This window comes from Butyricicoccus pullicaecorum (assembly GCF_002160355.1).
Lineage (GTDB): Bacteria > Bacillota > Clostridia > Oscillospirales > Butyricicoccaceae > Butyricicoccus > Butyricicoccus pullicaecorum.
On record NZ_NFKK01000020.1, the window covers coordinates 1 to 51,442 of the forward strand.

A 51,442-nucleotide genomic window follows, 5' to 3' on the forward strand; every position below is an offset into this window, starting at 1 on the left:
GCAGTATATCAACAAAATGTTGATTTTGTGATATAGGAGGGATTGGGTGAAAAAAACGCTGAGAGAGTTTTGCGACGAGAACGGGCAAAGTCAACTGCTTGAGCAATGGAACACACAGCGCAATCTTCCATTGACACCCGATCTTGTAACCTATGGCAGCAAGCGAAAAGTGTGGTGGCGCTGCAAGCAGGGTCATGTATGGCAGGCTTCGATCTGTACGCGTACTGGAAACGGAACAGGTTGTCCGGTTTGTGCAGGAAAAATACCAGCCGCAGGAGAAAACGATTTGCAGAGTCGATATCCTGAATTAGCTCGTGAGTGGCATCCGACACGCAACGAAATCACGCCACAGCAGGTGCTTCCGGGCAGTCATAAAGCGGTTTGGTGGGTGTGCCCGCGTGGACACGAGTGGAAAGCGTCGGTCAAATCGCGGGTTGTGGGCAGCGGTTGTCCGGTTTGTGCCAATCGTATGGTGATTCCGAAGGAAAATGATCTGGCAACAGAGTTTCCAGAGATTGCCGCGCAGTGGCATCCCACAAAAAATGGAACCTGTACAGCGTATGATGTTACTTCTGGGAGTAGACGCAAAATCTGGTGGATTTGCGAGAAAGGACACGAGTGGCAGGCATCGGTGTATTCTCGGGCGCTGGGTGGGAATGGTTGCCCGGTATGTGCAGGACGCAAAGTCGTATCCGGAGAAAATGATCTGGCCAGCCAATTCCCAGAGATCGCAGCGCAATGGCATACTGAGAAGAACGGAAATCTCACACCACAGCAGGTTACGCCATATGCAAATCGGAAAGTCTGGTGGAAGTGTGAACTAAAGCATTCATATCAGGCCATGATTAGTTCGAGAACTATGAGCGGAACCGGTTGTCCATACTGTGCGGGAAGAAAGGTTTTACCTGGTTTTAATGACCTAGCAACCCTGTACCCGGAGATCGCAAAACAGTGGCATTCGGCATTGAACGGGGCGCTTACACCAAACAGCGTAACAGCCGGATCGCACCGCAAGGTGTGGTGGCAATGTGCGGAAGGTCATGTCTGGCAAGCCATGATTTATGCGCGTACCGGAGCGAAAAAATGTGGCTGTCCGGTTTGTGCGGGGCGGGTCAAGCAAACAAAAAATGAAAAGTACAGGAAAATAATCGCGGCATTCGGGAGTTCTGCGCCGGATGCGCGTTTTGAATAAGAAATCTAAACAAGGAGGACATAGAAGTATGAAAAAAAGGTTTTGGGCTTGTTTTCTGTCTTTGAGTCTAGTATTGACGATGATGCCGACAATGGCGTTTGCAGCAGACGATGAAGTAAATGAACCCGAAGGTACTGTGGAAGTGTGTGTGGAAACCGAAGGCTGCACACTGGAGGCTGGCCATGAGGGTGAGTGCGTTGTAGTGGAGTCTAAGCCGGAAGAACCGGAAAACGTTCCGTGCAAGGTGACCGAGGGCTGCACGCTGGAAAACGGTCATGAGGGTGAATGTGTGACAGCAGAATCTATGACAGAACTGCCCACGGCAGCCATAAACAGCACAACAGAGAATGACGGAGCGGGGATCAAGCAGTCTTCCCTATCTGGATATTGTGGTGGCGATACAACTGCTAACTCAGACAGTTATCCCTATGGTGAGGATAAAACACAATACGTATATGATAATTTAACGTGGCAGTTAACAGAAAATGGAAGCAATACATATACGCTGAGCATCACCGGAAATGGTGTGATGGCTAACTGGGCCTATATAGAGGGCGGAATACGTAATGCTGTAATCAGTAGTCCATGGTCAGAGTATTCCAACAGAATCACAGAAATTGATTTGAACGGAAATATACAATTAGGTGACCGCGCATTTCAAGGATTATCGGCCTTGACTGCATTTGACTTCCCTGAGGGGATCACAAAGATTCCCACGTACGCATTTGCTGATTGTGTCAGTTTAGAAAATATTACGATACCTGATACAGTTACCGAAATTGGAACCGCTGCGTTTCGTGCGTGCGATGCATTCACCAGCATCTCGATTCCCGAAAGTGTCACTACCTATGGAGAACATCTTTTCTATAGTTGTCACAATCTTCAGGATGTACAACTCCCCAGCAACCTGGAAAATCTCCCCGGATATATGTTCAGAGATTGTGTAGCACTGGAAGAGATTACTTTCCCTGATGGTCTGACTTCAATTGGTATAGGTGCTTTTGAAGGGTGTACTTCTCTTAAATACTTGGAACTTTCCTCTGGGTTAAAGAGCATTGATGCATCTGCATTTAAAAACTGCACTAATTTGGAGGATGTTGATCTTTCCAATACTCAGCTGGAAGAGATTCCGGAGAATCTATTCCAAGGAATATCAAAGTTAAAATCAGTAAAACTGCCGGATACGGTAAAGAAGATAGGAAGTCATGCGTTTGCAAATACTGGTATTACAAAGCTGATGCTCCCTCCGTATGTGGACTGGATACATGGATACGCCCTTGACGGATGCAGTAATATTATTGCTGTCACCATGGCAACCGAGCCGTTTGAGGAATATGAAGACACTACAAGTGGCGCCGGAGAGGAATACTGGGAGAGAATCGGCAGCCAACTTTTCATGGATATTGCAGACGGCAGTATTGTGTATCTTGTCGGAGATAAAATTCCCTTAGCTTTTACTGGCACTTACTACAATAACCGAATTGATGGAGACAAAACTTCTCTTGCACTTACAAATGGCGGCAGTTTTAAAGAAGATACTGAATTTTCGGAGAGCGTATTGGCTACACCTATAAAATCCGGTAATATTTTTGCTGGCTGGCATGCAGATGAAGAGCTGGCGGATGAAGTCGTAACAAATGCAGACGCTGGAAATACCTATTATGCAAAATGGTTACCCAGCAATTATACTGTAACCGAAAATATAAACTTTGGTTCTGTGGTTTATGGCTCTACGGCTAGTCAGGTGATTGAAGTGAGTGGTTCGGATGTCGCAGGCGCTCTCAAGGTTGCAGGCAACGATATTTTTGAGACCGTAGTAAATGAGGACAACACAATCACAGTCACACCGTGCTCAAATCTTTCGGTTGGTGAGTATGAAGAAACATTGTATGTAACGACTCCGGATAATGCAACCTTCTTTGTCCCGGTTACGTTGGAAGTTGTTCCTGCAGGTTCGGAACTGGAGATCTGGGCAAACGGAGCAAAAAAACTGTCTTTGTCCGGTGGTGGTAACGTTACCCTGACTATTACGGGTGATCTGAACGCTGACGAAGTCACAGTCACCTGCAATAATGAAAACATTGAGGTAACGAAAAACGCAGATGATACCTACACCGTTACCCTTCCCAATGAAACGGCCGACTACACATTTACCGCAATTTATGAGGGCGACCGCAACCATGAAGCAGCACCGGATACCTGCACGGTCTCTGTGACTCGTCACACCGGTGGCGGTGGTGCATCGCATCCGGAAGCAAGTGACGATTCTTCCTCTGATCGAAACGACCGTGATGACGACGATACGGAAAATATCGATGAGGAAGATGTACCGCTGACCGAAGGTAAGGTAGCTGATTTTGATGACGTTCCGGCAGATGCGTGGTTTGCTGAGGCTGTTCAGTATGTATATGAGCATGATTTGATGACCGGTGTATCGGAAAATCTTTTTGCACCGAATGCGCAGATGAATCGTGCTATGGTTGCACAGATTCTATTTAATGTGGAAAAACCGGCCGATACCGAGGCGCCGGCAGCCTTCCGAGACGTAGCTCCTGATGCTTGGTATGCCGAAGCAGTTAACTGGGCTGTTTGGCAGGGCTATATGAGCGGCTATGGTGCGGGCAATTTTGGTCCGAACGATGCGCTGACGCGTGAGCAGCTGGTAACGGTCCTGTGGCGTTATAGCGGCAGCCCGGTGATGGGTGATTCGTCTATGCTGAATACCTTCTCGGACGCAGCGATGACTTCTGATTATGCACAGCAGGCGATGACTTGGGCATATGCGCAGGGTGTAATCAGCGGAAACGCGGATGGTACGCTCAATCCGCAGGGGACTGCAACCCGTGCAGAGGTGGCGACTATCCTTATGCGCTTCTATGAGAATATGGCAGAGTAAACAGTGCAAAGTCCAAGATTTTAATTGGATTAGTACGTGACAGTGTATTGTCAAACTACGTGTACTGGGAATTCAGTTGAAAGTCTTATAGCTCCCGAGCAGAGCGAAAACTAAGAATTTTACGAGACCTGGCGTTTATAAGCGCCAGGTTTCGTTTTAGAGGAGTGGAGGTCAAATAGCAAAGGTTTCTGTCTTTGTGATAACCCTCTCGAAGTGGCTCGTTCGAATTTTCATTGGTATTTTTCTGCTAAATACAATGGATATCGCGCAGCAGCTGCTCCAAGATATGTTACCACTTGGCAAACTCGGTTCCACGACTGCCAAGAAACTATCTTGACAAGATGCGGAAAAATGGCAGAAAGTGCAGAAACAATCGTAATTTCCAGAGTTGCTGTAGTTTAGCCAGGAATTTTAACTGTAATGTGAAATCGAGCTTTACGCTTTATCAATGCAGCAAAGCAATTCTGACTTTCTCAAGATACTCATAACTGTACCAGTTTCCCAATGTACAAACAATCGATTCTCAAGTTACATTGAGAAGAACTTGCCGCTCTGGGACTTCCACTCTCGCAAGCAGAGTACACCTATCATCAGCAATGAGGAAAAGCATATCAAAATCGCAATTGCAATTTAAGAGTACCGTAGGTTTCAAAGCAAAAAGGACAGCCACAATCAATGTGCAGCTGTCCTTTTCAAGTGTTTTCAATAATTGTGTCTTATCGGCGTGTCGGCAGTTTGCTCTGGCGTGTGCAGCCATTTTTTGTTTCGGTTTCGCCCCAAGCCCAGTACGAGTCAACCTCGCGGGTATCGCCTACACGCTTCCAAAGGCCTTCCTGCTGAGGCGTAGGCGGGTACTTTTGTAACATGGCCGGCATTTTGCCTCTGGGATCTGGGGTGAACTCCCATTCCTCGCCATCGATCTTCAGCCTGATGTACTGAGCAAACGGCGGGTGATCCGGATCGGGCGTTACCACGCTCTCAATATTCTGTGTTGCAGTTACAGTATTGCCATCGGTGAATACCGCAAAGCCCAGGCGATCATGTCCGAAAATAAAATGCCCAGCATCGATAGAGCCATCTTTATATTTGGTTGCCCAGGTGTACCACATGATATGGCCATAGTTTTGCATCATGACATCGCGGTTCTGATACAGGCAGCCGCCTTTGGCCATATACACCTGATCGAATGCCACAAAACCACGTGCCTTCACACCTTGGAACTCACCCGACAGTTCAAACATATGCGAAACATAGTAAGTGCCGTCATCTCGTGCAGGGAGATACCAGTGCAGACCGGGCTTGATCATCGGACCTTCCAGACAAAACAGGCCATCTTCGATCCACTTGATGTGGTCTTCGCTCACCCGGATTTCAAAAGCCTTGCCGGGAATACCAGGAGCGGAACGCCAAACCGCTTCGTTTCCTTCACGGACACCAACCGAGCCCTCGGAGGTGGCACAGTCCTTAGTCAGATCGGCATTAAACATCAAGTTTTTTCCGTCAAGCGTGGTATCCTGAATGACCAGTCCGCTGTAAATGGCATTGCCTCCGGGATTACGAAGCAATTCATACATTTGACCGTCTTCTGTACGGATATTATCATACAGGGGGATAATGCTAAGGTCCAGGCCGAAATAGCCTCGATCAGACAGCATATCATCTACGCTCGGCTTGTGTGCGCCTGCAAGCTGCTGAAAGAAGTCTCCGCGCGCGTATACACCACCTAATTTTGGCATTTGAATACCTCCTAAAAAATGATTTACCTTTTGGCAGCTTCATTATATACTATATATTATAAAAAATAAAACACATAAATAATTCAAATTAACATTAAAAAGATACATAATAAAGGAGGCCGAACAGATGGAATTGCGTCAGCTGAGGTACTTCGCCGCAGTCTGTGAAACCCTGCATTATGGAAAAGCCGCGCAAAAACTGCACATGGCGGAACAGCCACTCAGTTTTCAAATCAAAAAGCTAGAGGAGGAATTGGGATATAAGCTTTTTGAACGCACTACGAGGTCAGTAAGCATCACACCTGCCGGACAGGCCCTTTTAAGCAAGGTGACAGATGCTTTCCGCTCGTTAGAACAAGGCGTGGAACAGGGACGCAGAATTGCAGAAGGGAAAAATGCCAGAATCAAAATCGTATACAATAGTATGACGATCAATATGGTAATTCCGCATATTATACAACAGTTTAAGCTGAAATATCCGGATATTGATATCCTATTAACCGAGAAAAATTCGCCACAATTGGAAAATGCGGTTATGAATGAGCAAGCGGATATCGGGATTATCGCGTTATACTGGGATGATTTCGATGGCTTATGCCATAAAATTATTTTCGAGGAAGATTCAGTCGCTGCTATACCCAAAAGTTGGGATATATCCAAACGTCGTATCCATAGTTTGGCAGAATTGAAAGACTTACCGTTCATTGCGTATTCACAGGAAGCTCGAAAAAAGTCCTTTGATGCGTTTAATGCGGTATGCCATTTAACCGGCTTTTCTCCCAAAATTGTGCAAGAGGCAGAATCCGATATTGCTGCGCTTGGTTTGGTTGCAGCTGGTCTAGGCATAGCTCTTGTGCCGGATGGGTACAGGGATATTTTTTCCAGTGCCGTTTCCTACCATGTGCTCAAAAAGCCTCGTGTACCACTTAAAGTTGCCCTGATCTGGAAAGAAAATCATTTGTCAGAAACAGCACGCAACTTGATTGCAATCGCCAATGACTGTAAATTTGATGCCTGATATATGAAATGCGATGACGAGTGCGTTTCCTTGGAGCTGGCGGCGAGCCGTTCTCAGAAGTACGACAAACGTATCCGAATCGCAAAACTCATAAAATAAATCTGCAACTTTTCTGCGCTTCAAACCACAGGATAACAAAAAATCCCACCTGAAACCAGGCGGGATTTTTTGTGTAAATGGTGGAGACGAGGGGAATTGAACCCGTCTTGGAGCACTGCATCACCATTTCATTGTGCAGTTTTACCTGTGATTTGGCAGGTTTTGCTGCACTTTTCCTGATGGGTGACTGCGGGTGATTTTCATGATTTGGTAGATATTATCTACCAAATACCTACCAAAAGTATTGCGCATAAAAGAGAAAAATATTCTGGAATTTGCTTGATTTATATATTTATTATATAATATATTAAAAGAAAGTTCAAGTTTGCAATATGGTTTGAGCAATGGCAGAAAGCGAGATGCTTCATTATGACGATGGATGATTATATGAAACGGCCGTATCATCTTGATCTTGTTGAAGATCCGGATGAAGGTGGTTATGTGGCATTTTATCCGGAACTCCCGGGCTGCATTACTTGCGGCGAAACAATTGAGCGTGCAGTCGAGAATGCAAAGGAAGCGAAGAGAGTGTGGTTGGAAGTAGCAATGGAAGAAGGGGTTGTCATTGCATAGCCGCATTAGATGGGTTTATATTCTGGATCGTTTTATCTTATTAGCATGCATAATACGGCACATTTTGTATTCGTGCAATCCTGTTCATCAAATGTGTGGTTGCTATGGCGTATGAACAAGATTGACGCCTTTGTCCAATCCGGCTATACTTAACACGGTATAGTTTGGACATGGGCATTGAGAATTGAACGAAAGGGGATCGGGTATGCTCCCAACTGAATTAAAAACCGAAATTGCATCACTGGCACATCGAGCGGGTGCAAAGCGAGTCGTGCTCTTTGGTTCCCGTGCGCGCAATGAGGAGCGGCCGCGCAGTGACATTGACCTTGCGGTGTTTGGATTGCCGCAGCAAATGGAAGGCATGTTTCTGGACGGGATTGACGAGCTGTCGACCCTACTTAAGTTTGACGTTGTGTTGATTGATGATTGGACAAGCGCCGATTTGCTGGCTGAAATCAGACGAGATGAGGTGGTAATTTATGAGTCCGCATAAGACCAAACGAGAAAATTTTATCCGAGCAGTGGCACGTCTGGATGATGCCGTGCAGGATTATCAGCAGTATCATATGGAATCCATCCGCGATGGCATGATTCAGCGTTTTGCGTTTTCCTTTGAACTGGCATGGAAGGCGCTCAAGGAATATATGACCGAACAAGGCGTGCCCGATCTGCAATTCCCCAAACAGATTTTACAGGAAGCATATGCGGCCGGGCTGATCGACGATCAGGCAGTCTGGCTGGAAATGCTGCGTGCACGCAATAGTATGTCGCATATTTATGACGATGAGCTGGCAGCGAAGATTGCACAGCGGATTGATGGGGTGTTTCTGCCGGTGCTGCAATCGCTGGTGCAGTTTTTCAAAAGTTAACAATATACTTCGTGAATTTGAGAATCGGCTGTTCGGAATAGCAGCCGATTTTTTTATTGAGACGTAAAGATTTAAGGTTGGTTTTATAGATCAATGCCTGCAGTACAGAACAATATTCTGATCATTTTGTAGTGGGATATGTGGGAGTTTTCCACATATCCCACTGTATTTTGCAAGAGATCAGATATATTTGTGCAGTTGTATATAACGGGTCAGTAACTTTTATCCCAATATTATCTGCATAAATTTCCGAGCGCTGCGACTTCCTTGACACGCAGCAGATTTATGTCTAGGCGATTTCCTCAGCACAAATCATCCTCAGTCGGCATGCTGAATATAAGAAAAAGTGCACTATGTAATACGACTTTTTACCCCGTTTTACATCATACAATATCATAAATTTACCCCATTCCTTACAACACCATAGTTGAGAGCAAATCTTCGATTCCCTGACATCAATCCTTAAACAACAAAAAAGTTCACGATTCGGCATTTTAAAATTACATAGCCTCAACATAAAGATAATACTTTTCATGAGGTGAATACGCAATGAAACCGGATTATGAACTCAAACCAGCCATGAAAAAGATGCAGATTGAGTCTCTGAGAAAAGAACAGATTAAACCGATTCAATCCATCCTCAAAGGACAGGATACGATTGTCAGCGCACCAACCTCTATGGGTAAATCTCTCATTTATCAGTTACCGGCCTTGGTACACGGACATCAATTAACCTTAGTCATTGGACCTACACTAGCCTTGATTTACGATCAGGTGAAGAAGCTGCAAGATTTTGGAATCTCAGCGGATTATCTGGATCACACCCGCTCGAAATCAGAGGAAATGTCTGTGTTTAATGCACTATCCAAGGGGAGGCTTACGTTCTTATACGTCACACCTGAACGCTTGCAAAGTACACGATTTCAAACAGCTCTATCCATGTGCGATCTTTACATGGTCGTGATTGATGAGTGTCATTGTATCACAGAATGGGGATATACATTCCGCGATGCTTATCTACAAATCGGGCATTTTATCGAGACATTACCGCGAAAGCCGATTGTGTTTGCTTGTTCGGCAACTATTCAAGAATATACAGTCGAAGATCTGTCCGAAAAACTGTATCTGGATTCTCCTAAATGGTTTCGCTGTGACCTGACTCGTAAAAATCTGATTCTGATGAAGAAGGATCTGACAATGGAAGATCGATCTCTGGAAAATAGGCTGTACTCTCGCTTCAAGGCTGTAAAGAAGGTAGTTCGGAAGTATCAAGGTACGGGTTCGGTTGTTATTTACGCATCGACGATTGACTATGTGGACGCACTTTATGACTATTTGTCAGAGTACTTTCCGGAACAGGTCGTTCGCAATCACAGCAAAATGAGCCCACACAAAAAGGAAAAGATGCTGCTGGACTTTTTGACCGGTCAACGCAAAATCATGGTTGCTACCACTGCGTTTGGCATGGGCGTGGATGTCCCTGATATTGAATTGGTTCTTCATTTCAATGTACCGCTTAGTATGGTTGACTATGTTCAGCAAATCGGTCGAGGAGGACGTGATGGACGCAAATGCCATTGCGTTCTTTTTTATGAACAAAATGGGGATGACCAGAAGATTTTCACCTCTTTTTGTAAGAAATCTCAAAATTCTAAGATGCTAAAACAGCGCTATCAGGAAATGCAGAACTTTGTACACAGCAAAGGCTGTATGCAGCAGGACATCCTTGCATATTTCGGTCAGGCGGCGCAAAAGACCTGTCAGAAGTGTACAAACTGCGCAAAGGAGCGAAGAAAATGAAGATAGAACGAGGAATCCACACATTCTCCCTGACTGCACCGTGCAGTTATCATATCATTCAGGAATTGCGCGAAACGCAGAGTCATTATGTACGGAAAATGTCAGGAACGAGACTTACAAAAATCATTTCTTTAAACAAATACAAACCACAAGGTGTAGAAATATTGCTAACACAGTCAATCGATCATCGATCTTGGATTCGGCTGATTATAAACCCATCCTCTTTGTGCAGTGGACGGTATGAGCCGTTAGCATTATTTCAGGCAGAACATGCCGATTTGAAGTTAGTTCAGAAACGACTAAAGGAGATCATCAAAGAATTAGAGCTGCCGATGAAAATAAAGGATTTTAAACTAAATCGTGTGGATTTAACACGGAATCTGTATTGTAAATCGTCAAAAGAGGTCAGGGTACGATTGGACATCTTTCGGAAGTCTGAGCAGCTGCCACATTATAAAGAAAAAAATCCGAGGCGCAAATCCGGCGAGCGGGATGAAGCTGTCGATCAGTCGCTCTATGCAAATAAGAAAAATCAGCATTCTTGGACGACCTGTGCAAAAAATTGTGAATTTTCGGTTTATGACAAGGGATATGAACTGAAAAAGCAGCACGGGATTACAATATTATCATCGATTCTGCGCCTGGAATTGCGGATTTCCAGACAGCGTCTACAAAAGCTTGCGGGCAAAGGAAATTGGGAAGATCAGCTCAGGCAGCTTTCAAAAGATCAGGATGAAATCGTAAATAGATTTCTGCACCGATTACATCAGGACTTTCCACAGGTTGTGCATAAGGAGGAAGCATTCAAGCGGATTGAGGAGAGCAGTTTTCAGAAGCGAACCAAAGATAAAATGCGGGAACTTGTCAAAAAAATGAGCAGCTGTGGTTCGTTCACAGCTGCTCGTCGGAAAATGGGAATTAGTAAAAAGTCGTTTATTCAGTTGTTGGGGAAGTTTGAGAAAATAAAAATCAGTCCGATAACGTTACCACAAAAGGCTGAAATCAAGATTCTCCTGACCGGATATCAAAGCGGTGTATGATCAGTCCACAATTCGCACTGCGTCATGACCGTCTGCACGGCATCTTCCATGCCCTCGGGCGGGTACTTATGCCGTTTGAGCAGGCGTTTTACCAATCGACGCATACCGGCGCGTGCGCTTTCCTTTCTCTGCCAGTCGATCGTCCGGTTTTTGCGCAGCAGATCGGTCAGTTCCTTAGCAATTGCGATCAGCTCGTCGTGCTGATAGAAGTCCTGAATGGCCTGCGGTTTGGTCAGTGCATCGTAAAAGGCCAGCTCGTCTGCACTCAGTCCAAGGGCTTCTCCTTCCGCGTGTGCATCTGCGATATCCTTTGCCAGTTTGAGCAATTCTTCGATGACCTGCTCATTCGTCAGCATGCCATTGAGGTAACGGTTCATTGTGCGCTGGATGACTTCGGAGAACTTCTCAGATTTTACGACATTGGTCCGGCGATACACCGAAATCTGTTCAGCAATCAGCTTTTTGAGCAGCTCGACCGCCAGATTTTTCTCCTTCATGTTTGCGATTTCTTCCAAAAACTTGGCATCAAAGAGAGAGAATCCCGCCTGAACGTCGGAAAACAGGTTGATGATCCCTTCACTCTGGATACTGTGCTTGAGCAGTTCATTGATCCGGGCATTGACATCTTTGAGGGAATATTTTTTGCCCTGTCCGCTCATGGTCAGCCGCACGATCAAGGTACGGACTGCCTCAAAGAAGGCGGCTTCGATGCGCTGCTGTTCCTCTACCAGACTGCCGCACAAAGAAAGCGCCTGCCGGAGCAGCAAGGATTCTCGGATAAAGATATAATGCGACTGTTCCTTTTCGGGCAGGTTATGTTCTTGCACCCTCTTTCCGAGGATGAAGTTAACCGCGCCTGTGATAACTTTCGCGCGGACAAGGTCATCTCTTTGGAAAAACGCCGTATAATCGAATCCGTGCAGGAGATCGCGGCAGATCGACAATTCTTCCAGAAATTTTGGATAGGCCGCAGTACTGATATTGGGATCTCCATAGTTCTTTTTATCGCGGGCGGTGTAGTCGTTCATGGCCTGTTTGAGTGCCGAAGCGATACCGACATAGTCGACTACCAAACCGCCTTCCTTATCCTCAAAGACACGATTGACCCGCGCAATCGCCTGCATCAGGTTGTGCCCCGACATGGGCTTGTACACATACATGGTCGCAAGGGATGGTACGTCAAAGCCAGTCAGCCACATATCCACGACGATTGCGATTTTGAGGGGCGAGTCGTTATCCTTAAACTTCCGGGCTAAGGCTTCTTTGTGCGCCTTATTGCCGATAATCGCCCGCCATTCCTCGGGGTCTTGATTGCCCTGCGTCATGACGACCGCGACTTTCTCGGTCCAATTCGGACGCAGTTCAAGGATACGCCGATAGATTTTCATGGCAATGGGACGGGAGTAGGCGACGATCATTGCCTTACCGGTGAGCAAATTGGCGCGATAGTGTTCGTAGTGGTCGAGGATATCGTGCACCAGAGAATCAATGGTCTGATCTGCGCCCAGAATGGCCTCCATCTGTCCGAGTTCCTTTTTGCTCTTTTCGATGACTACCGGGTCGGTATTTTCCGCCATGATCTCGTATTCCATGTCGATCTGATCCAAGACCGCCTGATTAAGTTTCAGATGGATGACGCGGCTTTCGTAATACACCGGACGGGTTGCGCCGTCCTCTACCGCCTGGGTCATGTCGTAGATATCGATATAGTCGCCGAACACCTCACGGGTGCTGCGATCCTTGGAGGAAATCGGGGTACCGGTAAAGCCGATATATGTAGCACCAGGCAGGCTGTCACGGATAATTCGCGCGGTACCGATTACGGTTTTGACCTTCAGCGCACCGTCATTATTGCGCTTGGTGACGATCTTTTCGGTCAGGCCGTATTGACTGCGATGGGCTTCGTCTGCCATCACGACAATATTTCTGCGCTGAGACAGTGGCTCGTCGCTCTCCTCGAACTTCTGCATGGTGGTAAAAATAATACCGTTTGCCTGCCGGTTTTCCAGTAGCGCGGTCAGGTGCTTTCGACTCTCGGCCTGCTGAGGCGTCTGACGCAGGAAGTCCTTGCAGCGTGAGAACTGGCCGTACAGCTGACCATCCAGATCGTTGCGGTCGGTGATAACCACGATGGTCGGGCTTTCCAGGGCCTGCTGCAAATAGTGGGCGTAAAAGACCATGGACAGCGATTTGCCGCTGCCCTGCGTATGCCAGAACACGCCGCCTTTGCCGTTGGTTACCGTCGCGTGTTTGGTGGATGCGATGGCCTTTTTGACGGCGAAATACTGGTGATATCCCGCCAGAATCTTAAACGTGTGCGGTCCGTCCATATTAAAGCAGATAAAGTTCTGGAGGATATCCAAAAACCGTTCTTTTTCAAAGATACCCTCAAAGAAGGTATCAAACTGAGCGTGCTGCGTATTCTCGTAGCTGCCGTCCTTGGTTTTCCACTCCATAAAGCGGTCTTCGCCTGCGGTAATGGTACCGGCTTTGGATGTGCTCATATCGCTCATGACGCAGATTGCATTATAGACAAACAGCGAGGGAATTTCATACATATAGTTGCGCAGCTGGCGGTAGGCTTCGGACGCGTCGGTTTCCTCGCGGGAGGGCGATTTTAACTCGACGACGACGAGCGGGAGACCGTTGACAAACAGCACAATATCCGGGCGTTTTTCGCTGTTTTCTATGACTGTCCACTGGTTGGCAACGACAAAACGATTGTTTTTAGGGTGTTTGAAATCTGCCAGACGCACCAGACCCGAGCGCTCTTCACCGTCTGCAAAGTATTTGACCGGAACGCCGTTTTGCAGATAGTCGGTAAAGATGATGTTTTTCTGCAAGAGAGAGCCGGACTCAAAGTTTTTGAGTTTATAGATGGCTTCGTCGATGGCAGCGCGGGGCAGATCGGGGTTGATGTGCAGCAGGGCGGGCAGCAGATCGTCCTCGTAGAGCGGGGAGCGATAGTCGCGCTCGACATCGGGGCCGTAGAGGTGGGTATAGTCCAGATCTTGGGTAAAGAGCTGCACAATGGCGTTTTCATAGTTGGCTTCGGTGAAGGGCATTTGATATTCACCTTCTTACAAAGTATTAATGAGGCTTTCGGCAAGATCTAATAAAATCTGAACTACCGCAAATGTTTTAGAAGGATAGTCATTGGTGTTCTGTGATGCAATCTCTTGAATTTTTTGCTTTACAGCTATATAGGTATAACTTCCGATCGTATCAGATATGATATCCAAAGTGGAAAGGGCATATTTAATCCATATATCAAATTGCTCTTTGGTGATGCTGCCCCAATTATTATTACACAATTTAGTCGGTGAAGAATCTACAACTTTGAGTAATCCATCAACTGCTAGTTTTTTCAGCGCATAATTCATTATTCATCACTTCCTTCTGTCTGATAAGTGGATTCATTTTGAAACTGAGTTTGAAGTTCCTGTTGCCGTTGCTGAACTTGGTGCATCATCCCAACTCGATCTAGTTCTTCTCTTGCTTCCTCAATTTTTCGGGTGCGGAATTTGACACCCTTTGCATCTACATCATATGTAGTCACGATTATTAATGCAATCCATACAAGAAATAAGATATTGTTTCCATCAAATTCCGAGAAGAATTGCATTGATATGCAATCTTGCCAGTTCTTGATGATATATATTGAAAGTGCAATTATAATACTAATATTGATTATACTATAGCGATATCTTGCTAATTGATGAAATTTTTGTGCGATTTTATCGCGTAAGCGTGGTTCACTATTCATTGATAATGACATCTCCATTCATCAGCTTGGGGAGGAGCGTATCTCTAAGTAAAGAAAGCCGCTGATTCTCAATTGTATTGTTCAGTATGGCTTGATAAATAGGCACTGTAATGTCAAGAAATGATTGAGCATCAGCATCGGAAATCTTAAAAATTTTTTCCGTTTCAAAATCTTTGGTGGTAATTGCGTCAAACACAGCTCCGCTAGCCTTGTACTTTAGTTTTTCTATTGCTTTCAAAGTGTAAAAGTATACTAACAGTTGGTGTGTGTTTTTTCCTATAAGCGCATAGCATGATTGATTCATCGCCATGGGGACTCCACACAGTCCGACCTTTCCTACAGTTCCTCTGGCAGTTACAAAAACGGTATTCACAGGATATAGACGACTATTACAATGAGCAAGGCCACTTTCTGTGATATATTTTTCTGTCATGATTGTATATGGCGTACCAATATCTTTAGGCGTAAAGAACGGAAGCGTCCCATTCCAATACGAATCTTCGCGCGTTTTTGGTGTACCACCGCCAAGAATTTGGATAATTTCAGTAAAACTTACTTCGTTATCGGAATGCTTATAACAGTTATCAAATAATGCAAAAGCTTGCTGCTGCAAATTCTCGTTGATTCTCTTGTTTAGTTCGATTTTATCATTCAATGACTGAATAATTGATGCGATTTGATACTGTATCTTGATTGGTGGTAGCGGTATTTTCATCTTTTTTGCAGTTCCTACATTGAAATGCTGCTGTACCGCGCCTACTAGGTGGGCATTAATAACACCACTTGCTAAGTTAATATATGAAGCTAAAAAGTGTGGATTGATTTTCTCTTTATTTGGATGAATAATTACTAAATCAGAGCAATTCCAAGGTTCTATTTTTTGCGGAATGACCGTACAAGCCCCAGGCTTTCCTGTTCGTACGATTACAACATCATCAGTGTTTAATTGAGACTTTTTGATTGTCTCATTAAAATCAGGAGATATATATTTTATATCATCCATTTTGATGTTAAATGGTTCAATATTTGTCGATCGCAAAAATAAGATGCCCTTATCAGTATAATGGTTAGTCATAGTACCAACGAAACCTACTGTAAGGTCGGCAACTTCGGCCAATTCAACTTCTTCCCATTCAGACTTCATACCCAATCGCCCCCAGTCTCTCCCGAATCTCGGCTTCCAGCTTGTGAGACTGTGCAAACAGCTCGGACAGCTCCTTTGTCAGCCGTCCCATCTTTTCCTCAAACGGTTCCCCGTCGTCCTCCTGTTCCTCAATCCCAACATAGCGTCCCGGTGTGAGAATATAATCCTGCTGTTCGATCTTTTCCCGGTCTACAACCGCACAAAATCCCTTCTGATCTTCCAGCGTTCCCTCGGTATAGGCGTTGTAGGTATCGGCCAGCTTGCCGATATCCGCGTCTGTCAGCTCGCGCAGCTTGCGCGTTACCATCGTGCCCATCTTTCGCGCATCAATAAACAGCGTTTTGCCCGGGCGCTTCTTGTCCCTTGCCAAAAACCACAGACAGACCGGAATCTGGGTGGTATAGAACAGCTGCGGTGGCATCGCAATGATGCAGTCTACCAGATCATCATTGATAATATTCTTGCGGATTTCTCCCTCACCGCCCGTCTGGGACGACAGCGAACCGTTGGCCAGTACCATACCGATTCTGCCATGCGGCGCAAGATGCCAGATCATGTGCTGAAGCCATGCAAAGTTTGCATTGTTCGCCGACGGCGTGCCATACTTCCAGCGTACATCGTCCTTGAGCTTGTCTGCGCCCCAGCCCGACAGGTTGAACGGAGGATTTGCCATGATGAAATCGGCTTTAAGCTGCGGGTGACAGTCGTTAAAGAATGTATCCGCGCTGAACTTGCCCAGATCGGCTTCGATTCCGCGAATGGCAAGGTTCATCTGTGCCATTTTCCAAGTCGTCGGGTTGGAGTCCTGACCAAATACCGAGATGCGGTTGATGTTTCCGCCGTGGTTTTCGATGAACTTCGCCGACTGTACGAACATACCGCCCGAACCACACGCCGGATCGTAGACGCGACCGTTATACGGCTGCAAAATCTCAACCAGCGTGCGCACGACGCAGGACGGCGTGTAGAACTCTCCAGCCAGCTTGCCTTCTTGCTCGGCAAACTTGGACAGGCAGTACTCATAGGTACGGCCTAAAATATCCTTACTGTTTCCGTGCTCGATCATCTGAATATTGGTAAACAGATCGACAACCTCACCCAAACGGCGTTTGTCCAGCTCCGGACGCGCAAAATTCTTGGGCAAGATGTCCTTTAACCGCTTGTTTTCCTGCTCAATACTGCGCATCGCTGTGTCAATTACTTCGCCGATCTCAGGCGTGTGCGCCGCCGCTGCGATGACACGCCAACGTGCATTCTCCGGCACAAAAAAGATGTTTTCAGCCAGATATTCGTCAATATCTTCCTCGAATCCGTCGCCTTCTTCGACAAGTTCCTGATATTTCGCCTCGAAGCGATCAGAGATGTATTTTAAGAAAATCAGACCAAGCACTACCGACTTGTACTCGGACGCATCAATATTACCGCGCAGCACACACGCCGCATCCCAAATCTGTTTTTCAAAGCCGATATCGCTTGTGTTGCGTTCTGCCATTCGTGTTTTCCTCCCGTGTCCCCGGTTTCTGGAACGTAAAATTGTGTCAAAAACAGTATACCATTTCTATTGGGGATATTCAAATTTCGGTGATGTAACTTGATACTCTGGAGCGTTGGGGATGATATCAGGCAATTATTCATGTATTTTTAAGGAAAATTCAACTCGTAATGTCTCATCTGGCACATAGCGATGAAATATGTTAAACTTAACAGCAAAGGATGGTGGGAGATATGACAATTTGGAAAGGCGTGGCAGCGGTCGTGTTGTCTGTAATACTGGTAGTGCTGGCAGTATATTCTCGCCACGAACAAGCGGTATCTCAATCTCCGGTCATGGGTATCGTATCGACCGCGGCTGAAGATGACCGCCGGGAAAGTCAGGTGCAAATCCTACAGCAAAAGGCCGAGCAAAGCGGCTTTGAAGTACTGTCCATGCCGGTCGAGCGCACACAGGAAGCGCAGATTGAGGCTATCCGTGCACTGATCGTCTATCAGGTGGATGTGATCGTCTTTACGCCCATTGTTGAAAGTGGTTGGGACAGCGTGCTGCGTGAAGCACAGGATGCCGCAGTCCCGCTGATCGCGGTAGACAAGTCGGTGCGCCAGACTGCAAACACGCCATCCATCCGCTATGTCGGTTTCGATTATACGATGCTCGCCGAGCAGGCGGCACATACGCTCTTGCAGCAGCAGTCCGCTCAGCGTGGTATTTTGGAGCTTTACGGCACACTCAACGCCTCGGATGCTCGCGAGATCGCACGCGGATGTCGAGATGCTTTCTCGCATGAAGGACTCGACGTAACTTACAGCTTGTGTGGAGATGGCATGCGTTCACGCGGGTATGAAATTCTGGAAGAGCTTGACGATCATCTGGATGAGATTGGCTATATTTTCGCGCACAACGACGCGATGGCACTCGGCGCCATTGATTACCTACGTGAACACGGCCGCGTCCCCGGACGGGATATCTACATCTGCGCGTTTGGCGGCGGCACTAAACTGATGCAGCGATTCGATGCCGGCGCAGTGCAAGTGATTGGTGCACTCGATGATGTTGAACTGGCCGATTTAACTGTCTTGGCCGCGCAGCAAGCATTGCAGCCGCCGCAAGACACCGCAGCCGTCTTTGCATCCTGTCGCGTGCTGGAAGGAGGGGCTGAGTATGAAGCAAACTAACGCCCCGCACAACATTCACTCTCTGCTTCGACAGGCCTTTGTGCGCATCATCGCCGGTATGTGCATCCCGATTTTACTGCTTGGCGGCCTGCTCATCGCGCTGACTCAGCGCTACGATGCTGTCATCGCCGACACGACCTCCGCCTCTGCTCTGCGCGGCATTATTGCCCAACAATTACCCGATGAAATCTGGCGTGTAGTATCCGGCCGTATCTCTTTTAACGAAGGGCAGCAGCGCATCCTGCTTGAACAGACGCAATCCCAGCTGCAAAATATCCTCACGCACGCCGATGACAGTGAGGCGCAATATCTGAATGCGGCCCTGCGTGCCGTAAGTACCATCAACAGCTATGTTGATCAGCTTGAACAGCAGATGGCCAACGGTGCTGCGGTCAGCCGTAACGAGTCGCTCTATCGTGAGATCCACAGTGTCGCCAATCTGACCGACAGTATGATCGATCGCTACATTGAAAACCAGATCGCACGGATGGGTGAGCTGAACACGCGCATTCAAAACGGCCTTTGGGCTTCCGGACTGATTCTGATTGTGCTCGCAGGCGGTATTCTGCGCTCATCGCTGCGCGCCTCGCGGGCAGCCGACCGTTCCATCCATAACTCTATCCTCCGGTTGGAGCAGATGGCGACGCGCATCGCTGAGGGCGATCTGTCCGTCCGCGTCCCGCCGGCAGAGATCGACGAGCTGTGTCGTCTGACGCAAGATCTCAACATCATGGCTGCGCAAATTGGTTCTCTCATCCAAGAACGGGTTGAACAGGAAAAAACGCTTAAAAAGGCCGAACTGCGCGCATTACAGGCACAGATCACCCCACATTTTATGTATAACACGTTGGAAACTATCGTCTGGCTAGCCGAAGAAGGCCGCAACCAGGAGGTCGTCGAGATGACCATGGCCTTCACTGGTTTTCTGCGCATCTCGCTCAGCCGCGGCGCTGACTTCATTACGGTCGAAAAGGAAGAGCAGCATGTTGCAAACTACTTACAGATTCAATCGGTACGGTACGGCAGCATCATGCGCTATGCCATCGACATCGATCCCGCGCTCAAAAAACAGCGCATTCTCAAAATCATCTTACAGCCGCTGGTCGAAAATGCCATTTACCACGGCATCAAGCGCAAGCGCGGCCGTGGGCAGATCACGGTGACCGGGCGACGCGAAGGAGATAGCATGTATTTCGCAGTCGAGGACAACGGTCTGGGCATGACACCCGAGCGTCTGGCCGCTGTACGTCAGTCCTTATATGATTCCACCCTGCCCGACGGGGATGGTTCGGGCGGATACGGCATGCGCAATGTCGCCGAGCGTCTGCGGCTGTACTGCGGCTGCACGCTGACCGTAGAGAGTGAATATCAGAAGGGCACACGGGTCAGCTTCCGTCTGCCCTATACACAAGAGGAGGAACGGATATGATGCGGGTTTTTATCGCGGATGATGAGGATATTATCCGCGACGGTATCCGAAATTGCATTGAAAAAGGAGATGGTCGGTTCCTGTTTGCAGGCGAAGCGCCCGATGGAGAGATGGCGCTGCCTATGATTATGGAAATGAAGCCGGATATTCTAATCACCGATATCCGCATGCCCTTTATGGATGGTCTGGAACTGGCGCGCATAGTGCGCCGTGCTATGCCGTGGATGCGGATTGTCTTCCTCAGCGGACACGATGAGTTCGAGTATGCGCAGCAAGCGGTCTCACTGCATGCCGACGCATATCTACTCAAACCCATCGACTCCACCCAGCTGACCGCAACACTGGAAGAAGTCGCGTCGCGCATCGAGCAGGAACAGCAGCAATACTTGCGTGCCGCCCAGCGCAGCCGGAGCGAACAGGAAGAGGACGCGCTGCGGGAACACTTTTTCAATGCGCTGCTCTCAGGCAGCATATCCACCGCGCAAGCCATCGAACAGAGCACGCGCTGGGGCGTATCCCTGACCGCACGGCAGTATCTCGTGTGCATGATGCGCCTGCCCGACAGCCGTGAGGCGTACACCCAAACGCAAGCATTGGTGTCCCGTGCTTTTGAAGGGCGTACCGAGGAAGTCTGCTTCTTCCGTGGCAGTACGCGGCTTATGCTGTTGTTGCTCGGTGACAGTGAAGAGGCCGTGCGCGAACGCGCATACGAAACCTGCCAAAACCTCCGGCACGAAATCCGTCAATTTCTCGGCTGGGACACCCTGACAGCCATCGGTCTGCCGGTCTCCCGCCTGTCCGCACTGCCGGACTCCTACCGTGCCGCACAAAAAACCATGCTGCAAGCCGCAGCCTGTGCCGAAACTGGCGTTTTTGGCAGTACCGACTTTGCCGCATCGCCAGCAAGCGGGTTCACCTTTACCCAAGGAGGTTCCCTGGCTGATAAGCTGCGCCACGCCGCACCCGAGGATGTGCCACAGATTGTGGATGGGTATTTTGGAAGCGCTTCCGCGCAGGATGTGCAAAGCGTACTCTACCGCTATTATCTGCTCATGGATCTGCTGGTCACGGCCTCGCGGCTGGCATCCGAAGTGCAGCCGGACAGCATCGCGCCGCCCGACGACCCGCAGGCTGTGCTTACCCAGGCCGCCACGCTCGAAGGTGCCAAAGCGTACGCCACCGAGGTGCTCACCCATCTAACCAGTCTGTGTTACCGGCATCAAAATGTGCGGTACAGTGCGGAGATCGGGCGTGCCAAGGCGTTTATCCGTGCAAACTATGCCGATAGCAGTCTGTCCCTGCACATGGTCGCCGCCGAGGTAGGCTTCAGTCCCAATCACTTTTCCACGATCTTTTCACAAGAAACTGGTCAAACATTCGTGGAATACCTAACCGAAGTACGACTGGAAGCTGCCAAAGAACTTCTGACAAACAGTGATGCCCGGATGAGCGACATCGCCTTCGACGTTGGCTATCAGGAACCGCACTACTTCAGCTATCTCTTCAAAAAACACGTCGGCGTATCCCCGCGCGAATATCGCAGCCGTGTCAACTGAAAAAACTTACACGATTTTCTCGTAAAAATTTGAACCTTGGATGCATACAGACTCTGGTGGGAAATTTTTATCGGATGCCGCTCGGTATCCTGTCCCGTACAGAGTCTGTTATAGTATAAGGGCAGTCAGTTCCTGCCCGCCGTTTGGTCGCTGGAATGGATGGTGTAACATGAAAAAACAAGGGATTTTGCTCGGTGTGCTCGCGCTGCTTGCGCTGGCGGGCTGCTCAGCACATACGCAGACTGCTGTGCCTGCGTCACAGATCAAGCCGCAGGTACAGGTCACCGAGCCCGCTTCCGATTCGGGGAGTCTGACCATATATAGTCCGCTTCCCGAAAGCGAGACCTCGCTCTATTGCAGCGCCTTTCACAAGGACGCTGGAATCGACGTCGAGTGCATCTATGTCTCTGCCGGCGAAACCGTCGCACGGCTGGCCGCCGAGCAGGATGCGCCCAAAGCATCGGTCCTTCTAGGCGGTTCGGCTGATAACTATGTGCAGATGCGCAAGGATGGTCTGTTGGAACCCTATCAGAGTGCCGAATTGACTGACGTTCCCGAGGCTTATCTGGATGTATACGGGGTCTGGAATCCCATTTACATCGGCGCAATCTGCTTTGTCTGCAATGAAGATTGGTTTGCGCAGACCGGCACCCCGCTGCCTCAGTGCTGGGATGATCTACTTTCCCCTGCGCTCGCCGGTCAGGTGGTGCTGACCTCCCCGGAAACTTCGGGTACGGCATACACTATACTTGCAACGCTGGTTCAGCTGCGCGGTGAAACCGCTGCATGGGACTATCTGCGTGCACTCGACCAGAATATCGGCCAGTACACAAAAGCCAGTACCCAATCGGTCGATCTGGTCAAGACAGGCGACTATGCCGTCGGTGTGGTCTTCTATCATGACGGACGGCGTGCCATGTTAGATGGCTATCCGGTCTCGCTGCACATCCCGGAAGATGGCACCGGATACGAGATCGGCGCATGCGCACTAATCCGCGGCGGTCTACGTGAAGAACAGCAGAATGCACGACAGTTCATCAACTGGATGACCTCGCCGCGTGGTCAGGAATGCTACATTGAAGCCAAGAGCTGCCGTCTGCCCGCCAACAGCATGGCGCGTGCTGCGGACGGCCTGCCCGCGCTTCAGGACATGAATCTCATCGCCTACGACCTAGAATGGGCCGGTCGCAACCGGTCTCGTCTGGTCGATACCTTCTTACACGAAGTGCGCGGTGAACCATAAAACCAAAAAGAAGGAGGAGTGTGCCTGCCCAACGCCCACAATTATGAAAGGAGTCTGAGAAAAGTATGAGAAAACTACTAAAACGCATCTACTCACTGATGCTGTCCGCCGTACTGTTGGCAACCATGGCACCGGTTTCCTTCGCTGCCGAAAGTCCCGCCTTCCAGAACGGTCCCTATCTGCTGGCGCCAAAGACCAACAGTATGGTCGTGGTCTGGGAGAGCACGCAGGCCGTCGGCTCGACCATCGCCTATGGTACCGATGCAAACAATCTGTGTGAGCCCATCCCGGTCGCAGTGGATGCCGACGCACCCGATTTCAACGGTTCCAAGATGAACCTGTTCCATTACAAGCTAGACAACCTGACCCCCGGCACCCAGTATTATTATGAGGTCAAGTTGGAAGGCGGCGAGAGCTGCAAGGCCAGCTTCCGCACGCTGAGTGACAATCCCGAACAGATTCGCCTGATCTCGCTGTCCGACTCGCACATTTTCGCGACCCGCGAAGAGCTGGATGCCGCGGTCAAGAACTATGACCCGGATATCATCCTGCACTGCGGCGATTTGGTCGAAGGAACCGGTGCACAGGCTGAGCAGTTCAGCTTTTGGTTCCAGGGTAAGGTGGAGAACGACTTTATCCACTCCTATCCGGTCGTCTATGCAAGCGGCAACCACGACCAGGGCGGCGTCTACTTTGACACCTACGTCTACTCCATTCAGGATGAAGAGTACGGCGCATCGGTCGAGGGTGACAGCTCGTTCAACTACGGTGATCTGCACATCATCACTATGAACAGCAACCCGTGGGGACTGTTCCAGATGAACTCGGAAGCTACCGGCCAGCAGGCGGATGCTGCCACGCTCAAGACTATCGACGATGCAATGGCATGGCTCAAGAGCGATCTTGCAACCGATGCCGCAACACAGGCACAGTTCCGCATCATCATGATGCATCACCCGGTCTCTAACGCCTACACCAATCGCTACATTCCATCGGTCATTGAGCCGGGCAACGTGGATCTTCTGCTCGCAGGCCACACCCACAGCTATGCCCGTGCGGTATCCAGCGATCCGAAGGTTGGCGCTGGTACGGTCTACCTGACCCATCAAGACGCACGTACTTACAACAAAAAGGGTGATTTCTTCTACATCGACTACACTCCTGGCTCAGGTGTGATGAGTGTCAAGAACTACGGTGCGACCGCTGCCGGTCAGGATTCGGTTCTGGCAAACGAAACCTTGATCGCCTCGGAAAAGCAGCAGCTGACGTGGTCGGATATCTCCATTACCCCGGACAGCGTACTGTATAACGGCGAAGTCACGGTCACCGCGACTGTCACCAATGTCGGCAAGGGTCTGGCCGCTGCGGTCATCCCGGTGCAGGACAACGATCAGACTCGTTACCTCTACGAGTTTGAGGACGGCATCGTCACCCTTGACCCTGGCAAATCCGCTACCCTCACCGGTACCCTGCGCATGGAATCGCTCGGTACGCATACGCTGAAGCTGGCCGACAAGACGGCAACCGTAGAGGTCAAGTATCGCCCGGCTACCTTCGATTACACTAACATCCGCACCCAGCAGGGCGACGGTGCAGTCAGTGACATGGACAGCAATGTTCTGCACATCAAGGCTGATGTCGTCAACATCGGCAACGATACCGGTACCGGTACGGCAGAGTTCAAGGTCAACGGCGTTGTCAAGGGCAGCAAGGAGTACACCCTCGCGTCCGGCGAATCCCAGACCGCAGAATTTGCTTACATCTTTGACAAGGCTGGTGAGTACGAGGTTACCATCGGCAACGCAGCACCTCAGACCATCTATGTAGAGGGTTCGATTCAGGGCATGCCCATTGTCAAGGATAAGTCCGGCAACGGCAATGACGCTTACATCCACGGTCAGCCTGAGTTTGGCACCGATGACCAAGGACATCAGACCCTGATTCTGGACGGCAAGCGTGACTACATCGAGATTCCCGACAACGGCGGTTATACCCCGGTAGACGCAATGACCGGCATGGTCTGGGCAAATCTGCCCAGCGCAGGCACCACCAAGGGCGGTGTGTCTGAACTGACCGAACAGTATGTTGATCTGGACGGCACCGGTGCCATCCCCGATCATAACCCGCTCATGGTCAAGGGCATTGGTCTAGGCTGGGGCACGCCCTACATGTTCCGTATGGCAGTCCGTGAGACCGGTAAGGTCACTTACGGTGTCTGCCTGCTCGATGACAACGGTGAATTCAGCTGGAACGACGGTGACGACGCAAGCGCAGGCATCAAGAAAGACCAGTGGGTCCAGTATACCAGCGCATTCGACTTTGCAACCGGCGGTGATTCTTATCAGAATGAGCTGCACAGCGCACACGTAGATAAGCCCGCATTTGAAAACGTCCCGATCAAGACCTGGGACGGTGAGCCGATGTATATTGGTCTTGGCTTCAAGAACACCCTGCAGACCGAGCGCAACCGCGGTATGTATCACACCATGCTGCCCGGTGCCGTCTCTCAAGTACGCTTCTACACCTCCAAGCTCTCGCAGGATGAGGTCAATACCGTTCGTGCCAACCCGACCGAGACCGGTGCTTCGGCAGACAGCCTGAAGATCTGGCTGGACTTCGAGAGCGCAAACATTGAGACCACTGGCACCCATACCACCGAATGGGTTGAAGCAACCGCTGCGCCCACCTCGCTGGCATACGACGCTTCGTTCGCTGGCAAAGCCTCCATCACCGCAGTCGTACAGGCCTCGGACGATGGCAAGACGGTCAAGGAAGAAAAGCAAGCTGCACTGACCAACGGCAAGGGCACCATCGATCTGACCGGCATGGGTCAGGCCAAGTATGTGCGCGTCAAGACTACCTTCGTATCCGACCTCAACAGCACCGAGTCCAGTGTGCCTGTCCTCAACGAGTACACGCTGACGGCTGGTACAGTCAAGGTATGGAACACGCTGACCGATTGGGAAAAGGGTACCTTCGAGGGTGCTGCTGGTCATCAGCCGAGCCACGTATACCGCAACTATGCGACCGATTTCGATGACTTTGGTGAGATCACCGTGCAGGCTGTTCCGGATACCTCGTCCGAGCAGACCGCTCCCGAAACCACAGAAACCACAAGCACGACCTTCACTGACATGACCGGTCATTGGGCTTCCGACGCAGTCGCATATGTGACCGAAAAGGGCTTGTTCCAGGGCACCGATCCCGGTCTGTTCTCTCCTGAGGAGGGCATGAGCCGCGGTATGTTTGTCACCGTACTGGGCCGCATGGCCGGTATCGACACGGCAAACTATGACAAAGCCGGTGCATTCGAAGATGTTGCACAGGATGCATACTACAATGCCTACATTAACTGGGCTGTAGACAACAAACTGTGCTCGGGTGCGGATGCAACCCATTTCGAACCGGATGCACGCATCACCCGCGAACAGGCAGCGGTCATTCTGGCCAATTATCTGGCAAGTGTTGATGCACAGCTGACCGCAGACGACAGCCTGCCGGCATTCGCAGATAGCGCACGCATCAGCGACTTTGCAAAGGATGCCGTCCGCACCATGCAGACCACTGGACTGATGAACGGCAAAGAGAACAACAACTTTGATCCGTCGGGCACGACCACCCGTGCGGAAGTCGCTGCCATGATGCAGAATCTGTGTCAGGCACTCGGCAAATAATTCGGTGGCGACATGTAAATTCGTTTTTCAATCATTCCAATCCTTCTTCTTATTTTCCCCAAAATCCCACCTGATTTCAGGTGGGATTTTTTGTGCATCTATTTTCATTGCTTAAGATGGGAATATTATTGAGCAATAATATTGACATCAGTGCTTATGCATACACGCTAACTTTGATGATGCGAAAACAGTCCTTCTGTGCTTGAAGTTTGCACGGAAGGACTGTTGACTTACTGCTGTGAAATTGTGCGCAGAAAAGCAGCCAGTGCGCTTTTTTGCTGAGTGTTTAACCGTTCGATCATGGTTTTGAGTTCTTCGGCTTCGATGACGGGAGTCTGCTCGCTGGGAGCATCAAAAAAGTCTTTCAGGGTGATGCCTAGCGCTTCGCAAACCAAAGCGAGGTTTTCTACGGTGATTCCTTTTTCGCCCAGCTCGACAGAGCGCAGAAAACTCTGTGACAGACCACAGTTATTGGCCAGTCGGTTTGTGGTCATGCCTTTTGCCTCTCGCAGGTGTGCAATGCGAGCCCCGATGATCTTTTTTTCAAAATTCATATGACATTACCTCGTCCTTTTGTTATAACTTTAGCAAAAAGACAAGTGAATATTTACATCTATAAAAATAAATGATATCATTATAGATATAATAGACACATTTCTATAGAGTTATCTGCGGAAGGGGGATTTCGTATGAGCAAATCGTGTCGAAAGTGTGGGGCAATCTTACCAGATGAGGCACAGTTTTGCAATCGATGTGGTCAAAAGATGGAGGATTGGATTACCTGCAAGTGCTGCGGAGCGCACATGCCCGTCGGTACCAAATTTTGCACCCAATGCGGTGCACCGGCATCGGACGGAAACCAGCAGGATTTTAATGATCTGGGCGGCAGTTTTCAAAACAGTCCACCACCGTTTTGGGCGAATACGCCACGCAGGTGGTTTATAGGAAAGATCATCGTTGGTGTGACCGGAATTATATTTGCACTGCTGATTTTAGCTGTGATGTTTGGTGAGACAGGGCAACAGGTCAGACAAGGCTATTTAACGCAATATGATGCATCCGTCACGGTGGAAGAAGCGTTCGACAATCGTTTTCAGAATTGTGAATGGTCAACTGCGCGTAAAAACGGTTCCGATTATGTCATATTCCATGGCTATGACCCCGAAACGCTGTTAGATTGGGTTGTGACGTTTACGGTATACGATGATTCGTTCGAAGTATCCCAGATTGAAGTCGATGGAACAGATGTGACCAGCGATATCGAAATGTACTATCTTTTAAGCTACATCTATACCGGGAATTTAGACGAGCTGATGTCAGATATGTTTCTAGCGGCGCTGTTTTTGGCGTAAGCAGATAGTATTGCAAAAATAATCTATCATCAAAAAAACAAATCCCTTACCGATTGGTAAGGGATTTATTTTTGCATCAACAGCAGGATATACCTACCTTTACCAGTAGAATAAGCTGGAGATCATGCTGGACATCACAGCAGAATAAATGATTCCGTATACGACCAGAATACCGAAAATCACCAGACAGCCAATCGCGACTCTCGAGCCGGAAGGGTCAGGCGTCATATCATTGGCCGCGGCCTTTTTGCAGACATGCTCCATGTACAGCAGATTGAAATCTTTGCCGTATTGCAGGCACGAGATCCAAAACCATACACCGAGGACGAGATTGACCGGGATCATCAGGGCTGAAATGCCGAAGCTGCCGGAGAAGAGGAAAACAAGGGAGAGGAGCGCTAATACAGCGTATGCAGCAATCGGAATCAACAGATATCGCAGGGTTTCCTTCCACATGTTGCGATAGAAACCGTGGCAGATGGTCAGAAAGAGTGCCGGGAGATTGGGATTGCTGCTGTTTTTTGCGGCACACCATTCAAATTGGTCTAAGTAATATTGCTGATTGCTGCCGAGAATGGGAGCCAGATTGCGTTCGTTCCAGTCGAGTGGGGGCTTAAAGGTTACACGAGGCTGCGTCCAAGGTAAAACCAAATGCGCCAAATAATCTTTGTACACATATTGCATATGTATGTGCTGGGTATACTGGTTTTGCGTGCTTCCGGATGTGTTCTGTGCGCCTTGCTGTGTGCCTTCGGATGTCACAGGGTTTCCGCAGGCTGGACAGAAGCGGCTGCCATCTTCTAATTGATTTCCGCAATTCGGGCAAAACATATTTTTCCTCCTTTATATGTGTGCGTTACAACTCATTTTTAACATGCGTTAAAGAAATTGTGCCGTTGTATAGGGCATTTCTTGAGCGCTCCAAACCTGTGTTACATCATAAGCAATAGCGCGTTCTTCCTGTCCTTTACGGTAGAACAGTGTGTGATCCGCGATGTAAAGCCATTCATCATCCCCTACGCGTAAGACTTGCTCACAGTCTTCGGCCAGCTGCTGCTTTTCTCCGTTTTTCCAAATGAATGCATCTGACGCGTTTGGTTCTGATATAGGATCTTCAAAATAGAGCAGCGTATCATCTTCATAGCGCTGATAGCTTGAAATATCATGTACAATAGCAGTGGTTGTCTCACCGTTCCAGCAATACAAATCTGCCGATTCAAACGGGTCAATCAGTTCGGCGGAGTAATTGGAGAAGTAATACAGACGATCAAGCGTTGTTTCATAATAATAGGGGAATGCATTACTGTCGATGGTTTTCGGCGAAACCAGCTGACCATCCTGAATGGTATAACAAATCAGCGTATCTCCGTATGTATCCGGGTTACTGCTGCGGAATACGATGCTGTTTTCGTTCTTCCAGACATAGGACAACTCTTCTCGATGTTCCAGCATATCGAGTGAACGCGGAGTAGCACCGGAGAAGCAATATTGGAAGGTGGTTGGTGTGTTGAGGTAATAAGCTCGCAGCCAAGTGCTCACATCACTCGCCATTTCGATCTCTTCCAACTTTAGTTCTGCTTTGGGTACGGAAGGTTCCTTAACATATACGACCAAACCGTCAGGACAAACCTGTGTGTTGTAAGGGGAGACGTTATCACAAATGCAAGTCGTTTCCCCTTCGGCATATACATACAAGCTCGTCGTGCTCGGTGTTAATACCTGGCCTTGTAGCTCCTGACGTAACTCATTGCGCTGTTTGACAGCCTCATATGCTGTATAGGCCTCAGAATAGGCTTGCGCATCAATCCAAGATGTGGAGTTGGATGACGGATAGGTGTACTCGGATAAAGATGGGGCGGTTACTTGGGAATCGCTTTGGAAGGTCTGGTCAATGACATAATCGTACAGTGTTTTTTCTGTGGATTGGGTTTGAGTGTAATAAATTGCGCCCGAATCATTCACATCCAGAACAGCAGAAGCATCGGTGATGATCTGCTGAAATCCATCCTTCGGATTGCCGCGGTGGATGGTATAGGTCACACCGTCGGCGTTCAGCTTGGAAAGTACAATGTCAGACAGGTCTTGTGAGAAGTACAGCAACTCATAGATTGCAGACGCTAACTTCTCCGGCGTCTGGGCAGCAAAATCATAGCAATATAAATCGCCGTTCCGACAGAAAAGCAGACCATTTTCACATCGGACATAGTGATTTATCGTGTCCTGATAGGTAAGAGAGTCGACGTTCTTCGCAATATCAATCGTTTGCCCCTCGGTATACATTTGAAGTGAAATAGAAGAGATTGGCGAAGTGGGATTGTCATAGCTGCTGTATACAATGCGACCATCGGGCAACGTTTCCGTTTCATCGATAATCGCCTTGGGCGCAATTTTTTCGATATTGGAAGCGGCACGGTCAGACTGTCCGCGCAGTTTGGACAGATCGACCCGGTAGAGGTCGGCAGTGGTAGACAGATCATCCGTATAGTTGTAATGATTCCAGAAGTAAAAGTACTTACCGTCGATATCAAAATTTGCGTCTGTCCATTGGTCAATCCCTTCCTCTAAGGTGATTTCGCTGCCGTTTCTCTGTGATTGGTTGAGCAGCGTCAAATCCTGATCGCTTATGTAAGCACAGTAGGATTGTCTGGTGGGGGTTAGGAAATGCTTTGCGGCAAAGATTCCGCCAGCAACCAATAGAACGGCGAAAATGCCTGCGGGAATCAGCCAATACTTACTGCGCTTTTGGGGCTTTTGTTGGGGTGGCGGATCGGTGCGCAGTGCTTGACCACATTGTGGACAGTGGTTAGATGGTTCAGAAATTTGTGCGCCGCAGTGGGGACAAAATGCCATGAAAATTCCTCCTTATCTTATATCTATAAATATTATATAATAGATATAGATTTTTCGCAACAGAGAGTGAAATTTTTGAAATAAATATGCATATCAATATAAGTTCTGATTAATATCAGTTGATTATACGTGATATTTGAATTTACATAGGGTTGACATGAGTTGGTGAAAGTATTACTATATATATAAATCTTTGTTCATTCAGCACATATCAGAGTCTATTCATGTGGCTTTACTTGTACGCTGATGAAAAAATAAACGGAAGGGGGATGTAAGATGAAAACGTGGAGGCTTGTGTCTGGAATACTTTCAATTGTTTTCTTTTTGCTTGTTACCTTGCAGTCCTGTGCTGTCGGATTAGCAAACTCGATTGAAAATTCTGGCGAAGTGAGTGGTTCTGCAGGTGTTCTTGTGGCTGTTCTGATGCTGGCTGGTGGCATTGTATCTATAGCGACAAGAAATAGCTTGGAGAAACGCGCCAATATCGCGTTGGTTACTTTGTTTGGTCTGGCGGTACTGATCGGTTTTTCTATGGCTGGATCGTATACCGATCTGAACATTTGGGCCGGATGGTGTCTTGTTAACGTGATCTTGGCTGTTGTTACACTGGTTAAGAATAAAAAGTGAAAACAACGGGAGACAAACAAAATAATTTATTGCAAATAAACGATACAGAATCAGAGGATATTTCGAGTGTTATTGCTCAAAATATCCTCTGGTTTTTTCAGGTTACACCTATGTTTTGACTTATAGCGATATTTTTATGATGTAATAGGACAATGAAGTTTTGACAATATAAATCTCATATAAAATTACATACATATTATAATCATGAAGCCGAAGGAGAAATCCTTCGGCTTTTACTTTTATCTCAAAGGAGCTGGTTCCTATGAAATCCCGTTACATCACTTGCGGTATCCAGACCACTATTCCGCCTTGGCTGCAAACGCTTCTGTGGTATATGCGTGACAGCATGGAAGTCCCCGAGCGGGATTATCTGCAAATCTTCCGATTATCCTGTGATGGCGACCGTCAGCGCATTGAGCATGCTCAGGAGCAGCCGGAATACCAGCACGTTGTCGTGATTCCGGGCGAGCAGCCTGTCGATGCCAAGGTGTATATCATCGAAGATCCCGACCACGTGACCATGCTGTTGGCAGAAGAATATTAAAAGGAGGCTTTGAACATGGAAGAGACAACCTACATTTGTGAGCGTTGCGGCGAACGAGTCCCGGCGGATGCCTGTACGATGGTTGCAGACACGATTTTGTGCCCGGATTGCGTGGATACCTATACCACAGTCTGTGATTGCTGCGGAGAGCGGCTGTTCCTCTCGGACGACCACGGAGATGAAAACATTACGTTATGCGAGCGCTGTTACGAACGGCACTATACACATTGCGAACGCTGCGGACGCGTGATTTCGTACAGTGATGCCTACTACGAGGATGACGACGAGGACGAACCGCTGTGCTATGACTGCCTGCAAGCCCGTTTGCAGCAAGCAACGATTCACGACTACAGCTATACACCGCGGCTGATTTTCCATGGTGAGCGCGACAATGAGCGCTTCTTCGGTGTGGAACTGGAGATCGACGGCAACGGCAAGAGCCGCAAGAATGCCGGGGAAATCCTAAACGTTGCCAACGAGAACGCGCAGAATCTGTACATTAAAAGCGACGGATCGCTCGACTGCGGTATGGAACTGGTCACCCATCCGATGACCTTACAATACCACCTAGAACAGATGCCATGGAAAAATGTCCTGCGCAAGGCGGTCGGGCTTGGCTATCTCAGTCACCGCACGACAACTTGCGGACTACACGTCCACATCTCCCGCGCTGCTTTCGGCGAAACCGAGCAGGAGCAGGAATTATCCATTGCTCGACTGCTATACTTCGTCGAGAAATTCTGGACGGAGTTGCTGCGATTCTCCCGACGCACCGAGCGGCAGATCAACCGCTGGGCAGCACGGTACGGCATGAAATTATCGCCGAAAGCTGTGATGGAATCGGCGAAGGACTCCCGTGCGGGACGCTATACCGCCGTGAATCTTACCAACGAGGACACTGTTGAGATCCGGATTTTCCGAGGTACGCTGAAATACAACACCTTGATTGCCACGTTACAGCTGGTCAATACCATCTGCGACGTGGCTCTTTTATTGTCCGATGAGGAATTACAGGAGCTGTCTTGGCATGGATTCCTTGACCGGATTCACGAGCCGGAGCTCATTCAGTACCTGAAAGAGCGCAATCTGTATAAAAACGACCCTGTTATGTACGAGGAGGATGACTAAATGTGCAGCCTGTTCGGATTGATCGACTATCAAAACACACTAACAACGCGGCAAAAGAATCACATCTTGCAGGTACTTGGCAAGGAATGCGAAGTGCGCGGAATGGACGCGACCGGTATCGCCTACAACTTTAGCGGCAGCATCAAAGTTTACAAGCGCCCGCTCGCCGCACACAAACTCAAGTTCCATGTGCCCAACGGGGTTCGTGTCGTCATGGGACACACCCGACTTGCCACCCAAGGCAGACCGGCAGACAATTACAATAACCACCCTTGGTCGGCCGGAACCTTCGCCTTGGCACATAATGGTGTGCTCTGGAATGACAGAGAGCTTCGGCAGAGCGAGAATCTGCCGGACACCCATATTCAGACCGATAGTTATGTTGCCGTGCAGCTGCTCGAACAACAGAAAACCCTGGATTTCACGACCATCAGCACGATGGCGGAGAAAATCCAGGGTTCTTTTGTGTTTACGGTGCTTGACCGGGACGACAACTTATATTTTGTCCGCGGCGACAACCCGCTCGCAATCTTCGACTTCGGTGGCTTTTACTTGTATGCCTCGACTGAAGAAATTCTGCGGCGGGCGATGCGCAAGCTGCGCCTGCACCACCGGGAAGAAATCCATACCGAGGAGGGTGACATTTTGAAGATTGATCGGACAGGACAGCGCAGCTTTGGACATTTTAATCCAAATCGCAGTTTCCAGCACTTCTGGCGCAATCCACGGTTTCGGATGCTGTCCTGGTTTGACGAAGTGGACGAGGCAGAAGCGATAGACGGTCAGACCGACCTTCTAATTCAGACCGCGAAATCTATGGGCGTGTCCGAAGATGAGGTGCTGGCGCTGCTCGACTTGGGGTACGACCCGTGTGAGATTGAAGAGCTGCTGTACAATCCGGCACTGCTGCACGAAGCGGCGGCCGAGTTGTTGTACGCGTACTACTAATAAGAAAGGGGAGTGAACCTATGGGTCTGGGTACGATTCTGGTCGTGATTGGTGAGATCATCGACCTGCTCGAAGACGACGACGAATAATGTGGGGCAGCATCCGGGGATATATTCTCCGGATGCTGCAAATTGTTTTAAGAATCTGAAAATGGTGATCCGTGTTCAAACAAATTTTCAGGAATCAGCTTTGCAGCAAGCCGGTATAAAGCTTTGCGAGCAAGCAAGACTTCTTGTTCTTGTAAGTAGTATTGTATGACAAGACGTGCACACTCTGCGGAATCTGTGGAAGATACGACTAAATTTTGTGAAATTTGGGTCTGTCCTTCGAAATATAAATTGTGATCTTTTTGCAAATTTGTAACGTATTCTATCACTTTGTCATCCGAATAAAAGCCGGTTGAGCTGTTCTTTTGCTGAATATATTGGTCTACATAGTTCAGGGTGTTGTTATCTTTAGCGGACGATTGCAGTAGATTGTTTACTCGGTTTGTCAAGCGACGCTTAATTGGCAACAAAGATGCATCATAAAGCAGCAGAGTACTGAGTGAATCCATGCGCTTGGTCAATGAAGTGTTTGCTGGAAGTTCATGATTGAGCCAAGAGACAGAATGAGGGATACAATGGTCAATGTGGTAGCGGATCAGACCGCCTAATTGATCAACACAGTCATCATAGGCTGGAGATAGGTTGAAAGTATAGGGGCTTTTTGTAGGAGCTTTGGGCGAAGACGTTTTGAAATGCGGAAAACGGTCAAAGTGGGTGAAGACGTAAAAATTGAATTTGGCATACTCGCGGTCATCTGGAGGCAACACATCGAGTAAATAGTCGAAGAGTTGAATGTCCAGCAGGATTTTTTTGGTACGATTGTACTGGAAATCGTCAGGAGACTTTTTCTGATCGCTTGGAGCGTACTTCTTGGGCATGAAGCGAAAAGATTGGAGCTTGCCATGTGCCAGTTTGGATGTAGCTGCTGTAAAAAGGTGCCAAAAGACGAGCGGTTGAATGGCAGATGGAAGCTTAGAAACACGAGTATATACTTGGTCCAAGATTTCCAGATGGTAGGGATTGACGGATTCGGGGAGATCCTTGCAGTAGGCTTGGTCTCGGAGAGAGTGTGTGTACGCACGGAATAATCGAGACAGGTCATGAATTACATCGTAATATGCGGCTTGGGGGATGTGTTCGCGCTTATTGAGTTTAATTTCGATTATTTGATTAGAAAGGGGATCTTTACTGTAACGGCGCAAATGCCTTCGGCGTAACACGCAGGATTGGTATAAGCTGATGAGATTTTTTTTCAACTCATCGAACGTTTTGTCGAGATTTTCGGTAAATATCTCACCGTGCGAGAGAACGGTCAGACTTTGCTGATGTTTGATATAATCAATCAGAAAACGGGATTGGATTTTCTCTATTATGTGATCGGGAATATTTTGCTGTTGCAGCCAGTGCGTGAAGTATTCTCTCGCGTCTACTTCGTACGATGGGAATGACAGCGTAAAAAGTTCGTCTCGTGTGTGTTGGAGTTTGGATTCAAGTTCCGTTGGTGCTTGAGAAATCGCGCTGTTAAATTTTTGGATTAGATATTCGTGCGAATAGAAGTAGTGAGTTGGATTCTTCGCCAGATTATGCAAAGCAGGCAGGGTTGGGCCTTGAAAAAAACCGCTTAGGTTGCTGAATAAAAAGCAACGATCGCTGATGAGCCTGAAAAAGCGGTTGACCGTTGGCACATAGTCTGGAAGTTCGGACGAAATGCAAAAGCAAGTTTTGTCCAGAAAGTGAGTGAGTTTTTTGTATTCCGTGGTATCATGCCAATCGTGCCAGCGCTTAGACATCTGGTCTGCGTTTTTGGATAGCTTGGCATTGATGGTACGCGGTGTATCATGAACACCGCGTGGGGTGTTGAGTACGAGAAAGCTGTCGGGAGCTTCGCGAATGGCTTGAAGCATAAGCTGCTGCCAAGCGCTGGACGGATTGAACTGCTCCAATTTCCAGAAACGAGAACTTAAATTCTGCATGCACATAGGATCACCTAAAATCAATGAATTCCACTTTTGTTGAAAATACTACTATATTATTATGAATTGAGCGAATATACGGATGCAAAAGATTTTGTTATGATAATGGCAGACGAGGCAAGAGCCTCGAAACAAAGGAGGGGCAAAAATGCTCACTAATTTTGAAATCAAGTCGGAGCCGGATAATATTAAGGTATCGGAGGGCGTGAAAAAGTCCAAGAAGGGCTCTTCGAAAAAACTGAAAAAATTGGAAAAAAGAATGAGAAAGTGCAAAAAACGCTTGAAGAAATGCGAGAAAATGGGAAAAACTCAGCAAGAAATTGCATTTTTGCTTCAGCAGATGACGATGCTGATGCAAAAAATGGACACGCGCATTTCCGATATGCCGCGCGGCAGTCTGCCGGAGGGCAAGGCACTCATTCCGGGCTGGTGTTATGTGGTCGAGGATGGTGAAAAACATGCAAGCAATTCATGATTCGGTATTTTCCATACGAGAAAATGTTGGATTATTTCACAAAAAACGAAAAATTTGCAACTTTACACCGAGAATTCGTCGCGTTTATCGGACAGAAGATGAAAGCGCGTTGCTGGAACTTGAAATTCGGCTCGGGGCTAGCGTGCATGAACGGGTTGTTCGGTTTGAAGAATTGGCGTCTTTTGACTTTGAAAGCTCATTTATGGGTGCGATTTGTGCCGATGATCAGGGAAAACCAACACAGCGTCTGGTGGTTCAGTATCTGCGCGAATGCCTGCACGAGAACCGAGCCCAGCAGTCTGCCGGCCTCTATATTACAAGAGGCGGATGGCACGAAATAGCCGGGAAATGGTGCTTCGTCGCAGGAAATACCTTACTTGGGCAGTGCGGATCGAACGATGTTGGTCTTGACTTGGAACTCAAGCAGAGGCATCTTGCTTGCGGGCCGGAGCCTCTCGATACCGCAGAGTCGGTTGAGTTCCTGCTCCGGCTTTTCCAGCAGCACAGCGCGGTGCGCATACCAACCTTCGCGTTTACGGTAGTCACTGCGCTCCGTTCCGTCCTTGAACAGGAAGGGATACCGCCCGTGGGAGTGTTGTATCTGGATGGACCGCAAGGAGTCGGCAAAACGACAGTGGCAACGGATTTTTGCACGCTCTACGACCAAAATGGACGAAAATCGGATGTTTTCGATGCCAGCAGCAGCGACAGTGCAATCTTGGATGCTTTGGCAAGTGCCAAAGATCGGATTGTCTTGCTCGACGATATTTGCAACGAGAGCGATGCAGCTGACAAGCGGAAGCGCTTGGCACTTGCGGCTCATAGCGTTCGCATAGCGGTCAACGATACCGATCGTGGACGGCGGCGCGGATGGAAAACCGAACAGGTCAGATGTCGGGCTGGGTTGGTCATTACGGGCGAATTTCCGTTGCGCTCTGCTTCAGAGTTGACGAGATGTATCCGTATACCGATTATGAGTCGCATGACCGGCAGAAGTGCTAGTGATCGAATGCGTGCAGCTGCATCATTGGCGGGGTACTTGAGCTGGTTTGCGGAGCATATGACGGATGAACGTGCACGTCTGCGGGAAGAATTTGACATGTTTTGTCGTGAATCCGCTCGGAGAAGAGAAGAACGGTTGCAAAAATCGCTTTGGCAGTTGGCGTGGGGATTCGACAGCTTCCTGCGCTTTGCGCTGGAAATACGTGCAATCGATTCGTCATGTCGGGATGCAATGCGCGAGCTGCGTGATGAGATTCTGGTCGATATTTTCCGCGAGACAGCTGCGTTGATTGAACAGACGTGGAGTGCTGACATGAGGAATCTTGCCGAAGTCATTGCGACTGGAATTGCAAAAAGGCAGTTGTCAGTTACACGACGCAGGGGATGTGTATGCGTTCCGTTGCAGACGTTGATGGGATATTTGCAAGAGGTATCGGCCGGGAAAATTTGCAATGAGCGTCAAGTGACAGCTGCATTGCGGCAACAGGATTTGCTGTGTATGGATCAAACCGGAAAGTCAACATGCAAAGTCCACGGACAGCGCATGCTGCGAATTTATGAAAATAAGCTGAAAGCGAGGAAAAATCATGAGTTTTGCAATTGAAATGAAGGATTGTGATGAGAATATGACAGGGAAAAAGGTGCCTTTGCCGGAGATTACGAGCTACGATCAACTTCCGCTCGTACTGACCGTGCAGGACGTTGCGCGTGTCCTCAAGCTGGGAGTTGGTATGGTCTATGAACTACTGCGATCGGGAGAGCTGCCCAGCCGTCGGATTGGTGCACGCGGTCAGTTCCGTGTGACACGTTCTGATCTCATCCGTTACATCGAGGGCGAGAGCTTCGCCGGATAATAAGGACAGGCCCATCCGAAAGGATGGGCTTGCTTTATGTTGAAACTAAAAAAGGAAACAGTATAGCTATTATTATCATAGCACGGGCCGGTGGCGTTGTATACACAAACTTTAGAGGAGATATGATCGAGAAAACAAGTGAAAAAATAAAACCTGACGCACACAAACGTCAGGTTTTACGGAGTTTTTAGCTTTTATCTGGTCTGAAATTATGGAATATCATGCGTCTGATCGAGCACAGAGGCAACGCGCGACACTACATTTTCGTGCGTGCCGTCCAGAATATGGGTGTAAATCGAAGAAGTCGTTGCAACGGTACTGTGCCCGAGTGCTTTGCTGATGTCGTACAGGGTTGCACCTGACTGGTTGGCCAGTGTGGCGAATGTATGGCGTAACCCATGCAGCGTTAGCGGTGGCAGGTTGTGCTCCTGCACGAATTTGGTGAACAATTCCGATAGGTAGTTGGGTTTGTACGGGTGTCCATCACTCCAGACCAGCACCAGATCGGTATTGTGATACTCCTCGCCGAGAAAAGCGCGATCATCTTGCTGTCGTTCGTATTCTCTGCGCAAGGCATCTTCCAATGGTGCCGGCATATGCAGCGAGCGGGTGGAAGATACCGTTTTGGTTTCCTTTTCGATGATTTTGCTGCCGGCAGTGGTGCGAGCACCGCGAATGTGCAGCACGTGGTGTGCAAAGTCCACATCTGACCAGTGCAGACCGCAGTACTCCTCGCGGCGCAGGCCGAGGTAGGCTGCGAGCTTGATGACCAGCTCCAAGCGATGCCCTTCGGCGCACTGCAGCAGATGTGCCAGATCCTGGGGGGAGTAGAAGTGCCGCTCCGGGGTCTTGGTTTTGGGAGCTTCGACGCGATCGGCCGGATTGGTTGCGATCATCTGTTGACGGACAGCGATATCCAAAGCAGTGCGCAGCAAATCGTGGTGCTTGCGTACGGTATTGGACGACAGCGTGGTTTTGGTCAGCAAATCGGTATAATAGCGCTGAATTTTTTGTGGTGTGAGGGATTGAAGCTGGATTTTCCCCAGACGTGGTACCAGATAATTTTCGATCATGTTGCGGTATCCATAGACCGTAGTCTCGGCGCGATAGGGACGCACGATATTTTCCAGCCAGTAGCGCAGCCAGTCAGCGACTGTGGTTTGCCGGGGCTGTACGACTTCGCCGCGGTCCTTTTTCACCTCATGCGCACGCAGCGCTTTGCGTGCTTCGGTGATCGTGGAAAAGGTCTGTGTTTTCTTGATCTGCTTACCGTTCGTACCAAAGCCGAAGTCCAGATTGACATAGAATTTCTTACGGACATCGTCATAGGAGATGTTTCGCTCCACGCGCTTTCGAGCCACTTGTACCTCACCATCCTGTGTATTTTCGGTACTTTTATTGTATCATAGTGCAGATTCGATATCTACCAGCCACATCTACCAAAAATAAATCCGCAACTTTTCTGCGCGTAAAACCACGAGATAACAAAAAATCCCACCTGAAATCAGGCGGGATTTTTTGTGTAAATGGTGGAGACGAGGGGAATTGAATCCCTGTCCAAGTTATTAAATAGAGTAATAGCTTTCTTTTAGGCGTGTTAAAAATGCGCATTTGCGTTATATTATCCATTATCCCGGATGTGAGCATTTGGGCGAATGAAAATAAGTGGGTTAAAAAGTGGGTTATTGTTTCGCCAAAATCTCGGTGAATAGGTTGTCGATCTGCTGGGCGGTCTGCTGCAACTCGCCGCGCAGCTCGTGACCATAGACTCCAAATGTGTCCATGTTTTTAGAGTGACCGACAAGCGGGCGGATTTGTCCCTCAGACAGATTTTTTGCAATCGAGATAAATGTATGGCGCATCTCGTAGGGAGTCGTCTGTGGAATCTCGTTAGCCGCGCAGTATCGCTGCCATGCCCGTCGGTATGTCTGCGGATCTACCTCGCCAAAGACTCGGTCGCCGTCAGCCTGCGCGCGCTGCTGGTCAAGGATATGGGCAGCGGTGGGGGACAGGAAAAAGTGCCGGACTGCGTTTTCGTTTTTTCCGGTCGTGATTTCGTGATAGGCATTGAGTGATCGGCAGACAAAAACCTCGCTGCCTCGGATATCTTGCCAGCGCAGGCCCAGCAGCTCACCCGGGCGCAGGCCGGTGAGCACCTGGAACCGGTAGGCATAGATGAGCGGATCGGGGAGACGCTTGCCGCGCTTCATGGTTGTGCTGACTGAAAACAAGACCGCCAGATGATCGGGCTGGAGGATGACCTTTTGCGCGCTGCGTGCGCCTTTGGGAATTGTAATATTTTCGGGCAGTAAGGTGGTCGCCTTGCGTTTGCGGCAATACTTGATAAAGCTAAGCAGCGTTGCGCGTAGGTTTGTAAGCGTCTTTTTTGCAAGGCCCTTTGCGTAGGCTTTGTTGATGATGTTTTGCAGGTGTTGCTCGTTCAGATCGGAGACCTTACGCCTGCCGATTGTAGGCAAAATCCAGTTGCGCCCAAACGCATCAGCCTTGATCCAGTTGCTCTTTGAAGTCGTTTCCTTGAGCATATCAATGTAATCGGCAAAAAGCCGGTCTATGCGTGCGCTGGTATCGGTGATGTTATCATCGAGCCAGGCGTCCGCTTTGGCGTTGCATAGACGCTGCCCGGTGCGGCCGGGGGTCGAACAGGTGAAGGTGCGCCGCTCTCCGTTTTTCTGCACTTTGATTTGCCAGCGGTTATAATTTTCCAACCACTTCGCTGTATTTGTGCGGCGCATGGTATCCTCCTTTCTTAAAAAACAAATATATGTTCGGTTGATGACGTGATATTTTTCCCGCCCCGGTGACAGGGCGGGAATTTTTATTTTGCCATGATATTGAACATAATGCTGTCTTCATTCACAATATAAGTCCAGCTTGAAATATCTCCCAAAGACCTTGTTGTCGCGGGTTCAGTAACATTCGTGATGTTGAGTTCAGTCATAATTCGGTTTCCGATTTCCTCGTCTGGCTCGAGCAATCCAAGCAGACCGCCCATTGCATAACCGATGCGACTATGCAAATCATCTTGGCCACTGATTGGCGCATATAAATATACCTGACAACATTTTTGCGTCGCTGTTGTCTCTCGCAGAGTCAAACTGATTCCAGCGCCCAAGTCATAGGTGTATGCGGTGCATGCCGGAATCAAATCATCATCCTCGGTATTTTCTACACTCGGTTCTGATACCATTGCATCAGAAAATTTACTTTGCATAAACTCTTTCAGCGAATCAGAAAGAGTCGCAGCCGGAAAATCAAACGTAACGAAATTTGGATATTTTTCTTCCAAAGAGGCGGTGTCGGCCGGTGTATCCGGAGTCGTTTGTGCCGTGGGCGTTGTATCCTGCTGCGGTGTGGTATTCCCGCAAGCAACCATACAGCACATGGCAAATAGAGCTAAAATCCCTGCAACTACTTTTTTCATAAAATAACCCCCTTGTGTCCAAATTGGACACATTTTTATTCTTCACTGGTGATTGCCTGTATCTGTTCATCGATATTGACAGGCACGATGGTTAAGGTTAGATCCACAAGCTTTCCAGTATTGGGATTCACAGCACCAGCGAGTTTAAAGGTAGCGTCTCCAATCGTAGTTTTCGGAGAATTGGCATAATCGGCAAGATTTGTCTTTACCCATTCTTGTGCACTCGGCGAATCCGCAGTATCATATGGCATGCTTGCGCAATAGCTGAGGTATGATTTCGCAAATTCCAGTAAATCTTCGTCCGCCGCAACCTGATAACTAACGACCGAAAAAACGGCCATAGTGATGGATTCATCTGCATCCAAAGACAAATTATATGACATAGAAACGCCTGTACCAGCGATTTCGGTTGATGACGAGCAAGATTTTGCACTTAGACTGGTATCTGCTGCGTCTTCGATTTCTCCTTTTGGAATTCCGCCAGCATCTTCTAGGCCAATCCGGATATCTGCGGCATTAGAGCCTGGAATACCAACAAGGGTCGTGGGCTTGGTTTCTTCCTCTTGTGGCGTGGTCTGCTCGGACACTTCTGCGGAAGCATCATTATTTGTGGTCACTTCCTCGGCAGAATTCGTACTGGACGGCGAGCCAGCACAGGCTGTAAGGGCACATACAAAGCAGAGTGCCAAGATCCATGTCATTACCTTTTTCATAAAACAACCCCCTTGTGCCCAAATTGGACACATCTAATTTATTTCATTGTAGCTTGAAAAAACATTTTTCCATCTGCGGTGTCATAAATCAACTGGTAGTCTACGTCATCAGCTGTATAGGTGTCATTATGAGATTGTAGGAACAGAGCCGGGTCATCTAAACTCAGGGCATCCACTACCGACTCCATGTTTTCGGAATCAATGGAAGCAAGAAGAATTCCAGACATATATCCATAAGTTGCATATTCACTGTAATCCGTGGAACTGAACAGAGATGTATCACAATAAGCGCAAGCTTCTAATACATTGCCTGAATCGTCGCTGCATGTGTAAAAATACAGTCCCGGCTGTACGGTATATCCGCGATATGTGTAGTCACCCCATACCGCATTACTTTCGACCTGTTCAGAACTGGTTTGTAAATCTTCTTCAATATACCCGGCAGATGTAAGAGATTCAGACCACTGAGCGACCATCTCTTGCTCAGGGTTTACGGATGTATTCGCAGAAGAGCAGCCCGCCAAAAGTAGCATGATACTGCACCATGCTCCAATCCAGCGCTTTTTCATAAAATTCCCCCTTGTGTCCAAATTGGACACATTTTTTATTTTAAAATTTTGCTCTCAGTTCTACGACCTTACCCAGGATATTGACTGGCAGCTCCATGATCTCCTCATTGGAGTAGTACATGGGCTCGTAGGCCGAGTTGGACGGCACCAGCGTAATGCCGTTTTGATGACGCTTTAACTTCTTGATGGTCGCACTGTCCCCGTTGACCAGGGCAACGACGATGTCACCACTGTCAGCGGTTTCCTGCTTGCGGACAATGACGACATCCCCTTCGGAGAACTTAGGTTCCATGCTGTCGCCCTTGATGCGCAAGGCGAAGAACTCACCACGGCGTGCGGTTTCTTCGTCGATCTCCTCGTAATCGATGATGTTCTCGACAGCCTCCATCGGATAACCGGCGCGGACATCGCCCAGAACGGGAATGCGAACACCTTTTGCTTTAGAGTCGGTGGCATTTGTTAAACTACCGCTCAATAAGTAGTCGGTAGACACTTGAAAAAGTGCTGCAATTTTTAACTTCATATCATCGCTTGGTGTCCTTGCGCTGCTTTCATACTGCGACAAGGTGCTGTTACTGATATTGAGTTTATTTGCCAGCTCGATTTGTGTCATGCCGGCATTGGTTCTTAGTGCTCGGATTCGATCACCAATTCCCATTTCAGCATCACCTCATTTCTGCTATATTCTCATCTTGTGAAGATCATAGCACAATATTTGCAGAATGAAAATATAACTTTGCAAAATGTGAAATATACTATTGACTTTTGCTAAGTGTGAACCTATAATAAGAGCATAATATTTGCTATATGTGAAATGAGGTGAGATGATGAGCAAGTTAGAACAGCTGCGAAAAGAAAAAGGAATCGGACAGTCTGCCTTTGCTGAAAGCTTAGGAATTGCAAGTTCGACCTATTGTCAGTATGAAAAAGGGGCAAGAATGATTCCTGTATCAACGGCAATCGAGATTGCCAATCTGCTGTCTGTGAAAGTAGAGGATATTTTTTTACCTGTTAAATTCACAGTTAGCAAATGACGTTTTGATGAGGAAAGGAGATGAAAGAATGAGTCTTGCTCGGGTTGAAATTCATGCAGAGGAGTCGATTGCTTCGGTTATGATCGACGGCAAAGATGTTTCTATGGAGATTTCAGAAGTTGTCTATCGGCATAAGGCTGGAGAAATTCCCACGTTAACAGTTACCTATTTGGTACAGGAAGCGGAAATACAAGCAGTTGGCAGCGTGGTGGTAAAAAAGCCGCGAGGCTCCATTGATGACCTATTCGGACGAGGGAAGGAGACATCTGTATGACGAACAAATATGAACCGCAGGATAATGCCTACAAGGAAAAGCATGAATTAGAAGTGATTGCCAGTGAGATCGTAGACCTTCTGCGTGAAAAAGACCTTATCATCTGGCAGGCAGAAGAAGTGCTCTCTATCGCAAAAAATAAAATTCAATGGTCGAAATTGAGATAGGCGGCAGTGGTTGCTGCCGCCCAATGCTTACTCAGTAATCGGTTGATTACATACAGAGCTTTCAAACAAGTCTTTGAGATTATCGAACTCAATACTTACCCACTGACGCGAATGGTCAGTTGCATAGCTTTGAAGAATTTCAGCAGAAAAAACGCGAAACTGGTGGAGCAGTTCCGGAATTTCGTCGTGATAAAGTTCTTCATTGCACCAGTAAATTGCTTCTGCTGCACATGCTTTTGCTGTGACAGAGTTTGCATAAGCAATAGCAGCAGATGGGTTTTCAGGGGCGTTCTCGGTTTCAGTGGAATACTGGTGCGCATACTTTGCATCAAAATATGCATCATGCATCAAAGACAAGAAAGCCTTCTTTACATCATTCACAAAATCACCTCCTTTCGCGTTTATCATACACGAAAAGGAGAGTATATGCAACTAATAGACCTGTTCGGACGAGGAAAGGAGACCTCTGTATGAAAATTGTACTGGAAGGAACGACAAAAGAAATTGCCGCTCTCGTAGTAGCGATACAAGAGCGGCAAGATGCGTTAAAGGTTGAAGATGTGATTACTCGGTTACAAGAATCTTTGAGAGAACAGCATAAATAAGCTCGTCTGTGTAAGCTAAGGATTCGGTATAGGCGAACATAGCGAGCTTGTCGTAGCTGATTCTACCATCTTCATTGCTGAATTTAGCCAGAGCGTCTTGGATGTTATTCATGGTTTTAGCTTTGACATCTTCGACCGCCTGACTAAAGCAAGCATCAAACTCTTGTTTATTCATTTTTCACACCTCCTTTCGCGTTTATCATACACGAAAAGGAGAGTATATGCAACTAATAGACCTGTTCGGACGAGGAAAGGAGTAACACATATATGGCAAAGCCGTTTAAGGAGCTGAGAAAGCTCATGTATGCCGAGGGCATCGACCAGCGCAGTTTGGCGCGGCAGCTCGGTAAGGGGACGACCTATGTGTCGTCCCGTATTCGGGGTCTGGCCCCGTGGGATATGCTGGACGTTTATGCCCTGTGCGATCTGTTTGAGATCCCGGCGGGCGAGATCGCCGTTTATTTCCCTCGCGAGGATGTAACCCCTCGTACATCTCAAGTATAACACGGAACGGAGGCACAAACAGGATGAAACCGAGCCGTAACATCTACCAAACCGCGCGTGAGCGTGCCGGAATGACACAGGAAGCGGCATCCGACCGGCTGTACATATCGACCGAGAGCCTGCGCATGTATGAGACCGGCCGCCGCCGTCCGTCGGACGAAATGGTGGTCATGATGGCTGAGCTGTACCGCGACCCGGCGCTGGCGTACCGGCACCTCAAGGCCAGCCCCGCTGGTCAGATTCTGCCCGAAGTGACTGAGCGCTCGCTGGAGCAATGCACCATGCGGCTGTTCCGGCTGCTGCGCAATTTTGCCCGGGAGGGTCGCGTCGAGACGCTGCTGGAGATCGCCGAGGACGGCATCATCGACGAACGCGAACGCCCGATCTATGACAGCATCATGGACGAGCTGCGCGAGATCGTCGCCGCGTCCCTGAGCCTGTCCCTGACCGGCGCAGGGCAAGAAAAAACGCCTCACCAGTCTGCAAACTGGTAAGGCGTGTGAGCGTTTGGAATACACTCGATCTAAGCAAATCTAGTGTACTCCAAACGAGGGAAAAAGTCAACAAAAAGCCGTAAAATCAGCCGGAAAAGGTGTAAAACAAGACCGGCTGGTCGCGGCGTGCCTAAATGGAGGAGTACACAACATGAAAACAGTATGCAAAGTCGCCGCCATCGTGTGTATGGTGGCCATTTTTGGACAAGTCGGTCGGTGTGATACCGGGGACATTGGGCTGCTGGCGTGCCTCGCGGGTGTGATTCTGTGGAGCATGCTCGGTGCGCTCTTCCTTGCGCTCACCGGTTGGCTGGAACATGTGAGGTGAACGTGTGCAATACGCATTTGATATGGATTTAGCCCAGCAGTACGGCGTGCCCGAGGCCATTTTTGTGCATCGCCTGTACTGGTGGGTGCGGGACAACGCGGCCAACGGCAGAAACTACCGCGACGGTCATTATTGGACGTATGACAGCCTGAATGCCCTGACCGAGATTTTCCCGTGCTGGTCGCGGCGACAGATTGAGGGCATCATCAACAGATGCCGGGAAAAGGGATTGATCCTGACCGCAGCTTACAGCCAGGACAAGCGAGATCGCACGACCTGGTACACGGTCACCGAGACCGTCATCCAGGCATACGAACCCATTCCGACCGCTTCCCCAAAACGGGGAAATGCATTTCACGAAATGGTGAAATGCAATACACCAAACTGTGACAATCATTTCACCGAACGGGGAAATGTATATAATGAGCACTTAGAAGACCAGTTAGAAGACGAGAGAGAGGGCGCGCCCGCGCAGGAAGAACCGGCCAAACCGGCCGAGGACGGGCGCAAGGGATACGGTGAGTTTGGCAACGTCCGACTGACCGACGACGAGATTGCACGCCTGACTGCTCGCTGGACACCGAACCAAGTCGCTGCCGAGATCGAAGCGCTGTCGGCCTACATGAAGTCTGAGGGCAAACGTTACCGCGACCACTATGCAACTTTGCTTCGCTGGCTCAAGAAGGACTATCCGCCTGCGCAGCCCACCGGCCGGGTGCTGATTGACGAGGACTGAGACCATGGAAAACCAAGTTTCACAACGCATCTACGACGCGGCGGTCGCCGTGATCGGCTCGGTGATGATCGACCCGAGCGTATCGGGCGACGTGTTCGCAGCCCTTCGTCCGTCCGACTTCCTGGCCCCGACCTATCGCACGATTTTCGAGGCCGAGCAGCAGCTGTTCCTCGCGGGCAAGCCCATCGACCCGGTCGCGGTCAGCGCGATCATCGGCGACGAGTACCGGCCGGTCATCATGGACGTCATGGAGCTGACGCCGACGGCGGCCAACTGCATGGAATACGTCCGGCTGCTCAAACAGGAGACCCGGCTGCACCGCCTGCGCATGCTCGGGGACAAGCTGGCAAACGCTGCGACACTGGACGAGGCCGCAAGCGTGCTTGAGCAGGCCGGTCAGTTGTCGGCGAGCAGCACGGGCATGACCGCGCTGTCCCTTCAGGACGGTTTCGCACGGTTCTGCGAGCGGCAGGCGCAGCCGGTTTCGTACATACGGTTCGGATTTTCGGGGATTGACCAGCTGGTCTACGCCGAACTCGGTGATTATGTGCTGCTCGGTGCGCGTCCCTCGACCGGCAAAACCATGCTGGCCTTGCAGGTGGCCGCATACCTGTCCCAAACCTATCGCGTAGGCTTTTTCTCGCTCGAAACCAAGGACGACAAGCTCATTGATCGCTCGATGGCGCACCTGTTCGGCATGAATTACGGCAAAATCAAGCGTCATGCACTGGGCGAGGCCGACTGGCGCATGATTGCTACACAAAAGGGCAGGCTGACCCAGTCCAATCTGGACATCATCCAGGCAACCGGCCGCACGGCCGAGGAAATCGCCTCGTTTGCCCGTTACAAGCGGTATCAGGTCGTGATCGTGGACTACATCCAGATCGTGCGCACCGCGCACAAGGGGTACAGCCGCGAGAATGACGTCGCGTCTATCTCCAACACGCTGGCGAACTTTGCCCGCGATCACAAGGTCATGGTGCTGGCGCTCGCGCAGCTCACCCGCGATCAGGAAGACCAGAAGAGCAAGACCGTCCGCGCACCTACGCTGGCATCCTTTCGCGAGTCCGGTTCGCTTGAGCAGGATGCAGACATCGCCATGCTCATGTACCTGTCCGAGCCGGACAACCGTGCGTCCGACCGCGTGCTCAGACTGGCAAAGAACAAAGAGGGTCAGGTCGGCAAGGTCATGCTGGCTTTCCATGGCGACAAGCAGACCTTCACCGAACGCGTGATCGATGATAACACGTTCCGGCATGTGTCGGACAAGCCGCCCGAAGTGGGCAAGCCGGACACATGGCAGGACGTATCCCTCGCGCAAATCCCGTTCCCAGAATTCCAGCAAGGAGGCAAGCATGCGCAAACCCAAAGAATGTAAAATCATCCAGCTGACCTTCAATCCGGCATCAGGCAGGGGAACGGTGACCGGGCACGTTATCCGATACATCAAAAAAGGCCCGGGGCGCGGCTATGTGGTCGCACAGTACCGCGCCCGGGTCAGGGATAACAGCTGGTCTAGGCCTATCCGTGAGTGTTTCCCGGTCGTGAACGGTAAGATTTTGGACATTATCGGTCGAAAAACCATCATAAAACCCGTCAAGAGAAGGAGAAAAGCGAAATGCAAGTCATCAGCATTGTAAATTTAAAAGGCGGCGTGGGCAAGACCACGACCGCCGTCAATATGGCCTATGAGCTGGCCGTCCACCATAACCGCCGGGTGTTACTCATCGATGCCGATCATCAGGGCAACGCGAGCAAGTTTTACGGAGCGCGGGCGTCGACCGGCAGTCTGGCCGATCTGATCGAGGGACGCGCGGCGTGCTATGTCGATCTCGTCCAGCCCACCAACTACCGCAACCTGGATGTGCTGCCGTCCGATATGAGCCTGTTATCTGCCGATCTGTCGCTGGTCGCCGCAGGCGGCAGCGCGCGCCGGTGCCTGTCCGATCTGCGCGACGCCATCATGGAGGACGGAGCCTATGACTGCATGGTCATTGACTGCCCGCCGGCATTCACGGCGGCGTCGGTCAGCGCGATTGCAGCGTCAACCGACATCATCATCCCGATCAAGCTGGACTACTACGCCATCGATGGAATGCGTGAGCTGGTCAGCCAGCTGCGGCAGATCCAGACGATCACCGAGGTACATATCGCGGGTGCGCTGATTACCCAATGGCGCAACACCGATGTCATCCGGCAGGGTGAGACCTGGCTGCGCATGCACGAGCCGTGCCCGGTGTTTGACACCCATATCCGGCGCACCGATGTCGTGGATAAATCGACTTACTGGCGCAAGCCGCTGGCCGAGTGTTCGCCCCGATCGGCGGCGACTGCCGACTATGCAGCATTTGTCCGTGAGTTTTTGGGAGAGGAGGACACAGACCGTGGCACGCAAATTTGACCTTGCCGCACTGATGGGCGATGTGTCCAATTTGGACACACCTGAGATCGTCACACAGCAGATCCCGTTGGCGCAGATCGAAACGAATGACCGCAATTTTTACGAGGTCGAGGACGTGACAGAACTCAAAGAGTCCATTGAGCTGATCGGCCTCAAACAGCCGCTGGTCGTACTCGAGGTGGACGATACCCATTACCGGTTGATCGCCGGGCACCGACGGTATAAAGCCCTGACCGAGTTGGGCCGTCAGAGCGCGCCCTGCGTGGTGCAGCGTAATCTGACTGAGACACAAGAGCAGCTTGCGCTGATCCTGACCAACTCGACCGCACGCGAGCTGACCTACTTGGAAAAAGCTGAGCAGGCTGTGAGGCTCAAGCGGCTGTTCATCAAACGCCGTGAGGAGGGCGCAGAGCTGCCCGGGCGCATTCGGGACATGGTCGCCGAGGCCATGCAGGAGAGTGCGAGTAATATCGCGCGTATGGAGACCATCGACAAGCATCTGGTCGGGGACTGGAAGCGAGCACTCAAGAAAGGACGCATCAGCGCCTCAACCGCTTACGAGCTGTCCAAGCTGGGCAAGGAGGCGCAAAAGCAGCTCAAAGAGGCGCTATCCGATTACACCGCGCCGACCGCCAAAGTCATCAAAACAGCGGGCGAGATTGTCAAGGATTACCCGTTCGCCCCGCTGGTCTGTCCAGAATTGTCCAATAGCCCGTGCACTCGCTACAAAGATCGTGCCGCCATGGTTGCGGTGGGTACTTGCCCGGGCTGCTGCCATGCGTGCGACCACACCGAGGACTGTCCAGCCCTGTGCGGTGTGTGCAAGAAGCAGATTACCGACGCACAGAGACAAGCCGAATTGCGAGAGACCGAGCGTAAAGCCGACGAAGCATATCAGCACTCAGCGTACCGGCAGGCGCAGCTTTCCATCCTGGACTGGGCGAAAGACCCGAATCTGGATGAGGACAACGAACTGCCTGCAAGAGTCAGTCAGACCGTGCGCAGTCTGCGCCGCATTACCAATCTGACCCGTCTGACGTGGATACCCTCTCTGGATGATCTGTTTGCGCTGGCGGACACGCTGGGCATCACTTTTTCCGAACTGCTTGGCTTGACCTCGGAACTGCCGCCCTGTACGTCTGAGTGGCACAAGTACCCGACTGACGCGCCGAACGACGGCGAGACCGTGCTGTGTCGGTATGGCCACAAAGGCAATTTCCGGGTGCTGCTCTATCAGGACGGGGCATTCGGTGAGCAGTTAAACAAAGAATTTGTCCCAATGCCGTTTGAAGTGAGTTATTGGACAAGAGCATATCCGGAGGCGTAGCCATGACATTGCAAGATTGCAGCAAGGATGAACTGATTCACTTTATCCAGACAGAATGCCTTGTGCCAGATAGTCGTCGCTTAGAGTTAAGGGTGTATCAATACCGCGAAGATCAGTATTTTAGACGCCTTATTGAAGCACGAGAACGCATCAGCAATTTATATATACAGCTTGCCGGATTGCTGCCAGAAATTTCCAAATCCGAAGATGCAATAAAGCAAGCTAGGGAAATTTCGGAACAGATCAAACGTGAACAAGCACAGGCTGCACGCTATGAACAAAAATATCTACAAGCTCAGAGGAGAGTTGACGCATGCTTAACAAGGTAATTTTGATGGGTCGC

The 51,442-nt window shown here is 49.4% G+C and carries 52 protein-coding genes; 33 read left to right on the forward strand and 19 right to left on the reverse strand.

The window, feature by feature from the left end:
• Positions 1-46 precede the first annotated feature (46 nt).
• Together B5F17_RS12460 and B5F17_RS12465 are read left to right on the forward strand one after the other, a co-directional pair.
• A complete protein-coding gene (locus B5F17_RS12460) occupies positions 47-1,192 on the forward strand; it encodes a zinc-ribbon domain-containing protein (protein WP_087374277.1) in 1,146 nt (381 codons plus the stop codon).
• The gene (locus B5F17_RS12465; protein WP_162608178.1) at positions 1,185-4,088 is read left to right on the forward strand and encodes a leucine-rich repeat protein; all 2,904 of its coding nucleotides are present in this window, start codon (positions 1,185-1,187) and stop codon (positions 4,086-4,088) included. Before B5F17_RS12460 ends, B5F17_RS12465 begins: the two co-directional genes overlap by 8 nt.
• A 716-nt stretch (positions 4,089-4,804) precedes the next feature.
• Here the strand turns inward: B5F17_RS12465 and B5F17_RS12470 are convergent.
• On the reverse strand, positions 4,805-5,824 hold the full coding sequence (locus B5F17_RS12470; RefSeq protein WP_087374281.1) for a hypothetical protein: 1,020 nt from the start codon (positions 5,822-5,824) through the stop codon (positions 4,805-4,807).
• Positions 5,825-5,951: 127 nt separating this feature from the next.
• On the opposite strand from B5F17_RS12470, the gene B5F17_RS12475 reads away from it, so the two are divergent.
• From B5F17_RS12475 to B5F17_RS12500, 6 genes are all read left to right on the forward strand, one after another.
• On the forward strand, positions 5,952-6,842 hold the full coding sequence (locus B5F17_RS12475; RefSeq protein ID WP_087374283.1) for a LysR family transcriptional regulator: 891 nt from the start codon (positions 5,952-5,954) through the stop codon (positions 6,840-6,842).
• 468 nt (positions 6,843-7,310) lie between these two features.
• The gene (locus tag B5F17_RS12480) at positions 7,311-7,514 is read left to right on the forward strand and encodes a type II toxin-antitoxin system HicB family antitoxin (protein ID WP_242968764.1); all 204 of its coding nucleotides are present in this window, start codon (positions 7,311-7,313) and stop codon (positions 7,512-7,514) included.
• Between the two features lie 205 nt (positions 7,515-7,719).
• On the forward strand, positions 7,720-8,007 hold the full coding sequence (locus B5F17_RS12485; protein WP_087374287.1) for a nucleotidyltransferase family protein: 288 nt from the start codon (positions 7,720-7,722) through the stop codon (positions 8,005-8,007).
• Complete coding sequence (locus B5F17_RS12490; RefSeq protein WP_087374289.1) at positions 7,994-8,383, forward strand: HI0074 family nucleotidyltransferase substrate-binding subunit; 390 nt, start codon at positions 7,994-7,996, stop codon at positions 8,381-8,383. The genes B5F17_RS12485 and B5F17_RS12490 overlap by 14 nt, the downstream gene beginning before the upstream one ends.
• A gap of 549 nt (positions 8,384-8,932) precedes the next feature.
• A complete protein-coding gene (locus tag B5F17_RS12495) occupies positions 8,933-10,183 on the forward strand; it encodes a RecQ family ATP-dependent DNA helicase (RefSeq protein WP_087374292.1) in 1,251 nt (416 codons plus the stop codon).
• The gene (locus B5F17_RS12500) at positions 10,180-11,223 is read left to right on the forward strand and encodes a phage/plasmid replication domain-containing protein (protein WP_087374294.1); all 1,044 of its coding nucleotides are present in this window, start codon (positions 10,180-10,182) and stop codon (positions 11,221-11,223) included. Before B5F17_RS12495 ends, B5F17_RS12500 begins: the two co-directional genes overlap by 4 nt.
• On the opposite strand, the gene B5F17_RS12505 is transcribed toward B5F17_RS12500, so the two are convergent.
• Genes B5F17_RS12505 through B5F17_RS12525 form a run of 5 tightly spaced genes read right to left on the reverse strand, consistent with a single transcriptional unit; the run spans position 11,208 to position 17,625 of the window.
• Positions 11,208-14,288: a type I restriction endonuclease subunit R gene (locus B5F17_RS12505; protein WP_087374295.1), complete on the reverse strand. Its 3,081-nt coding sequence runs from the start codon at positions 14,286-14,288 to the stop codon at positions 11,208-11,210. The genes B5F17_RS12500 and B5F17_RS12505 overlap by 16 nt on opposite strands.
• Before the next feature lie 15 nt (positions 14,289-14,303).
• Positions 14,304-14,606: a hypothetical protein gene (locus B5F17_RS12510; protein ID WP_087374297.1), complete on the reverse strand. Its 303-nt coding sequence runs from the start codon at positions 14,604-14,606 to the stop codon at positions 14,304-14,306.
• Positions 14,606-14,989: a hypothetical protein gene (locus B5F17_RS12515; protein WP_087374299.1), complete on the reverse strand. Its 384-nt coding sequence runs from the start codon at positions 14,987-14,989 to the stop codon at positions 14,606-14,608. The genes B5F17_RS12510 and B5F17_RS12515 overlap by 1 nt, the downstream gene beginning before the upstream one ends.
• Complete coding sequence (locus tag B5F17_RS12520) at positions 14,982-16,133, reverse strand: restriction endonuclease subunit S (RefSeq protein WP_087374301.1); 1,152 nt, start codon at positions 16,131-16,133, stop codon at positions 14,982-14,984. The genes B5F17_RS12515 and B5F17_RS12520 overlap by 8 nt, the downstream gene beginning before the upstream one ends.
• Positions 16,123-17,625, reverse strand: coding sequence for a class I SAM-dependent DNA methyltransferase (locus B5F17_RS12525; RefSeq protein ID WP_087374303.1), 1,503 nt, complete (start codon positions 17,623-17,625; stop codon positions 16,123-16,125). Before B5F17_RS12525 ends, B5F17_RS12520 begins: the two co-directional genes overlap by 11 nt.
• 233 nt (positions 17,626-17,858) lie before the next feature.
• On the opposite strand from B5F17_RS12525, the gene B5F17_RS12530 reads away from it, so the two are divergent.
• From B5F17_RS12530 to B5F17_RS12550, 5 genes are all read left to right on the forward strand, one after another.
• The gene (locus B5F17_RS12530; RefSeq protein ID WP_162608179.1) at positions 17,859-18,803 is read left to right on the forward strand and encodes a substrate-binding domain-containing protein; all 945 of its coding nucleotides are present in this window, start codon (positions 17,859-17,861) and stop codon (positions 18,801-18,803) included.
• Positions 18,790-20,232, forward strand: a complete 1,443-nt coding sequence (locus B5F17_RS12535; protein WP_087374307.1) for a sensor histidine kinase — start codon at positions 18,790-18,792, stop codon at positions 20,230-20,232. The genes B5F17_RS12530 and B5F17_RS12535 overlap by 14 nt, the downstream gene beginning before the upstream one ends.
• Positions 20,229-21,788: a response regulator gene (locus B5F17_RS12540; protein ID WP_087374309.1), complete on the forward strand. Its 1,560-nt coding sequence runs from the start codon at positions 20,229-20,231 to the stop codon at positions 21,786-21,788. Before B5F17_RS12535 ends, B5F17_RS12540 begins: the two co-directional genes overlap by 4 nt.
• 169 nt (positions 21,789-21,957) lie before the next feature.
• Positions 21,958-23,031, forward strand: coding sequence for an ABC transporter substrate-binding protein (locus B5F17_RS12545; RefSeq protein ID WP_162608180.1), 1,074 nt, complete (start codon positions 21,958-21,960; stop codon positions 23,029-23,031).
• A 65-nt stretch (positions 23,032-23,096) separates the two neighbouring features.
• Positions 23,097-26,705 (forward strand): S-layer homology domain-containing protein, encoded by a 3,609-nt coding sequence (locus B5F17_RS12550; protein WP_087374313.1) that lies wholly within the window; start codon positions 23,097-23,099, stop codon positions 26,703-26,705.
• A 230-nt stretch (positions 26,706-26,935) separates the two neighbouring features.
• On the opposite strand, the gene B5F17_RS12555 is transcribed toward B5F17_RS12550, so the two are convergent.
• Positions 26,936-27,259 carry a helix-turn-helix domain-containing protein gene (locus B5F17_RS12555; RefSeq protein WP_087374315.1) on the reverse strand — a complete coding sequence of 108 codons (324 nt, stop codon included), beginning with the start codon at positions 27,257-27,259 and terminating at the stop codon, positions 26,936-26,938.
• A gap of 135 nt (positions 27,260-27,394) precedes the next feature.
• On the opposite strand from B5F17_RS12555, the gene B5F17_RS12560 reads away from it, so the two are divergent.
• Entirely contained in the window at positions 27,395-28,057 is a 663-nt protein-coding gene (locus B5F17_RS12560; protein ID WP_087374317.1) for a zinc ribbon domain-containing protein, read from the forward strand.
• Between the two features lie 99 nt (positions 28,058-28,156).
• Here the strand turns inward: B5F17_RS12560 and B5F17_RS12565 are convergent, their stop codons facing one another.
• Together B5F17_RS12565 and B5F17_RS12570 are read right to left on the reverse strand one after the other, a co-directional pair.
• On the reverse strand, positions 28,157-28,888 hold the full coding sequence (locus B5F17_RS12565; RefSeq protein WP_087374319.1) for a zinc-ribbon domain-containing protein: 732 nt from the start codon (positions 28,886-28,888) through the stop codon (positions 28,157-28,159).
• A gap of 48 nt (positions 28,889-28,936) precedes the next feature.
• Positions 28,937-30,907: a zinc-ribbon domain-containing protein gene (locus B5F17_RS12570; protein ID WP_087374321.1), complete on the reverse strand. Its 1,971-nt coding sequence runs from the start codon at positions 30,905-30,907 to the stop codon at positions 28,937-28,939.
• 276 nt (positions 30,908-31,183) lie between these two features.
• Here B5F17_RS12570 and B5F17_RS12575 point away from each other — a divergent pair, with 276 nt between their 5' ends.
• From B5F17_RS12575 to B5F17_RS12590, 4 genes are all read left to right on the forward strand, one after another.
• Complete coding sequence (locus B5F17_RS12575) at positions 31,184-31,534, forward strand: hypothetical protein (RefSeq protein WP_087374323.1); 351 nt, start codon at positions 31,184-31,186, stop codon at positions 31,532-31,534.
• 262 nt (positions 31,535-31,796) lie between these two features.
• Positions 31,797-32,078 (forward strand): DUF960 family protein, encoded by a 282-nt coding sequence (locus B5F17_RS12580; RefSeq protein WP_087374325.1) that lies wholly within the window; start codon positions 31,797-31,799, stop codon positions 32,076-32,078.
• A 15-nt stretch (positions 32,079-32,093) separates the two neighbouring features.
• Positions 32,094-33,206, forward strand: coding sequence for an amidoligase family protein (locus tag B5F17_RS12585; protein ID WP_087374327.1), 1,113 nt, complete (start codon positions 32,094-32,096; stop codon positions 33,204-33,206).
• The gene (locus B5F17_RS12590) at positions 33,207-34,154 is read left to right on the forward strand and encodes a glutamine--fructose-6-phosphate aminotransferase (protein ID WP_087374329.1); all 948 of its coding nucleotides are present in this window, start codon (positions 33,207-33,209) and stop codon (positions 34,152-34,154) included. It abuts the gene before it with no gap.
• 136 nt (positions 34,155-34,290) lie between these two features.
• Here B5F17_RS12590 and B5F17_RS12595 read toward each other — a convergent pair whose 3' ends face one another.
• On the reverse strand, positions 34,291-36,174 hold the full coding sequence (locus B5F17_RS12595; RefSeq protein ID WP_087374331.1) for a hypothetical protein: 1,884 nt from the start codon (positions 36,172-36,174) through the stop codon (positions 34,291-34,293).
• 205 nt (positions 36,175-36,379) lie between these two features.
• Here B5F17_RS12595 and B5F17_RS12600 point away from each other — a divergent pair, with 205 nt between their 5' ends.
• From B5F17_RS12600 to B5F17_RS12610, 3 genes are read left to right on the forward strand one after another with little or no spacing between them, the layout of a single operon-like run.
• Positions 36,380-36,649 (forward strand): hypothetical protein, encoded by a 270-nt coding sequence (locus B5F17_RS12600; protein ID WP_143287740.1) that lies wholly within the window; start codon positions 36,380-36,382, stop codon positions 36,647-36,649.
• Positions 36,633-38,255 (forward strand): P-loop NTPase family protein, encoded by a 1,623-nt coding sequence (locus B5F17_RS12605; RefSeq protein ID WP_087374335.1) that lies wholly within the window; start codon positions 36,633-36,635, stop codon positions 38,253-38,255. The genes B5F17_RS12600 and B5F17_RS12605 overlap by 17 nt, the downstream gene beginning before the upstream one ends.
• Positions 38,239-38,505: a helix-turn-helix domain-containing protein gene (locus B5F17_RS12610; RefSeq protein WP_206396736.1), complete on the forward strand. Its 267-nt coding sequence runs from the start codon at positions 38,239-38,241 to the stop codon at positions 38,503-38,505. The genes B5F17_RS12605 and B5F17_RS12610 overlap by 17 nt, the downstream gene beginning before the upstream one ends.
• A gap of 209 nt (positions 38,506-38,714) precedes the next feature.
• Here B5F17_RS12610 and B5F17_RS12615 read toward each other — a convergent pair whose 3' ends face one another.
• The 6 genes from B5F17_RS12615 to B5F17_RS12640 all read right to left on the reverse strand — a co-directional run bounded on the left by B5F17_RS12615 (position 38,715) and on the right by B5F17_RS12640 (position 43,887).
• Complete coding sequence (locus tag B5F17_RS12615; RefSeq protein ID WP_242968765.1) at positions 38,715-39,851, reverse strand: site-specific integrase; 1,137 nt, start codon at positions 39,849-39,851, stop codon at positions 38,715-38,717.
• A gap of 336 nt (positions 39,852-40,187) precedes the next feature.
• Complete coding sequence (locus B5F17_RS12620) at positions 40,188-41,258, reverse strand: tyrosine-type recombinase/integrase (RefSeq protein WP_087374339.1); 1,071 nt, start codon at positions 41,256-41,258, stop codon at positions 40,188-40,190.
• 83 nt (positions 41,259-41,341) lie between these two features.
• Entirely contained in the window at positions 41,342-41,947 is a 606-nt protein-coding gene (locus tag B5F17_RS12625) for a hypothetical protein (RefSeq protein ID WP_087374341.1), read from the reverse strand.
• A gap of 35 nt (positions 41,948-41,982) precedes the next feature.
• Entirely contained in the window at positions 41,983-42,660 is a 678-nt protein-coding gene (locus tag B5F17_RS12630) for a hypothetical protein (protein ID WP_087374343.1), read from the reverse strand.
• 38 nt (positions 42,661-42,698) lie between these two features.
• Positions 42,699-43,229, reverse strand: a complete 531-nt coding sequence (locus B5F17_RS12635; RefSeq protein ID WP_087374345.1) for a hypothetical protein — start codon at positions 43,227-43,229, stop codon at positions 42,699-42,701.
• Between the two features lie 40 nt (positions 43,230-43,269).
• Positions 43,270-43,887 carry a LexA family protein gene (locus tag B5F17_RS12640; protein WP_087374347.1) on the reverse strand — a complete coding sequence of 206 codons (618 nt, stop codon included), beginning with the start codon at positions 43,885-43,887 and terminating at the stop codon, positions 43,270-43,272.
• Between the two features lie 169 nt (positions 43,888-44,056).
• On the opposite strand from B5F17_RS12640, the gene B5F17_RS12645 reads away from it, so the two are divergent.
• From B5F17_RS12645 to B5F17_RS14890, 3 genes are read left to right on the forward strand one after another with little or no spacing between them, the layout of a single operon-like run.
• A complete protein-coding gene (locus B5F17_RS12645; RefSeq protein WP_087374349.1) occupies positions 44,057-44,263 on the forward strand; it encodes a helix-turn-helix transcriptional regulator in 207 nt (68 codons plus the stop codon).
• 28 nt (positions 44,264-44,291) lie between these two features.
• A complete protein-coding gene (locus B5F17_RS12650; RefSeq protein ID WP_087374351.1) occupies positions 44,292-44,537 on the forward strand; it encodes a hypothetical protein in 246 nt (81 codons plus the stop codon).
• Positions 44,534-44,704, forward strand: a complete 171-nt coding sequence (locus B5F17_RS14890; protein WP_162608181.1) for a hypothetical protein — start codon at positions 44,534-44,536, stop codon at positions 44,702-44,704. Before B5F17_RS12650 ends, B5F17_RS14890 begins: the two co-directional genes overlap by 4 nt.
• A 27-nt stretch (positions 44,705-44,731) precedes the next feature.
• Here B5F17_RS14890 and B5F17_RS12655 read toward each other — a convergent pair whose 3' ends face one another.
• The gene (locus tag B5F17_RS12655; RefSeq protein ID WP_087374354.1) at positions 44,732-45,085 is read right to left on the reverse strand and encodes a hypothetical protein; all 354 of its coding nucleotides are present in this window, start codon (positions 45,083-45,085) and stop codon (positions 44,732-44,734) included.
• 89 nt (positions 45,086-45,174) lie between these two features.
• Here B5F17_RS12655 and B5F17_RS15250 point away from each other — a divergent pair, with 89 nt between their 5' ends.
• Entirely contained in the window at positions 45,175-45,309 is a 135-nt protein-coding gene (locus B5F17_RS15250) for a hypothetical protein (protein WP_275532130.1), read from the forward strand.
• Here the strand turns inward: B5F17_RS15250 and B5F17_RS12660 are convergent.
• On the reverse strand, positions 45,269-45,484 hold the full coding sequence (locus B5F17_RS12660; RefSeq protein WP_087374356.1) for a hypothetical protein: 216 nt from the start codon (positions 45,482-45,484) through the stop codon (positions 45,269-45,271). The two genes, B5F17_RS15250 and B5F17_RS12660, sit on opposite strands and share 41 nt — an antisense overlap.
• A gap of 92 nt (positions 45,485-45,576) precedes the next feature.
• On the opposite strand from B5F17_RS12660, the gene B5F17_RS12665 reads away from it, so the two are divergent.
• On the forward strand, positions 45,577-45,813 hold the full coding sequence (locus B5F17_RS12665; protein WP_087374358.1) for a helix-turn-helix domain-containing protein: 237 nt from the start codon (positions 45,577-45,579) through the stop codon (positions 45,811-45,813).
• 23 nt (positions 45,814-45,836) lie between these two features.
• Positions 45,837-46,307, forward strand: coding sequence for a helix-turn-helix domain-containing protein (locus B5F17_RS12670; protein ID WP_087374360.1), 471 nt, complete (start codon positions 45,837-45,839; stop codon positions 46,305-46,307).
• A 130-nt stretch (positions 46,308-46,437) separates the two neighbouring features.
• Here B5F17_RS12670 and B5F17_RS14895 read toward each other — a convergent pair whose 3' ends face one another.
• Positions 46,438-46,626, reverse strand: coding sequence for a hypothetical protein (locus tag B5F17_RS14895; RefSeq protein WP_162608182.1), 189 nt, complete (start codon positions 46,624-46,626; stop codon positions 46,438-46,440).
• Positions 46,627-46,657: 31 nt separating this feature from the next.
• On the opposite strand from B5F17_RS14895, the gene B5F17_RS12675 reads away from it, so the two are divergent.
• Genes B5F17_RS12675 through B5F17_RS12700 form a run of 6 tightly spaced genes read left to right on the forward strand, consistent with a single transcriptional unit; the run spans position 46,658 to position 51,428 of the window.
• Entirely contained in the window at positions 46,658-47,371 is a 714-nt protein-coding gene (locus B5F17_RS12675) for a hypothetical protein (protein WP_143287741.1), read from the forward strand.
• A gap of 4 nt (positions 47,372-47,375) precedes the next feature.
• The gene (locus B5F17_RS12680; protein WP_087374364.1) at positions 47,376-48,749 is read left to right on the forward strand and encodes a replicative DNA helicase; all 1,374 of its coding nucleotides are present in this window, start codon (positions 47,376-47,378) and stop codon (positions 48,747-48,749) included.
• Positions 48,727-49,011 (forward strand): hypothetical protein, encoded by a 285-nt coding sequence (locus B5F17_RS12685; protein ID WP_087374366.1) that lies wholly within the window; start codon positions 48,727-48,729, stop codon positions 49,009-49,011. The genes B5F17_RS12680 and B5F17_RS12685 overlap by 23 nt, the downstream gene beginning before the upstream one ends.
• Complete coding sequence (locus B5F17_RS12690; RefSeq protein WP_087374368.1) at positions 48,990-49,772, forward strand: ParA family protein; 783 nt, start codon at positions 48,990-48,992, stop codon at positions 49,770-49,772. The genes B5F17_RS12685 and B5F17_RS12690 overlap by 22 nt, the downstream gene beginning before the upstream one ends.
• Positions 49,756-51,099, forward strand: coding sequence for a ParB/RepB/Spo0J family partition protein (locus tag B5F17_RS12695; protein ID WP_162608183.1), 1,344 nt, complete (start codon positions 49,756-49,758; stop codon positions 51,097-51,099). The genes B5F17_RS12690 and B5F17_RS12695 overlap by 17 nt, the downstream gene beginning before the upstream one ends.
• Positions 51,100-51,101: 2 nt before the next feature.
• Positions 51,102-51,428 (forward strand): hypothetical protein, encoded by a 327-nt coding sequence (locus B5F17_RS12700; RefSeq protein ID WP_087374372.1) that lies wholly within the window; start codon positions 51,102-51,104, stop codon positions 51,426-51,428.
• Positions 51,429-51,442: the final 14 nt, after the last annotated feature.

Coding starts and splice junctions, on each gene's coding strand:
- B5F17_RS12470 (WP_087374281.1), bottom strand. CDS start 5,824: ATGCCAAAATTAGGTGGTGTATACGCGCGCGGAGACTTCTTTCAGCAG.
- B5F17_RS12475 (WP_087374283.1), top strand. CDS start 5,952: ATGGAATTGCGTCAGCTGAGGTACTTCGCCGCAGTCTGTGAAACCCTG.
- B5F17_RS12480 (WP_242968764.1), top strand. CDS start 7,311: ATGACGATGGATGATTATATGAAACGGCCGTATCATCTTGATCTTGTT.
- B5F17_RS12485 (WP_087374287.1), top strand. CDS start 7,720: ATGCTCCCAACTGAATTAAAAACCGAAATTGCATCACTGGCACATCGA.
- B5F17_RS12490 (WP_087374289.1), top strand. CDS start 7,994: ATGAGTCCGCATAAGACCAAACGAGAAAATTTTATCCGAGCAGTGGCA.
- B5F17_RS12495 (WP_087374292.1), top strand. CDS start 8,933: ATGAAACCGGATTATGAACTCAAACCAGCCATGAAAAAGATGCAGATT.
- B5F17_RS12500 (WP_087374294.1), top strand. CDS start 10,180: ATGAAGATAGAACGAGGAATCCACACATTCTCCCTGACTGCACCGTGC.
- B5F17_RS12505 (WP_087374295.1), bottom strand. CDS start 14,288: ATGCCCTTCACCGAAGCCAACTATGAAAACGCCATTGTGCAGCTCTTT.
- B5F17_RS12510 (WP_087374297.1), bottom strand. CDS start 14,606: ATGAATTATGCGCTGAAAAAACTAGCAGTTGATGGATTACTCAAAGTT.
- B5F17_RS12515 (WP_087374299.1), bottom strand. CDS start 14,989: ATGAATAGTGAACCACGCTTACGCGATAAAATCGCACAAAAATTTCAT.
- B5F17_RS12520 (WP_087374301.1), bottom strand. CDS start 16,133: ATGAAGTCTGAATGGGAAGAAGTTGAATTGGCCGAAGTTGCCGACCTT.
- B5F17_RS12525 (WP_087374303.1), bottom strand. CDS start 17,625: ATGGCAGAACGCAACACAAGCGATATCGGCTTTGAAAAACAGATTTGG.
- B5F17_RS12530 (WP_162608179.1), top strand. CDS start 17,859: ATGACAATTTGGAAAGGCGTGGCAGCGGTCGTGTTGTCTGTAATACTG.
- B5F17_RS12535 (WP_087374307.1), top strand. CDS start 18,790: ATGAAGCAAACTAACGCCCCGCACAACATTCACTCTCTGCTTCGACAG.
- B5F17_RS12540 (WP_087374309.1), top strand. CDS start 20,229: ATGATGCGGGTTTTTATCGCGGATGATGAGGATATTATCCGCGACGGT.
- B5F17_RS12545 (WP_162608180.1), top strand. CDS start 21,958: ATGAAAAAACAAGGGATTTTGCTCGGTGTGCTCGCGCTGCTTGCGCTG.
- B5F17_RS12550 (WP_087374313.1), top strand. CDS start 23,097: ATGAGAAAACTACTAAAACGCATCTACTCACTGATGCTGTCCGCCGTA.
- B5F17_RS12555 (WP_087374315.1), bottom strand. CDS start 27,259: ATGAATTTTGAAAAAAAGATCATCGGGGCTCGCATTGCACACCTGCGA.
- B5F17_RS12560 (WP_087374317.1), top strand. CDS start 27,395: ATGAGCAAATCGTGTCGAAAGTGTGGGGCAATCTTACCAGATGAGGCA.
- B5F17_RS12565 (WP_087374319.1), bottom strand. CDS start 28,888: ATGTTTTGCCCGAATTGCGGAAATCAATTAGAAGATGGCAGCCGCTTC.
- B5F17_RS12570 (WP_087374321.1), bottom strand. CDS start 30,907: ATGGCATTTTGTCCCCACTGCGGCGCACAAATTTCTGAACCATCTAAC.
- B5F17_RS12575 (WP_087374323.1), top strand. CDS start 31,184: ATGAAAACGTGGAGGCTTGTGTCTGGAATACTTTCAATTGTTTTCTTT.
- B5F17_RS12580 (WP_087374325.1), top strand. CDS start 31,797: ATGAAATCCCGTTACATCACTTGCGGTATCCAGACCACTATTCCGCCT.
- B5F17_RS12585 (WP_087374327.1), top strand. CDS start 32,094: ATGGAAGAGACAACCTACATTTGTGAGCGTTGCGGCGAACGAGTCCCG.
- B5F17_RS12590 (WP_087374329.1), top strand. CDS start 33,207: ATGTGCAGCCTGTTCGGATTGATCGACTATCAAAACACACTAACAACG.
- B5F17_RS12595 (WP_087374331.1), bottom strand. CDS start 36,174: ATGCAGAATTTAAGTTCTCGTTTCTGGAAATTGGAGCAGTTCAATCCG.
- B5F17_RS12605 (WP_087374335.1), top strand. CDS start 36,633: ATGCAAGCAATTCATGATTCGGTATTTTCCATACGAGAAAATGTTGGA.
- B5F17_RS12610 (WP_206396736.1), top strand. CDS start 38,239: ATGAGTTTTGCAATTGAAATGAAGGATTGTGATGAGAATATGACAGGG.
- B5F17_RS12620 (WP_087374339.1), bottom strand. CDS start 41,258: ATGCGCCGCACAAATACAGCGAAGTGGTTGGAAAATTATAACCGCTGG.
- B5F17_RS12625 (WP_087374341.1), bottom strand. CDS start 41,947: ATGAAAAAAGTAGTTGCAGGGATTTTAGCTCTATTTGCCATGTGCTGT.
- B5F17_RS12630 (WP_087374343.1), bottom strand. CDS start 42,660: ATGAAAAAGGTAATGACATGGATCTTGGCACTCTGCTTTGTATGTGCC.
- B5F17_RS12635 (WP_087374345.1), bottom strand. CDS start 43,229: ATGAAAAAGCGCTGGATTGGAGCATGGTGCAGTATCATGCTACTTTTG.
- B5F17_RS12640 (WP_087374347.1), bottom strand. CDS start 43,887: ATGGGAATTGGTGATCGAATCCGAGCACTAAGAACCAATGCCGGCATG.
- B5F17_RS12645 (WP_087374349.1), top strand. CDS start 44,057: ATGAGCAAGTTAGAACAGCTGCGAAAAGAAAAAGGAATCGGACAGTCT.
- B5F17_RS12650 (WP_087374351.1), top strand. CDS start 44,292: ATGAGTCTTGCTCGGGTTGAAATTCATGCAGAGGAGTCGATTGCTTCG.
- B5F17_RS14890 (WP_162608181.1), top strand. CDS start 44,534: ATGACGAACAAATATGAACCGCAGGATAATGCCTACAAGGAAAAGCAT.
- B5F17_RS15250 (WP_275532130.1), top strand. CDS start 45,175: ATGAAAATTGTACTGGAAGGAACGACAAAAGAAATTGCCGCTCTCGTA.
- B5F17_RS12660 (WP_087374356.1), bottom strand. CDS start 45,484: ATGAATAAACAAGAGTTTGATGCTTGCTTTAGTCAGGCGGTCGAAGAT.
- B5F17_RS12665 (WP_087374358.1), top strand. CDS start 45,577: ATGGCAAAGCCGTTTAAGGAGCTGAGAAAGCTCATGTATGCCGAGGGC.
- B5F17_RS12670 (WP_087374360.1), top strand. CDS start 45,837: ATGAAACCGAGCCGTAACATCTACCAAACCGCGCGTGAGCGTGCCGGA.
- B5F17_RS14895 (WP_162608182.1), bottom strand. CDS start 46,626: ATGTTCCAGCCAACCGGTGAGCGCAAGGAAGAGCGCACCGAGCATGCT.
- B5F17_RS12675 (WP_143287741.1), top strand. CDS start 46,658: ATGGATTTAGCCCAGCAGTACGGCGTGCCCGAGGCCATTTTTGTGCAT.
- B5F17_RS12680 (WP_087374364.1), top strand. CDS start 47,376: ATGGAAAACCAAGTTTCACAACGCATCTACGACGCGGCGGTCGCCGTG.
- B5F17_RS12685 (WP_087374366.1), top strand. CDS start 48,727: ATGCGCAAACCCAAAGAATGTAAAATCATCCAGCTGACCTTCAATCCG.
- B5F17_RS12690 (WP_087374368.1), top strand. CDS start 48,990: ATGCAAGTCATCAGCATTGTAAATTTAAAAGGCGGCGTGGGCAAGACC.
- B5F17_RS12700 (WP_087374372.1), top strand. CDS start 51,102: ATGACATTGCAAGATTGCAGCAAGGATGAACTGATTCACTTTATCCAG.